The sequence below is a fragment of the Salmonella sp. SAL4457 genome (assembly GCF_046548235.1).
Lineage (GTDB): Bacteria > Pseudomonadota > Gammaproteobacteria > Enterobacterales > Enterobacteriaceae > Salmonella > Salmonella enterica.
Window position 1 is genome coordinate 57,672 of record NZ_JBGDZO010000008.1, and the last position, 56,130, is coordinate 113,801.

General features: G+C 52.2%; 59 protein-coding genes and 2 pseudogenes (2 of these 61 running past the window's edge). 26 read left to right on the plus strand and 35 right to left on the minus strand.

The features are described from left to right. Together glpX and fpr are read left to right on the plus strand one after the other, a co-directional pair. Positions 1-186, plus strand: partial view of a class II fructose-bisphosphatase gene (gene glpX / locus ACLJNW_RS20385; RefSeq protein WP_001250624.1) — the 3' portion only. 825 nt of this gene lie to the left of the window's left edge; 186 of the gene's 1,011 nt are visible here — the last part of the coding sequence; its start codon lies beyond the left edge, outside the window; its stop codon occupies positions 184-186. 96 nt (positions 187-282) lie between these two features. Continuing rightward, complete coding sequence (gene fpr, locus ACLJNW_RS20390) at positions 283-1,029, plus strand: ferredoxin--NADP(+) reductase (RefSeq protein ID WP_000796303.1); 747 nt, start codon at positions 283-285, stop codon at positions 1,027-1,029. A gap of 105 nt (positions 1,030-1,134) precedes the next feature. Here fpr and ACLJNW_RS20395 read toward each other — a convergent pair whose 3' ends face one another. Further along, positions 1,135-1,563: a DUF805 domain-containing protein gene (locus tag ACLJNW_RS20395; protein ID WP_000155237.1), complete on the minus strand. Its 429-nt coding sequence runs from the start codon at positions 1,561-1,563 to the stop codon at positions 1,135-1,137. A 100-nt stretch (positions 1,564-1,663) separates the two neighbouring features. On the opposite strand from ACLJNW_RS20395, the gene ACLJNW_RS20400 reads away from it, so the two are divergent. Further along, complete coding sequence (locus ACLJNW_RS20400; protein WP_000802241.1) at positions 1,664-2,260, plus strand: YiiQ family protein; 597 nt, start codon at positions 1,664-1,666, stop codon at positions 2,258-2,260. A gap of 112 nt (positions 2,261-2,372) precedes the next feature. Further along, the gene (gene tpiA, locus ACLJNW_RS20405; RefSeq protein ID WP_001216335.1) at positions 2,373-3,140 is read left to right on the plus strand and encodes a triose-phosphate isomerase; all 768 of its coding nucleotides are present in this window, start codon (positions 2,373-2,375) and stop codon (positions 3,138-3,140) included. Positions 3,141-3,231: 91 nt separating this feature from the next. Here tpiA and ACLJNW_RS20410 read toward each other — a convergent pair whose 3' ends face one another. The 7 genes from ACLJNW_RS20410 to lsrA form a co-directional block, all read right to left on the minus strand. Next, complete coding sequence (locus ACLJNW_RS20410; protein ID WP_001088050.1) at positions 3,232-3,996, minus strand: epimerase; 765 nt, start codon at positions 3,994-3,996, stop codon at positions 3,232-3,234. A gap of 9 nt (positions 3,997-4,005) precedes the next feature. Beyond that, complete coding sequence (gene lsrG, locus ACLJNW_RS20415; RefSeq protein ID WP_001543603.1) at positions 4,006-4,296, minus strand: (4S)-4-hydroxy-5-phosphonooxypentane-2,3-dione isomerase; 291 nt, start codon at positions 4,294-4,296, stop codon at positions 4,006-4,008. Between the two features lie 82 nt (positions 4,297-4,378). Then, a complete protein-coding gene (gene lsrF, locus ACLJNW_RS20420) occupies positions 4,379-5,254 on the minus strand; it encodes a 3-hydroxy-5-phosphonooxypentane-2,4-dione thiolase (RefSeq protein ID WP_000774147.1) in 876 nt (291 codons plus the stop codon). A 28-nt stretch (positions 5,255-5,282) separates the two neighbouring features. Then, complete coding sequence (gene lsrB, locus ACLJNW_RS20425) at positions 5,283-6,305, minus strand: autoinducer 2 ABC transporter substrate-binding protein LsrB (RefSeq protein ID WP_024154537.1); 1,023 nt, start codon at positions 6,303-6,305, stop codon at positions 5,283-5,285. A gap of 28 nt (positions 6,306-6,333) precedes the next feature. Continuing rightward, positions 6,334-7,335, minus strand: a complete 1,002-nt coding sequence (gene lsrD, locus ACLJNW_RS20430) for an autoinducer 2 ABC transporter permease LsrD (RefSeq protein WP_000981826.1) — start codon at positions 7,333-7,335, stop codon at positions 6,334-6,336. Beyond that, positions 7,332-8,375, minus strand: a complete 1,044-nt coding sequence (lsrC, locus tag ACLJNW_RS20435; RefSeq protein WP_000911133.1) for an autoinducer 2 ABC transporter permease LsrC — start codon at positions 8,373-8,375, stop codon at positions 7,332-7,334. The genes lsrD and lsrC overlap by 4 nt, the downstream gene beginning before the upstream one ends. Further along, positions 8,369-9,904, minus strand: a complete 1,536-nt coding sequence (gene lsrA / locus ACLJNW_RS20440; protein ID WP_001167251.1) for an autoinducer 2 ABC transporter ATP-binding protein LsrA — start codon at positions 9,902-9,904, stop codon at positions 8,369-8,371. The genes lsrC and lsrA overlap by 7 nt, the downstream gene beginning before the upstream one ends. A gap of 255 nt (positions 9,905-10,159) precedes the next feature. On the opposite strand from lsrA, the gene lsrR reads away from it, so the two are divergent. The 3 genes from lsrR (at position 10,160) to ACLJNW_RS20455 (ending at position 13,162) form a co-directional block, all read left to right on the plus strand. Next, the gene (gene lsrR / locus ACLJNW_RS20445; RefSeq protein ID WP_001283049.1) at positions 10,160-11,119 is read left to right on the plus strand and encodes a transcriptional regulator LsrR; all 960 of its coding nucleotides are present in this window, start codon (positions 10,160-10,162) and stop codon (positions 11,117-11,119) included. Positions 11,120-11,205: 86 nt separating this feature from the next. After that, positions 11,206-12,798 carry an autoinducer-2 kinase gene (gene lsrK, locus ACLJNW_RS20450; protein ID WP_000113085.1) on the plus strand — a complete coding sequence of 531 codons (1,593 nt, stop codon included), beginning with the start codon at positions 11,206-11,208 and terminating at the stop codon, positions 12,796-12,798. A 13-nt stretch (positions 12,799-12,811) separates the two neighbouring features. Continuing rightward, entirely contained in the window at positions 12,812-13,162 is a 351-nt protein-coding gene (locus tag ACLJNW_RS20455; protein ID WP_001173080.1) for a cupin domain-containing protein, read from the plus strand. Between the two features lie 89 nt (positions 13,163-13,251). On the opposite strand, the pseudogene ACLJNW_RS20460 reads toward ACLJNW_RS20455, so the two are convergent. The 11 genes and pseudogenes from ACLJNW_RS20460 to cpxP form a co-directional block, all read right to left on the minus strand. Next, a pseudogene (locus ACLJNW_RS20460) lies at positions 13,252-13,392 on the minus strand (CDP-diacylglycerol diphosphatase); the annotation flags it as partial. Positions 13,393-13,440: 48 nt separating this feature from the next. Further along, positions 13,441-13,569 (minus strand): annotated as a pseudogene (locus ACLJNW_RS20465) (hypothetical protein); the annotation flags it as partial. A gap of 97 nt (positions 13,570-13,666) precedes the next feature. After that, a complete protein-coding gene (locus ACLJNW_RS20470) occupies positions 13,667-14,389 on the minus strand; it encodes a GntR family transcriptional regulator (RefSeq protein WP_001535809.1) in 723 nt (240 codons plus the stop codon). Positions 14,390-14,451: 62 nt separating this feature from the next. Continuing rightward, positions 14,452-15,492 (minus strand): ADP-ribosylglycohydrolase family protein, encoded by a 1,041-nt coding sequence (locus ACLJNW_RS20475; RefSeq protein ID WP_001621411.1) that lies wholly within the window; start codon positions 15,490-15,492, stop codon positions 14,452-14,454. Between the two features lie 9 nt (positions 15,493-15,501). Beyond that, positions 15,502-16,461 (minus strand): aminoimidazole riboside kinase, encoded by a 960-nt coding sequence (locus tag ACLJNW_RS20480; protein ID WP_023204369.1) that lies wholly within the window; start codon positions 16,459-16,461, stop codon positions 15,502-15,504. A gap of 10 nt (positions 16,462-16,471) precedes the next feature. After that, on the minus strand, positions 16,472-17,806 hold the full coding sequence (locus ACLJNW_RS20485) for an MFS transporter (protein WP_023204368.1): 1,335 nt from the start codon (positions 17,804-17,806) through the stop codon (positions 16,472-16,474). A gap of 263 nt (positions 17,807-18,069) precedes the next feature. Further along, the gene (locus tag ACLJNW_RS20490; protein WP_024154536.1) at positions 18,070-18,825 is read right to left on the minus strand and encodes a CDP-diacylglycerol diphosphatase; all 756 of its coding nucleotides are present in this window, start codon (positions 18,823-18,825) and stop codon (positions 18,070-18,072) included. 100 nt (positions 18,826-18,925) lie between these two features. Continuing rightward, a complete protein-coding gene (locus tag ACLJNW_RS20495) occupies positions 18,926-19,915 on the minus strand; it encodes a sulfate ABC transporter substrate-binding protein (protein ID WP_000758714.1) in 990 nt (329 codons plus the stop codon). A 203-nt stretch (positions 19,916-20,118) separates the two neighbouring features. Continuing rightward, positions 20,119-21,081 carry a 6-phosphofructokinase gene (gene pfkA, locus ACLJNW_RS20500; protein ID WP_000591793.1) on the minus strand — a complete coding sequence of 321 codons (963 nt, stop codon included), beginning with the start codon at positions 21,079-21,081 and terminating at the stop codon, positions 20,119-20,121. A 184-nt stretch (positions 21,082-21,265) separates the two neighbouring features. Beyond that, on the minus strand, positions 21,266-22,168 hold the full coding sequence (gene fieF / locus ACLJNW_RS20505) for a CDF family cation-efflux transporter FieF (protein WP_001077321.1): 903 nt from the start codon (positions 22,166-22,168) through the stop codon (positions 21,266-21,268). Between the two features lie 147 nt (positions 22,169-22,315). Further along, positions 22,316-22,816 (minus strand): cell-envelope stress modulator CpxP, encoded by a 501-nt coding sequence (gene cpxP / locus ACLJNW_RS20510; protein ID WP_001233463.1) that lies wholly within the window; start codon positions 22,814-22,816, stop codon positions 22,316-22,318. A gap of 150 nt (positions 22,817-22,966) precedes the next feature. On the opposite strand from cpxP, the gene cpxR reads away from it, so the two are divergent. Both cpxR and cpxA read left to right on the plus strand, forming a co-directional pair. After that, positions 22,967-23,665 (plus strand): envelope stress response regulator transcription factor CpxR, encoded by a 699-nt coding sequence (cpxR, locus tag ACLJNW_RS20515; protein ID WP_001033731.1) that lies wholly within the window; start codon positions 22,967-22,969, stop codon positions 23,663-23,665. Next, complete coding sequence (gene cpxA / locus ACLJNW_RS20520) at positions 23,662-25,035, plus strand: envelope stress sensor histidine kinase CpxA (RefSeq protein WP_000580402.1); 1,374 nt, start codon at positions 23,662-23,664, stop codon at positions 25,033-25,035. The genes cpxR and cpxA overlap by 4 nt, the downstream gene beginning before the upstream one ends. 50 nt (positions 25,036-25,085) lie before the next feature. Here the strand turns inward: cpxA and ACLJNW_RS20525 are convergent, their stop codons facing one another. From ACLJNW_RS20525 to sodA, 3 genes are all read right to left on the minus strand, one after another. Beyond that, complete coding sequence (locus ACLJNW_RS20525; RefSeq protein ID WP_000133442.1) at positions 25,086-25,481, minus strand: nuclear transport factor 2 family protein; 396 nt, start codon at positions 25,479-25,481, stop codon at positions 25,086-25,088. Between the two features lie 11 nt (positions 25,482-25,492). Continuing rightward, positions 25,493-26,182, minus strand: a complete 690-nt coding sequence (yiiM, locus tag ACLJNW_RS20530) for a 6-hydroxyaminopurine reductase (protein WP_023204364.1) — start codon at positions 26,180-26,182, stop codon at positions 25,493-25,495. Positions 26,183-26,251: 69 nt separating this feature from the next. Then, entirely contained in the window at positions 26,252-26,872 is a 621-nt protein-coding gene (gene sodA / locus ACLJNW_RS20535) for a superoxide dismutase [Mn] (RefSeq protein WP_000122632.1), read from the minus strand. Between the two features lie 328 nt (positions 26,873-27,200). On the opposite strand from sodA, the gene ACLJNW_RS20540 reads away from it, so the two are divergent. Genes ACLJNW_RS20540 through ACLJNW_RS20550 form a run of 3 tightly spaced genes read left to right on the plus strand, consistent with a single transcriptional unit; the run spans position 27,201 to position 30,018 of the window. Beyond that, the gene (locus tag ACLJNW_RS20540) at positions 27,201-28,184 is read left to right on the plus strand and encodes a TRAP transporter substrate-binding protein (protein ID WP_000812816.1); all 984 of its coding nucleotides are present in this window, start codon (positions 27,201-27,203) and stop codon (positions 28,182-28,184) included. Positions 28,185-28,202: 18 nt separating this feature from the next. Then, entirely contained in the window at positions 28,203-28,718 is a 516-nt protein-coding gene (locus ACLJNW_RS20545) for a TRAP transporter small permease (protein ID WP_001091413.1), read from the plus strand. Beyond that, positions 28,711-30,018 (plus strand): TRAP transporter large permease, encoded by a 1,308-nt coding sequence (locus tag ACLJNW_RS20550; RefSeq protein ID WP_000566800.1) that lies wholly within the window; start codon positions 28,711-28,713, stop codon positions 30,016-30,018. Before ACLJNW_RS20545 ends, ACLJNW_RS20550 begins: the two co-directional genes overlap by 8 nt. A gap of 158 nt (positions 30,019-30,176) precedes the next feature. Here the strand turns inward: ACLJNW_RS20550 and ACLJNW_RS20555 are convergent, their stop codons facing one another. After that, a complete protein-coding gene (locus tag ACLJNW_RS20555; protein WP_000378721.1) occupies positions 30,177-30,860 on the minus strand; it encodes an oligogalacturonate-specific porin KdgM family protein in 684 nt (227 codons plus the stop codon). Between the two features lie 618 nt (positions 30,861-31,478). Here ACLJNW_RS20555 and rhaT point away from each other — a divergent pair. Next, a complete protein-coding gene (gene rhaT, locus ACLJNW_RS20560; RefSeq protein WP_000063533.1) occupies positions 31,479-32,513 on the plus strand; it encodes an L-rhamnose/proton symporter RhaT in 1,035 nt (344 codons plus the stop codon). Here the strand turns inward: rhaT and rhaR are convergent. Further along, complete coding sequence (gene rhaR, locus ACLJNW_RS20565) at positions 32,510-33,358, minus strand: HTH-type transcriptional activator RhaR (RefSeq protein ID WP_000013290.1); 849 nt, start codon at positions 33,356-33,358, stop codon at positions 32,510-32,512. The two genes, rhaT and rhaR, sit on opposite strands and share 4 nt — an antisense overlap. Before the next feature lie 152 nt (positions 33,359-33,510). After that, positions 33,511-34,347 (minus strand): HTH-type transcriptional activator RhaS, encoded by an 837-nt coding sequence (gene rhaS, locus ACLJNW_RS20570; RefSeq protein ID WP_000217112.1) that lies wholly within the window; start codon positions 34,345-34,347, stop codon positions 33,511-33,513. Positions 34,348-34,634: 287 nt separating this feature from the next. Here rhaS and rhaB point away from each other — a divergent pair, with 287 nt between their 5' ends. The 5 genes from rhaB to rhaM all read left to right on the plus strand — a co-directional run bounded on the left by rhaB (position 34,635) and on the right by rhaM (position 39,916). Further along, a complete protein-coding gene (gene rhaB / locus ACLJNW_RS20575) occupies positions 34,635-36,104 on the plus strand; it encodes a rhamnulokinase (RefSeq protein ID WP_000143965.1) in 1,470 nt (489 codons plus the stop codon). Next, positions 36,101-37,360, plus strand: a complete 1,260-nt coding sequence (gene rhaA / locus ACLJNW_RS20580) for an L-rhamnose isomerase (RefSeq protein ID WP_000211470.1) — start codon at positions 36,101-36,103, stop codon at positions 37,358-37,360. Before rhaB ends, rhaA begins: the two co-directional genes overlap by 4 nt. A gap of 142 nt (positions 37,361-37,502) precedes the next feature. After that, complete coding sequence (gene rhaD, locus ACLJNW_RS20585; RefSeq protein WP_001179690.1) at positions 37,503-38,330, plus strand: rhamnulose-1-phosphate aldolase; 828 nt, start codon at positions 37,503-37,505, stop codon at positions 38,328-38,330. Between the two features lie 126 nt (positions 38,331-38,456). After that, entirely contained in the window at positions 38,457-39,605 is a 1,149-nt protein-coding gene (gene fucO, locus ACLJNW_RS20590) for a lactaldehyde reductase (RefSeq protein WP_000009254.1), read from the plus strand. Then, on the plus strand, positions 39,602-39,916 hold the full coding sequence (gene rhaM / locus ACLJNW_RS20595; RefSeq protein ID WP_000619478.1) for an L-rhamnose mutarotase: 315 nt from the start codon (positions 39,602-39,604) through the stop codon (positions 39,914-39,916). The genes fucO and rhaM overlap by 4 nt, the downstream gene beginning before the upstream one ends. A gap of 88 nt (positions 39,917-40,004) precedes the next feature. Here the strand turns inward: rhaM and ACLJNW_RS20600 are convergent, their stop codons facing one another. After that, the gene (locus tag ACLJNW_RS20600; protein WP_001517951.1) at positions 40,005-40,553 is read right to left on the minus strand and encodes a helix-turn-helix domain-containing protein; all 549 of its coding nucleotides are present in this window, start codon (positions 40,551-40,553) and stop codon (positions 40,005-40,007) included. A gap of 100 nt (positions 40,554-40,653) precedes the next feature. On the opposite strand from ACLJNW_RS20600, the gene ACLJNW_RS20605 reads away from it, so the two are divergent. Together ACLJNW_RS20605 and ACLJNW_RS20610 are read left to right on the plus strand one after the other, a co-directional pair. Then, positions 40,654-41,313, plus strand: a complete 660-nt coding sequence (locus ACLJNW_RS20605) for an AzlC family ABC transporter permease (RefSeq protein WP_000683586.1) — start codon at positions 40,654-40,656, stop codon at positions 41,311-41,313. Beyond that, a complete protein-coding gene (locus tag ACLJNW_RS20610) occupies positions 41,313-41,636 on the plus strand; it encodes an AzlD domain-containing protein (RefSeq protein WP_000527677.1) in 324 nt (107 codons plus the stop codon). The genes ACLJNW_RS20605 and ACLJNW_RS20610 overlap by 1 nt, the downstream gene beginning before the upstream one ends. A 355-nt stretch (positions 41,637-41,991) precedes the next feature. Here ACLJNW_RS20610 and ACLJNW_RS20615 read toward each other — a convergent pair whose 3' ends face one another. Further along, complete coding sequence (locus ACLJNW_RS20615; RefSeq protein WP_023203740.1) at positions 41,992-43,092, minus strand: YiiG family protein; 1,101 nt, start codon at positions 43,090-43,092, stop codon at positions 41,992-41,994. A 182-nt stretch (positions 43,093-43,274) separates the two neighbouring features. Here ACLJNW_RS20615 and ACLJNW_RS20620 point away from each other — a divergent pair, with 182 nt between their 5' ends. Then, positions 43,275-44,306, plus strand: coding sequence for a YiiG family protein (locus tag ACLJNW_RS20620; protein WP_000710971.1), 1,032 nt, complete (start codon positions 43,275-43,277; stop codon positions 44,304-44,306). Positions 44,307-44,573: 267 nt separating this feature from the next. On the opposite strand, the gene fdhD is transcribed toward ACLJNW_RS20620, so the two are convergent. Next, complete coding sequence (gene fdhD, locus ACLJNW_RS20625) at positions 44,574-45,410, minus strand: formate dehydrogenase accessory sulfurtransferase FdhD (protein WP_024154442.1); 837 nt, start codon at positions 45,408-45,410, stop codon at positions 44,574-44,576. 194 nt (positions 45,411-45,604) lie between these two features. On the opposite strand from fdhD, the gene fdnG reads away from it, so the two are divergent. From fdnG to fdhE, 4 genes are read left to right on the plus strand one after another with little or no spacing between them, the layout of a single operon-like run. After that, the gene (gene fdnG, locus ACLJNW_RS20630) at positions 45,605-48,655 is read left to right on the plus strand and encodes a formate dehydrogenase-N subunit alpha (RefSeq protein WP_077248424.1); all 3,051 of its coding nucleotides are present in this window, start codon (positions 45,605-45,607) and stop codon (positions 48,653-48,655) included. A 12-nt stretch (positions 48,656-48,667) separates the two neighbouring features. Next, positions 48,668-49,570: a formate dehydrogenase subunit beta gene (gene fdxH, locus ACLJNW_RS20635; RefSeq protein ID WP_000331361.1), complete on the plus strand. Its 903-nt coding sequence runs from the start codon at positions 48,668-48,670 to the stop codon at positions 49,568-49,570. After that, positions 49,567-50,202 carry a formate dehydrogenase cytochrome b556 subunit gene (gene fdoI, locus ACLJNW_RS20640; RefSeq protein ID WP_000829028.1) on the plus strand — a complete coding sequence of 212 codons (636 nt, stop codon included), beginning with the start codon at positions 49,567-49,569 and terminating at the stop codon, positions 50,200-50,202. The genes fdxH and fdoI overlap by 4 nt, the downstream gene beginning before the upstream one ends. Beyond that, the gene (fdhE, locus tag ACLJNW_RS20645) at positions 50,199-51,128 is read left to right on the plus strand and encodes a formate dehydrogenase accessory protein FdhE (protein WP_000027730.1); all 930 of its coding nucleotides are present in this window, start codon (positions 50,199-50,201) and stop codon (positions 51,126-51,128) included. Before fdoI ends, fdhE begins: the two co-directional genes overlap by 4 nt. Positions 51,129-51,174: 46 nt before the next feature. Here fdhE and ACLJNW_RS20650 read toward each other — a convergent pair whose 3' ends face one another. Together ACLJNW_RS20650 and ACLJNW_RS20655 are read right to left on the minus strand one after the other, a co-directional pair. Beyond that, positions 51,175-51,465: a helix-turn-helix domain-containing protein gene (locus tag ACLJNW_RS20650; RefSeq protein ID WP_000362050.1), complete on the minus strand. Its 291-nt coding sequence runs from the start codon at positions 51,463-51,465 to the stop codon at positions 51,175-51,177. Then, positions 51,466-51,777 carry a cytotoxic translational repressor of toxin-antitoxin stability system gene (locus ACLJNW_RS20655; protein WP_001159630.1) on the minus strand — a complete coding sequence of 104 codons (312 nt, stop codon included), beginning with the start codon at positions 51,775-51,777 and terminating at the stop codon, positions 51,466-51,468. Positions 51,778-51,994: 217 nt separating this feature from the next. On the opposite strand from ACLJNW_RS20655, the gene ACLJNW_RS20660 reads away from it, so the two are divergent. Beyond that, on the plus strand, positions 51,995-52,909 hold the full coding sequence (locus ACLJNW_RS20660) for an alpha/beta hydrolase (RefSeq protein ID WP_023203737.1): 915 nt from the start codon (positions 51,995-51,997) through the stop codon (positions 52,907-52,909). 25 nt (positions 52,910-52,934) lie between these two features. On the opposite strand, the gene fabY is transcribed toward ACLJNW_RS20660, so the two are convergent. The 5 genes from fabY to ACLJNW_RS20685 form a co-directional block, all read right to left on the minus strand. After that, positions 52,935-53,876 carry a fatty acid biosynthesis protein FabY gene (gene fabY / locus ACLJNW_RS20665; protein WP_001518251.1) on the minus strand — a complete coding sequence of 314 codons (942 nt, stop codon included), beginning with the start codon at positions 53,874-53,876 and terminating at the stop codon, positions 52,935-52,937. 44 nt (positions 53,877-53,920) lie between these two features. Then, positions 53,921-54,358: a D-aminoacyl-tRNA deacylase gene (gene dtd, locus ACLJNW_RS20670; RefSeq protein ID WP_000560969.1), complete on the minus strand. Its 438-nt coding sequence runs from the start codon at positions 54,356-54,358 to the stop codon at positions 53,921-53,923. After that, positions 54,355-55,227 carry a virulence factor BrkB family protein gene (locus ACLJNW_RS20675; protein WP_000921423.1) on the minus strand — a complete coding sequence of 291 codons (873 nt, stop codon included), beginning with the start codon at positions 55,225-55,227 and terminating at the stop codon, positions 54,355-54,357. Before ACLJNW_RS20675 ends, dtd begins: the two co-directional genes overlap by 4 nt. Beyond that, the gene (yihX, locus tag ACLJNW_RS20680) at positions 55,221-55,820 is read right to left on the minus strand and encodes a glucose-1-phosphatase (RefSeq protein WP_000965695.1); all 600 of its coding nucleotides are present in this window, start codon (positions 55,818-55,820) and stop codon (positions 55,221-55,223) included. The genes ACLJNW_RS20675 and yihX overlap by 7 nt, the downstream gene beginning before the upstream one ends. A 190-nt stretch (positions 55,821-56,010) precedes the next feature. Further along, positions 56,011-56,130, minus strand: the end of a protein-coding gene (locus ACLJNW_RS20685) for a DeoR/GlpR family DNA-binding transcription regulator (RefSeq protein ID WP_021000967.1). 684 nt of this gene lie beyond the right edge of the window; only the last 120 of its 804 coding nucleotides appear in the window; its start codon lies beyond the right edge, outside the window — the gene reads right to left on this strand; its stop codon occupies positions 56,011-56,013.

A 56,130-nucleotide genomic window follows, 5' to 3' on the forward strand; every position in this document is an offset into this window, starting at 1 on the left:
GATAACGTTATTTTCTCCGCGACCGGCATCACGAAAGGCGATCTGCTGGAAGGAATTAGCCGGAAAGGCCATATTGCCACGACGGAAACGCTGCTGATCCGCGGCAAATCACGCACCATCCGCCGCATTCAGTCTATCCACTATCTTGATCGTAAAGATCCGGATGTACAGGCGCATATCCTCTAGCGCATTTGTTAGTTAGAGCCTTCCAGCCTCGCGGGGCTGGAAATCTTTCTCCTGACGAACGAAGATAAGGTTAGCGATTCAGAACAGGAGAAAACCATGGCCGATTGGGTAACAGGTAAAGTCACTAAGGTGCAAAACTGGACTGACGCACTGTTCAGCCTGACCGTTCACGCCCCCATTAATCCTTTTACTGCAGGCCAATTTACCAAACTCGGACTGGAGATCGATGGCGAGCGCGTTCAGCGCGCGTATTCCTATGTCAATGCGCCTGACAATCCGAATTTAGAGTTTTATCTGGTGACGGTGCCGCAAGGAAAGCTCAGCCCGCGGCTGGCGGCGCTAAAACCTGGCGATGAGGTGCAAGTGGTCAGCGACGCGTCGGGTTTCTTTGTACTGGATGAAGTGCCTGACTGCGAGACGCTATGGATGCTGGCAACCGGAACCGCTATTGGCCCGTATTTGTCTATTCTGCAATATGGCCAGGATGTCGCGCGCTTTAAAAATCTGGTCTTGGTCCACGCCGCACGCTTCGCCGCCGATTTAAGCTATCTGCCGCTAATGCTGGAACTACAACAGCGTTATGAAGGCAAGCTGCGCATCCAAACGGTGGTCAGCCGGGAGAGCGTGCCAGGCTCGCTTACCGGGCGCGTGCCTGCGCTCATTGAAAACGGCGAGCTGGAAAAAGCCGTTGGATTGCCGATGGATAAAGAGACCAGCCACGTCATGCTGTGCGGGAACCCGCAGATGGTGCGCGATACGCAGCAACTGCTGAAAGAGACCCGACAGATGACTAAACATCTGCGCCGCCGACCGGGGCATATGACGGCTGAACATTACTGGTGATGTTTTACCGAATAGCGGCTGGGGCTTATCCGGCCTGCAAATCATCACCAATCTGTAGGCCCGGTAAGCGTCAGCGCCACCGGGCAAATTACGGTTTACCGCCCGTTACGGTTCTGCTTTAAACTTCACGTCCTGTGTCGCTTTCCCAAACTTATTTTCCCCCTGAACACCGACAAACGCGCCCAGATCGATAAGCATCATCACCAGGATCAGCGTCGGAATAAATCGCCCGACGACCCACTGCCACATCCCCGGCAGCATCACCCAGTTTCCGGCCAGCAGCATCCACGCCAGAATCATCAGCAACGCCCACGCGCCGGAGCGTCCCCGGTCATGCAGACGTTTGACCATGACGGCGGCGGTCGGCCACAGCAGGCACACCAGGCAAAATGCCGCCGTTTGGATATCAAGCAGATTTTTCCCCGCCAGCGAAAATAGCGCCAGCATCCCGGCAAACCAGAGGCCGATCCAAATCCAGAAATCACGGCGTCCGATACGCCCTTTAAATGAGAATAACCATTGCTGTATGGTCATGTAAGTTCCTTATATTTTGCCTTCCGCTACAGTTTACCCTTTTGACAAGCCCGACAGTTATCGTTTTAATCGTGAGCAGTCCTAACGAAAGGTAAGATTGATGAAGCCAGGATGTACTCTGTTTTTACTGTTGTTTTCTGCTCTCACCGCCAGCATAACGGCGCACGCGCAGCTCTCTTCATCGACCACGACAGCGCCCTATCTGCTGGCGGGCTCGCCAACCTTTGATCTTTCTATTAGCCAGTTTCGTGAGAACTTTAACCGCCAGAATCCCGATCTGCCGCTCAATGAATTTCGCGCCATTGAGAATAGCCGCGATAAGGCGAATCTGACCCGCGCCGCCAGTAAGATTAACGAAAATCTGTATGCCTCCACGGCGTTGGAGCGCGGTACGCTCAAAGTGAAAAGTATGCAGATTACCTGGCTGCCCATTCAGGGGCCGGAACAGAAAGCGGCGAAAGCGAAAGCGCTGGAATATATGGCCGCCATTATTCGTACTGTCGCCCCGTTGCTGACAAAAGAGCAAAGCCAGAAAAAACTGCAAAAGATGCTTATCGCCGGTAAAGGTAAACACTATTACGCCGAGACAGAAGGCGCGGTACGTTATGTTGTCGCAGATAACGGCGAAAAGGGGCTGACCTTCGCGGTTGAACCGATTAAGCTGGCGTTATCTGAAAATCTGGAAGGGGCGAATTGATGACAAAAAGCAAAGCCTTTCCGGGGATGAATCTCTATACTGTTTCACAGACCATGCTGCTCTGACGAGCGGCCATCTTCCTTAATTCGCTGACTAAGCGTGGAGAAATGAAATGCGACATCCTTTAGTGATGGGTAACTGGAAACTGAACGGCAGCCGCCACATGGTAAACGAACTGGTGGCTAACCTGCGTAAAGAACTGGCGGGCGTAGCAGGCTGCGACGTGGCAATCGCTCCGCCGGAAATGTATATCGATCTGGCGAAACGCGCTGCTGCCGGTAGCCACATTATGCTGGGCGCGCAGAACGTTGATCTGAACCTGTCTGGCGCATTCACCGGTGAAACAAGTGCTGAAATGCTGAAGGATATCGGCGCGCAGTACATTATTATCGGCCACTCCGAGCGTCGTACTTATCACAAAGAATCTGACGAGCTGATCGCCAAAAAATTCGCCGTACTGAAAGAACAAGGTCTGACGCCGGTACTGTGCATCGGTGAAACCGAAGCGGAAAACGAAGCGGGCAAAACAGAAGAAGTGTGCGCACGCCAGATCGACGCGGTACTGAAAACGCAGGGCGCGGCAGCCTTTGAAGGCGCGGTTATCGCTTACGAACCCGTATGGGCGATCGGTACCGGTAAATCTGCAACTCCTGCGCAGGCGCAGGCAGTGCACAAATTCATCCGTGACCACATTGCTAAAGCTGACGCGAAAATCGCTGAACAGGTCATTATCCAGTACGGCGGTTCTGTTAATGCCTCCAACGCAGCCGAACTGTTCGCGCAGCCGGACATCGACGGCGCGCTGGTAGGCGGCGCTTCTCTGAAAGCTGACGCCTTCGCCGTGATCGTGAAAGCAGCAGAAGCTGCTAAACAGGCTTAATTGCCAATCAATGTCTGATGGCGCTGCGCTTATCAGGCCTACCAGCCGAGTGCTTATGTAGGCCTGATAAGGTAAAGCCGCCATCCGGCATTTATGCTGTGGAGGGTAAGAAAGTAGTATCCCCGGCAACCTTAAACATCGCCCTCCAGCTCCGCGTATTCTCAACCAGCCGATCATCACGAAATAACGCACTACCAGAAACAACACGATTGATGCCCTGTGCAATCAGCGAAGGCAATTGATCCTGCGTTAACGACCCATCAATAACGATAATTTTACCTTCGCGTTTATCACCAAGTAGACAGAGAAGCTGTGCCACGCGCTCATGCAAATCACTGGAGCGCATTTTACTGCCGTATCCAGGGTTCACTGCCAGTAGTTGAATAACCTCAACGTCGCTCAGAATAGGGATAATGACATCCAGAGGCGTTGCCGGGCATAAACTAATCCCCCGGATCACCGGCATTTCACCGCCAATAACGGGCACGGTCTGCTGACCAAGCCAGCTTAGCGTATGATGCAGATGAATATCGCCTTCTGCCTGAAGCGTGATGCAGTGTGCGCCCGCCTTCACGCAGGCTTGCGCCGCCGTCCATTGGTCCGCTACCATCAAATGAACATCTTTGATAAAAGTTTGCGGCAGTTGCCCAACTGCCCATGGCCCAACGGTAAACTGCGGGCAAAATTGACCATCCATCAAATCCAAATGCAACAGCGGCTGGTTTAACGCTTCCAACTGTTGCAGATAGCGATGCAACGCAATCCACTGCCCTGCCAGAATACCCACACTAAGCGGATATGACGCTAACAATGCCACACATGCTTCGCGCGTTAATCCGGCAAACTGGCTGTTCATGAGCACTCCTTAAGGCATCAAACCCATAAAAACTTTTTTTGTCCGCGGGCCGGTCATCAACGGTTCAAGCTGCTCCACGCAAGTTTTGTAGTGTGGCGTTGTCTTGTGAAAAGCGACGGCCTGTTCATCAACGTAGGCTTCATAAATATAAAATCGCGTAGGCACCTGCGGATCCTGCAGAACATCAAAACGCAAGTTACCCGGCTCTTTAATTGAGCCCAGATGATTCTGCCGAAAAACATCGATAAATTGTTCAACCTTGTCATCATGAACGTTAATTTCAACCAGCGTAACGTGCATCATTACCCCCCTGATTATTCCAAATAAAATAACAGTCATCCCCATCTCCTCGCATCGGTAAAAGATGGGGAAGCGATCTCATTTAACTTTTCTCACTCAAAAACAGCTCATAAGCACGCTCTGCTGTTTCGTTATGATGAACGACAGCATGTACCGCTTTAATCATGGCTACCGGATCTTCTGACTGGAATATATTACGCCCCATATCTACGCCAGAAGCCCCCTGGTCAATCGCCTGATAGCACATTTCCAATGCTTCACGTTCAGGCAGTTTTTTACCGCCGGCGATGACAATCGGCACCGGACAACCTGCCGCAATACGCTCAAAACCTTTATCGACATAATACGTTTTGATAATTTGCGCCCCCATTTCCGCAGCGATACGCGTTGCCAGTGAAAAATAACGCTGGTCGCGAGCCATATCTTTACCCACCCCGGTCACTGCCATTATTGGCATCCCGACGCGTAACCCGGCATCAATCAGTTGAATAATATTTTTAATCGACTGATGTTCATGCTCACTACCAATATAAACCTGTGCGGCAGCAGCACAGCTATTCAACCGCACAGCGTCATCCATCGCCACCGCAACCGCCTCATTGCTTAATTCAGTGAGAATAGAATTCGCCCCGGACGCGCGTAAAACGACTGGTTTATTGATTGCCGGAGGTACCACACTGCGTAATATGCCGCGAGTACACATTAAGACATCAGCATATTCAAAGAGCGGCGCAATATTGATATCAATACGCTCAAGTCCGGTTGTCGGCCCCTGGAAATATCCATGGTCAAAGGCCAGCATGACCGTTTTTCTGGTTTTGGGGTTAAAAATCCTCGCCAGTCTGGACTGCATTCCCCAATCCAGCGCGCCACAGCCTTTTAATGCGAACAAAGTGTTAGTTTGTGGTTTATCGGTGTGAAAATCTTTGCCATCTTTAATATCATCTAAATCAGCCATTCTTTACTCCGTCGATACATAACAGTTATCAGAAATCATATTTGTCGATATTGTCTTTGTTGAAAATGACACGCTCCGGCAATAACACAATGCCGTTACCTTTTGCCTCATAGTGATATCCCTGCTCACTATTAGGTGAAACGGTGACTTTGCCGATGCCGGGAATATCCAGTGAATCACCGACATTCATTGGCATATTTTTCAGCAACGCATTGGCGACATATACGGAAATTTTTCCCTGTTGGACGACATCCCACAGGCCAAACTCTTTAACAGTGCCGCGCTGAACATAAGGGCGCATTACATTCGGCGTACTAAAACCAACAATCGCGAGATTATTGCGTTTAAGGTTCTCCGCCGCCTGTGCCGCAGCAGGTAAAGCGTTAGCGTCAGGCGCGATGATGGCATCCAGATCGGGATACGCTTTGATGATACCTTCCGCCGTCTGGAGCGATTTCGTGGCATCGTTATAGCCAAACTGGGTAGTGACTATCTCCCACCCCGGATGTTCCTGGCTAATTTTGGCTTTAGCTTCTTTTACCCACTGGTTCTGGTCGGTCACCGTTGGGCTGGAATAGAAGAAAGCGACTTTCGCTTTCTCTTTGTCCACCTGATGAGCGGCCATCTCTACCAGCATGCTGCCGAGCTGTTTTGGCGTCCCTTGATTGATATAGTAAGAACGGCACTCCGGCTTGGTATCGGAATCCCAGGTTAATATTTTCACGCCTCTTTGCATTGCCCGCTTCAACGCCGGGCACAGGCCATCAGGCGAAACGGCAGAAACGATAATGGCGTCATGCCCCTGATTGACAAAGTTATTCACCAGTTGAACCTGGCCTGAGACGCTGGGCTCTGTAGGGCCATCGTAAGTTACGTCAATGCCCAGCGCTTTTCCCGCTTCCTGCGCGCCATTGCCGCCGCTGGTAAAAAAGCCCACGCCAACCAGTTTGGGAATAAAAGCAATCCGCTCTGCCGCCTGCACGGTCATTACCGCAGATGCCAGACCAAACGCAGTGAGTAAGGCGATCATTTTAATGCTGTGTCTTGCCATTTTTTTCTCCATAAATTTCAAAAGGAAATCATGCCTGATGCGCATTGCGACGGCGTGAGTACCATTCAAGGATTTGGTGACGATGCAAACTGACGGAACGACCAACGACAACAACAATGAGAAGCGCACCGGACAATGCGCTGGAAATTTGATTCGGCACTCCGGCCATCTGTAGCCCCTGCTGTAAAAATCCCACCAGCAGCGCCGCCAACGCGGACCCCATAATCGACCCGGAGCCGCCATAAATATTGGCGCCTCCCAGCACAACCGCCGTAATGGCCGGCATCAGGAAAGAGGCGCCCAGATCCGAACGTGCGGAGCCAAAGTAAGAAACCAGTAATACGGCGGCGATAGCGGAGGCGCATCCGGTCATGGCATACACGGTATACAACGTGCGATTCACCGGGATCGCGCTGTACTGCGCGACACGGGCGCTCTGGCCAATCAGGAAAACGTTGCGTCCCATATGCGTGCGATGCATGAGCAGCCAGAAAAACAGACAGCACACAAGAAAAAAAATAAGCGGCATGGGAATACCAAGAAATGAAATATTGGCAAAATCAGTGAACGCTGTGGGAAATCCACCAATACCTTCATAACCTGTGGCGCCAGCCATACCAGATAACAATAATGCGCTACCACCAAATAAATACATGGTTCCCAGGGTAATCACCAACGGGTTTACGCCGGTATAAATAATAAGTCCGGCATTTATCAGCCCACATATTGCGCCAAGTAGTAGGGTAATAATAATCGCTAAAGGTAGCGGCATACCGAGCTGAAACAGCACACCCAGGGTAATCGCGCATAGCCCGATTGTAGAACCAAATGAAATATCCATACCACCGCTGACAATAACCATTGTTAGCGGCAAAGCGACAATACCGATACAAATAAAATCGCTAGTGCTAAAAAGTAAGACATTAATATCTAATAAACGTGGATTAATCAGACCGAAAGCCAGAATTTCAAAGATCAATAAGGCTGCCAGCGCAATTTCCCAGCTATAGCGTCGCCATGGATTCATCATGCCACCTCTTTGTTTTTATTCTGTTGTGCGTGCGTTTTTGCTTCCGCCTGTAGTGGAGTGGGTGGTGATATAAAACGGGCATATTTCTGGCGGCGCAGATTGCGTTGTAATGCGCAACGCAGCCGCCCATCGAATACCAGTACGCCCAACAATACCAGGCCAGCAATAAAATCGTTCCACCAGGCGGGGATACGCAGCAGCACTAACACACTATCGATTTGCGTAAGAAAATAAGCGCCGAGAATAGCGCCGATGACCGTGCCTGACCCGCCTAACAGGCTAATTCCCCCCAATACGCAGGCCGCGATGGCTTTCATTTCCAGCCCCGTGCCGGTTTGATTGGGAATGAAGCCAATCTGCGAGGCAAACACGATTCCAGCCAATGCCGCCATACCGCCATTAAGTGAAAATGCCATGATGCGTACCATCTCGGTACGGACACCCAATTGCCGGGCGCCCTGCAGGTTATCGCCGGTGGCGTAAAAATTGCGGCCAAAGGCGGTTTTCGCCAGGAGCCAGGCCATAAGCAGCGCTAACACCAGGGTAAACCAGCCGATTGCGGAAATTCCCAGAAACACCGGAGCAGAGAGTTGCTTTAAGCCTGCGGGTAATCCTTCAATCCATTTTCCCCCTGTCCATAGCAGCATGATCCCACGATACAAGCCCAGCGTTCCCAGCGTGGCGACAATGGCGGGTATCTTCAACCAGGCAACCAGTACGCCATTAAAAAATCCGGCGACAATTCCTAATATTAGTGTGGCCAGGCAGGCGACCGGCAGGCTATAGCCGGCGTTTAACATCACTCCCAGCAATACCGCGCACATGCCTGTCGTCGAGCCCACCGATACATCAATATTGCGGGTGAGCATTACCATCGTCGCGCCAATCGCCAACAGCATCAAAATTTGCGCGCTACTGAAAACCATTGTCAGCGTTTGCACGCTCAAATACTGGCTATCCAGCGCGCCAGGAAACACGAATAAACAGACTATTGCCAGCAGTGCCGTCGCTTCCCGGTTATTTTGGATGAATTTCAACATGTTGCCTCCGACGCACCATGTTCGCCAAACGCAACGTGCATGATGGTATCAACGTTAATTTCCTCGCCGCATAACGCAGGCCCCCCCAGTTCCCCCTGGTGCATGACATATACGCGATCGGCCATCTGCTCTATCTCTTCCAGATCGGAGGAAATAAACAGCACTGCGACATTTTGTTGCGCGATACTGCGCAACAGCTGATAAATATCGCTGCGGGCGGAGACATCGACACCGCGGGTCGGTTCATCGACAATCAGTAATTGCGGAGAGGCCTCCAGGCATTTGGCAATCAATACTTTTTGCTGGTTACCGCCGGATAAAGTACGCGCCGCCTGTTCGGCATTATTGAGTTTGATATTTAACGCGCGGTGGTAACGTTCAAGGGTGGCGTTATCCCGCTGGGGCTTTATCCAAAATCCTTTTTGGTTGTGGGTCAGCGAACAGACATTCCATGCCAGGGAAGCGTCAAGATACAGCCCGGATGACTGCCGATCTTCCGGCAAATAGACCAGGCCGAGCTGCAACCGCTGTTGGGTTGTCAGGGCGTTAATTTCTTCACCATTGAACAGCATCCGCCCCGCATTGACCGGTCTAATACCGTACAGCGTTTCAGCCAATTCTGTGCGTCCCGCGCCGACCAACCCGGCCAGACCAAGGATTTCGCCTGCCCGCACCTCAAGGTTGATATTCATAAAACCTTCGCCCGTCAGTGACTCCAGCGCTAATACCGTCGCGCCGCGTTCGTTCTGCGGGCGGCTGCCAGGCAATTCCAGCCACAACTTTTGACTCGCGGAAAGACTGACGCCCTGCGTTGCCGGGGTGATAGCTTGAATAATCTCGTCGGTAGAAAGGTCATGCGTTTTTCCGAATAATGCGATTTTACCGTCACGCATCACGCTAACGCAGTGAGCTAACTGTCTAATTTCTGGCAGCTTATGAGAAATAAATACAATTCCGACACCCTTTTTCAGCAACTCTTGCAGACGCGTAAATAACCGGTCAGTTTCGGCTGGCGTTAACGACGCCGTGGGCTCATCAAGAATTAAGATTCGCGAGTCGCGCATCAAGCCGCGCATAATTTCAACGATCTGGCGGTCTGCAACATCAAGCGTACCCGCAGCGCTCGCCGGATCGAGTTGGCATCCCATCGCCTTTAATAGCTGCTGCATTTTTTCCGTGGAGGCCTGACGTCCCTGCAAGCCAAACAAGATATTTTCCCGCACAGATAAACTCGGAAATAACAGAGGCTCCTGGGGAACCAGGTAAATGCCATACTGGTGCGCCTTCAGAGGCGTTAAATGACTGCAACGCACACCAGCAATATCGATAGTCCCTCCATCTGGCGGGACTATACCGGCAATAATCTTCATTAATGTTGATTTACCCGCACCATTGCCGCCAAGCAATGCGTGCACCTCTCCCGCATGCAGAGTAAAGTCAATTCCCTTTAGTACTTCGACGCCGGAATAACTTTTATAAATGTTCTGCACACAAATCAGAGGGGATGCAGTATTGTGACTGATTTGCATGTTGCCTCCGCTCCCTCAATGTTGACTGACGGGACTGAACAAATGTTTTTTGAAAAAGAAATTGTTCAAAACGGTAGTAGTTATTTGGTCAAAAAACTCTCATCCAGATCACGTTTTCTGAATAAATGAATTTTTAGATGATAAATGTTCAGATTTGACGCGTTTTTGTGGCGTTAATCACGGTTATTTCGGAGTGATAACTGAACAATTGTGTTAATGATTTAGAAATGTTCAAAGTAAAGCCAGGTTATGACAATGAGCGATAATACGTTGGTATCTGATTATGGAATGTGCGAAGAAGAGCAGGTGGCGCGTATTGCCTGGTTCTACTATCACGATGGATTGACGCAGAGTGAAATCAGCGAGCGTCTGGGGCTAACCCGGCTAAAGGTTTCTCGTCTGCTGGAGAAAGGGCATCAGTCCGGTATTATTCGCGTACAAATCAACTCCCGCTTCGAAGGGTGTCTTGAGTATGAAAATGCCTTGCGCAACCACTTCGCATTGCAGAATATCCGCGTGCTGCCGGCATTACCCGATGCCGATATTGGTCTGCGCTTAGGAATCGGCGCCGCCCATATGTTGATGGAGTCACTGCGGCCACAGCAACTGCTGGCCGTCGGCTTTGGCGAAGCCACGATGACCACATTAAAACGCCTCAGCGGATTTATCTCGGCGCAACAAATCCGACTGGTCACGTTATCCGGCGGCGTGGGGCCGTATATGACCGGAATAGGCCAGCTTGATGCCGCTTGTAGCGTAAGTATTATGCCCGCGCCGCTGCGCGCATCATCGCAGGAAATTGCCTGCACGCTGCGCAATGAAAATAGCGTGCGGGATGTGATGCTCACAGCGCAAGCTGCCGATGCCGCCATCGTGGGGATTGGGGCAATTAACCAGAAAGATCAAGCCAGTATCTTAAAATCCGGCTATATCACTCAGGGTGAACAACTCATGATTGGCCGCAAAGGCGCAGTAGGCGATATTCTGGGCTATTTTTTTGATGCTCATGGCGAAATTATTCCAGACATCAAAATCCATAACGAATTAATTGGCCTGAAGTTAAATTCACTTTCCACGATCCCAACCGTGATTGGCGTCGCCGGCGGCGAACAAAAAGCAGAAGCTATTATTGCCGCTATGCGCGGTAACTATATCAATGCGCTGGTTACCGATCAGAAAACCGCAGGGAAAATAATTCAACTTATTGAAAAATAACAAATAAAATAACACTTACCTCAATTCAATAAACAATAACTGACAGGATTTTATGTAACGATGTAAAAATAGCCGAGGATAAAAAAATGGCTCGACTCTGTACCCATACTGAATCAGGACATTACCTGATGGCTCTTGACGCCGGTACCGGTAGCGTCAGAGCAGTAATTTTTGATCTACAAGGAAAGCAAATAGCTGTCGGTCAAGCGGAATGGCAGCATCTGGCCGTGCCGGATGTGCCTGGTTCGATGGAGTTTGATCTTGCCAAAAACTGGCAACTGGCTTGCCAGTGTATCCGTCAGGCACTACAGAAAGCCGCCATCCCTGCAACGGCTATCGCTGCCGTATCGGCCTGCTCGATGCGTGAAGGCATTGTTATTTATGACAGTAACGGCGAACCAATTTGGGCCTGCGCTAATGTTGACGCCCGCGCGGCGCACGAAGTCAGTGAATTAAAAGAGCTGCACGATAACACCTTTGAGGAGGAAGTTTATCGTTGCTCCGGGCAAACGCTGGCGCTCAGCGCTATTCCGCGTCTGCTCTGGCTTGCCCACCATCGTCCGGATATTTATCATCGCGCGTCAACCGTCACTATGATCAGCGACTGGATGGCCTTTATGCTCAGCGGCGAACTGGCGGTCGATCCCTCCAACGCAGGCACGACGGGGTTATTGGATCTGGTGACCCGCAACTGGAAACGTAGTCTGTTACAGATGGCGGGCCTGCGTTCTGACATTCTCTCGCCGGTAAAAGAAACCGGGACGCTGCTCGGTCACATTTCACAGAAAGCGGCTGAACAGTGCGACCTGCAAGCGGGTACGCCGGTCATCGTTGGCGGCGGCGATGTGCAGTTAGGCTGTCTGGGGCTGGGCGTCGTACGCCCGGCGCAAACGGCCGTGCTGGGCGGAACCTTCTGGCAACAGGTCGTCAATCTTCCCGCGCCGGTCACCGACCCAAACATGAACGTTCGCATCAATCCTCATGTGATCCCCGGTATGGTACAAACCGAGTCTATCAGCTTTTTTACTGGGTTAACGATGCGTTGGTTCCGCGACGCCTTTTGCGCCGAGGAAAAACTAATCGCTGAAAGGTTAGGTATTGATGCGTATTCCCTGCTGGAAGATATGGCCAGCCGGGTGCCTCCCGGCGCGTACGGTGTGATGCCCATCTTCTCTGACGTTATGCGTTTTAAACGCTGGTACCATGCCGCGCCGTCGTTTATCAATCTGTCTATCGATCCTGAAAAGTGTAATAAAGCGACCCTATTTCGCGCGCTGGAAGAGAATGCCGCCATTGTTTCCGCCTGCAATTTACAGCAAATTGCCGCGTTTTCCGGCGTACAGGCCGACTCGCTGGTTTTTGCCGGCGGAGGATCTAAAGGCAAATTATGGAGCCAAATCCTTGCCGACGTTACGGGACTCACCGTTCACGTACCTGTCGTCAAAGAAGCTACCGCGCTAGGGTGCGCTATTGCCGCAGGCGTTGGCGTGGGTGTCTGGCCATCGCTGGCGGAAACGGGAGAAAAGCTAGTGCGCTGGGATCGGGAGCATAAACCTAATCCTGAAAATTTCGCTGTCTATCAGCAGGCCAGAGAAAAATGGCAGGCCGTTTATCAGGATCAACGCGCGCTGGTCGATGGTGGCTTAACGACATCCCTCTGGAAAGCGCCAGGCCTGTAACAGGAGAATAAGCATGCAAAAAACGAATGAGAAGAATCATGAATACCGCTTTGGCGATAATGGCCCTAAATACTTAATCCGTGGGCCGGGCTGCGATATGGGCGTCGTCATACTACAACCAGGGCAGTCATTCCCTAACCATCGCCATAATACCGCTTGTGAGATTTTTTATACCCTAAGCGGTGAAGTGTGCCTGTATCTGGAAGGAACACCTCATATCCTGCAAACTGGAGATGTTTTACAGTGCGAACCTGGGGAGGCGCATTACCTCATTAATAACGGCGATAAACCCTGGAAAGGCGTGTTTATTAAATCGCCGCATCTGGAAAATGACAGCCACCCCGCAGATCCACCGGCCTGGTAACGCCCGCGCCATCGCCAGATTTTGCCGGATAGCGCCACGAGAGCCTTGTCCGGCCTCCAAACGGTATTCGTTAATGCAATATCAAGCTGTCATTTGATGACCTGTTGGTTCAAGATATCACACTGATGATCCTGAATTTCCTCGGCAGAAGCGCGATTGAAGATCAGTAAATTACGCTCGGTCGCCAGCAAGACAAAAGAGCCATCGCTTTGGCGTATCACCGCCAGCGCGATACATCACAGCATCCCCGCCCGCGCAGGAACTTTCCCTGGTCCCATCGCCACCACAGCAGCAAAAAATAGCAGTGCGGTCATAAACTCCGGCAGTGGCGAAGTCGCCAACAGAAGGATAGTAATGCCAACCATGATGAAAGGAAGGAACAGAGGATGGGGCAACCAGAGCGACATACCTGTCTCCTGACGATTTTTTCAGCAAGAATACGACGGACAGTCAGGCAGGTAAACGCCAGATATAGTGGGGTTATCGCAGGATTAAGCGGACAGATCAGTGATAATGAATTTCACCAAAGTATTCAGACAGCACGTAATAGCGGCAATACTCAAAAGGGCTGTCCTTCCCGGCCTGAAACGTCTGTCTGGCGACGGATAACAGCGGTTTATTGGCGGCGATTTGCAATTTTTCGCACAGGTCAGCGGAAGGTAAAATCGCCTCAACTTTTTCTATCGCCGAGTCGCTTGTGACGTTTAATAACGAATAGAGCGACGTATGCTCCAGCGCCTGCGGTGTGAGTTGCAGATCGGGAAAGAAGCTAAGATCGAGATAGATCTTTTCATGGTTAAACGGACGGTTATTCAGGCAACGAATACGCGAAATATAGAGATAGTGATGCTGTGCGGGCAGGCTCAAGCCGTCTGCCTGAGCGTCGCGCGCGCGGCGCGGCGCGATTTCCAGAATACGGTTCTCAATCGCCACGCTGGCGTCCTGGAGATCGCGGGTAATACCGCGAAACGTGTGCCCGTAGCTCACGCCTTCCGGCACCGAGCACACCACCGAACCACTCCCGCGCTGCGACGAAATAATGCCCGCATTGATTAATTCGCTCCAGGCCTGTTTAACCACAATCAGCGAGACGTTGTAGGCTCTGGCAATCTCTTTTTGCGTCGGCAGCTGGCTGCCTAAAGGCAGGGATCCATTTTGGATCTGCTGACAGATGATAAAAAATAGTTGCTTATAAAGCGGAGTAAAGCTCGTTTTATCAACCTGCAAGCTGCGCACCTCACGTCTTCGCCAGCAGGGGACGTTTTACCGTCCCCGGCAGGGTGAATTCGCTACCCTGCGATTTGCCTGGCCAGTTCTGCCAAATCGAAATGATTCATACGATCCAAAGTCGTTAAATAATCGGCGGGAAAAGCCTCCACGCCATGGAACGCGCCGGAAATCGCCCCGACCATGGTGGCGACAGTATCAGTATCATTGCCGATATTAACGCCGGAGATAATAGCATCTACGGCAGAATTCGGACAACATGCGAACAGGCCAAAGGCCGCCGGCACCGCTTCACTCACGTGCAGCCCGGAGCCAATAATATCAGCAAGTTCCACCACCGCCGTTTCCCAATGGCGATGACGTTTACCGATCTCCACGGCCAGCTCAATGCGTCGGGCAACGGAAGGCCCGGCGACCATCATCGCACCTTGCTCCTGCGCCAGCAGATAGCCCCTTTGCGCACCGTAAATACCGGCGGCAATAATGCTGTCTGCGTTGGTCTGCGCTCTTAACGCCTCGCTGGTTGCCGCCGCCATCGCCGCTGCGCCGGACATCGCCAGCACGTTATTATGCGTAAAACGGCAAATCTGCAGCGCGCAGTCAATCGCCGCGTCATTATCACCCGGATGCAGCACCGCCGCTGGCCAAATCTTCATGGCGGCGCCGTTCGTTGCCTCCGCGTTACCCTTATTAATAATCTGTACCGACTGTTTCTCGCCTTCCAGCTCACCCTGTAAAGAGGCGCGGTTATCATTGAATATTGCCTTCATTGCCGCACGCGTCGTCGGGCCGGTAAAGTTGGCGTAGTACGGGTAATCCAGCCACTGCTGGAAAGCTTCGCGCATCGCTTCGTCGCTGACTTCACGCTGATGGCGCAGCAGCGCGTCCATAATGTACTTAGCCTGAATAAAATCATCCGTGCACATACCCGCTTCATTGCAGCGGCCAAACGTGTCCGCAGGCGGTTTTTGAAAGGTCGTCACCCAGCCGCCAAAATAGTCTTTTATTTGCTGCTGGGTGCGTACTTCCGTCGCGGCTCCCATCGCGTCCGCGGCGGCGGCGCCCACCAGGCATCCCAGTATTTTGTTTTGATCAACGTGCATGATGACTCCTTATTTCACGGTCATGGCTTGTGCCAGCGAATGGCTGGAAAGAAAAGTGTTGAGTTGGTCAGGAAACGGTAAAGCGGTCATTGCGCCTTTTGCCGTCACCGCCATAGCGCCGCAGGCATTAGCATTGCTGATGGCCTCCGCCAGTAGGGTATGATTCCAGCAATTTGCGCGGGAAAGGGTGAACAACAGCCCGCCGACAAAAGCATCGCCGGCTCCCGTGGTATCGACAACATCGACGCGCAGTGCGGGGAAATGGAATTCCCCCTCGGCGGTAATCAACAGCGCGCCATCGGCCCCCAGCGAAATGATGGTGGTGTCGCAGCCCAGATCGCGCAGGTAATAACGCGCATCCTGCCAGTGGCTGGCCCCGCTGAGCTGGCACAGCTCATCTGCCGAGACTTTGCAGATAGAAGCCAGCGCGGCGGACCGGGCGATCAGTTCAGGGATTTCATCGGTATTCCCCCACATTTTGCTGCGTAAGTTGACGTCGAATAACACGTAGCCACCGGCTTCTCGCATGCGTCTCGCCCCTTCCAGACATGCTTCGCGAGCGGGACTGTCGGTGAGGCCAATTGAGCTGAAGTAAAACCATTCGTACTGCCTGAACGGCGGCAAATCCTGCGGCGAAACGTAGGTATCAGCCCCCGGATGCACCAGATAGGTAAAGCTGCGTTCCCCGTCAGCCGTCAGGTTGACGATCAGCACCGCGCTGGTCAGGTCCGCATCCAGCCTTAGAAACGTGACATCCACGCCGTTATCCTGAAAAACCTGGCGCAGGAAACGGCCGGCGTCATCATCACCAAGACAACCGATAAAACCGCACTCCCCTCCCAGCCTGGCAACGCATACCCCCACGTTCGCCGACGCTCCGCCGGGGCATTTCAGATAGCTGTTCTGTTTTTCCGGCACCAGATCAACGGAGGCATCGCCGATAACCCAAACCCTATTCATGGCCTTCATTTGCGCCTCCTTATGCCTGTTTCTGCGCCAGGGCGAGCTGAATATCACGATAATATTCGTTGTTAATCAGATACTTTTTCATAAGCAGTCCAACCGCAAGGTGGAACAGAGCCGGAATGAGCGTCATCATCAGCGCAATACCGGTGAGCGAACGTGCGCTCTGTTCAACATCGGCTTGATAGCCAAAGTGGCTCAGCAGGAATCCAAGTACGCCGCCAGCGATCCCCATACCAAACTTCTGGAAGAAGAGGATGCCGCCAAACGCCAACCCGGAAACGCGCAGACCGGTTTTCTTTTCGCCGTAATCCACCGCTTCGGCGATAGAGGACCAGAACACCGGCATTTGCATATCGCAGAAGAAATTAATAAGAAAATAGAACGCAAACGCCAGGATAAGATTTTCACGCCCGACGGAGAAATACATCAGCGCGCTCAGGATAAAGGTAATAATCTGGGTGTAGCGGAACATCTTAATTTTGTCCCAGAACTTGGTTATCCAGGTGGTAGCGATCATCGCTAAAATAGAGGCAACGACGCCGGTAGTCAGGAAGGGTGAAATCAGACTATCTCCGCCGTTCAGATAATACTTGGCGTAATAAGCGGCAACGGAACCGCGAATAACATAACCGCACATCAGCAGCAGAATAACAACGCCGAGAATAATCCACTGATCGTTGCGTAACAGATATTTAAACTGTTTCCCCACCGATAACGACGTAATTTCCGGCTCGCTGCGTTCACGCGTGGTAAGAAAACAGAAGATAAACAGCAAGGCGCCCATCGCCCCCATCAGCCCCATCGAAAACTGGTAACCCAGCGCCTTGTTGCCCTGCCCCAGCCAGACGGCAAGCATCGGTACGACGATAGTCACCAGAAAAGCGGCAATCTTGGTCATCACAAAGCGATAACCGTTGGCGCTTAACCGTTCGACGGGGTCGCTGGTAATCACGCCAATCATCGAAATATAGGGAATGGTGATCGCGGTATAGACCAGGGTCATAAGAATATAGGTGCCATAGGCCCACGCCAGCTTGGCCATATAAGCCATATCAGGCGTAATAAACATCAAATACACGGCGAAACCAAAAGGAATAGCAAACCACAGCAGCCACGGGCGATAACGCCCCCAGCGCGTATTCAGTTTATCGGTAAGAACCCCCATGGCCGGATCGATAATGGCATCAATCATCCGCACAACTACAAACAGTACGCCAACATCAGCGGCGCTCAGGCCGTAGATATCGGTATAGAAATAGGCGAGGAGCAGCTGCATGGCGATAATCACAACGTTTATCGCCATATCTCCCGCGCCGAAGCCGATTTTTTCCACGATAGAAAGTTTCATGTTGATATTCCTTTACGCTTAACAGCGCAAATCTGGTGAACAATTAATGATGTCACTACATGAAATAAAAACGTTTTTATATAAGCCATCCACCAGACAATCTATGGAGGCTATGAAGAGAGTGTAACCAACCACCAAAAGATATAAAGGTATACCTTTATATCTTTTGATCGGTTTCACATATTTTTATAGACACGATCTTACCCCAGTTTTAAACCGGGATAAGAATCAATAAGATAATGAGCAGGGGGGTGTAACGAAAATCAGCGGGAAGACAAAATGGCGCAACTATGGTCCTGAATCTCTTCCGCCGATGCGCGATTAAGCGTCAGCAGGTTACGCTCGGTCGCCAGCAGGACAAAAGAGCCATCGCTTTGGCGTACCACCGCCAGCGCATAGCGTCCCATATGATCGCGCGCTTCCGGCACCTCTTCCGCCAGCATCATAAACGGACTACGCTGCGCCAGCTCGCTCTCGGTTACCCGGCGCGCCAGGTATTCATGCCCCATCAGGCCACCCGGCAGCGGAAGCCAGCGAGTGCTGATGCGCGTGAGATCGTTATCCAGTTGTTCCCGAACGTCAGGACGGATGCAAGAAATATGGATATGCAAATGGTCCTGTGAACGACCAAGCCGCGAATTAATCGCCAGCGAGACCGCGCTATCCGGAATATCATGCCCGTATTTTTTACTCATATAGCCGCGAGCCTGCCAGGCCAGCCAGAAAAAGTTGGGCGTAGCGGGTTCCAGCAATAGCGGGCTTTCTGTACCGTTGATACGGTAGGTGGGCATCAATAAATATTGCAACGGACCGTGACGATCTTTAAAGACGACATAGCCGGCGCGAGGTTTGACTTCCGCGCAAGGCGCTGGGTTTTGATGCTGTAACTGATCGGGCAGGCACTGTTCAAGCACGATTTCCCGTAATGCATCAGGATTGCCGGAAAATTTCCAGTAACCGACGCCCGCCGTGGCGACAATCACTATCACCGCCAGTAAAAAGTAGCCTGTTTTTTTCATGATATGCGTTCCCTGTGACCCATAGACGGGGAAGAGTAACGCAAAATTGTGGCAAAGAAAAAACCCGGTAACATAATACGTTACCGGGTTTATAAACGGTTTAGCGTTTGCTGATTTGGTCGAACGTACCGCCATTAGCGAAGTGATCTTTTTGCGCCTTCGCCCAGCCGCCAAACACCTCGTCAATGGTGAACAGCTTCAGCTTCGGAAACGCATCGTCGTATTTTTTCGCCACGTCAGCATCGCGCGGACGGTAGAAGTTTTTCGCTGCTATCTCCTGCCCTTCCGGCGAGTAGAGATACTTCAGATACGCTTCTGCCACCGCATTCGTCCCTTTCTTCTCAACGACTTTATCCACCACGGAAACGGTCGGCTCTGCGAGAATAGATTCACTCGGGGTCACTATCTCGAATTTATCTTTACCCAGTTCGTTCGTCGCCAGCAGCGCTTCGTTTTCCCAGGCAATCAGCACATCACCGATACCGCGTTCAACGAAAGTATTGGTTGAGCCGCGCGCGCCGGAGTCCAGCACTTCAACGTTTTTAAACAGGGCTTTGACAAAGTCCTGCGCTTTGGCCTGATCGTTATTGTTGTGGTGCAGGGCGTAGCCCCATGCCGCCAGATAGTTCCAGCGTGCGCCGCCAGAGCTTTTCGGGTTTGGCGTAATCACCGACACACCGGGTTTAATCAGATCGTTCCAGTCATGAATTTGTTTTGGATTGCCTTTACGGACCAGGAAAACGATGGTGGAGGTGTAAGGTGCTGAGTTATCCGGCAGACGCTTAATCCAGTTTTTATCGATACGACCACGTTCCGCAATAGCGTCCACATCGTAAGCCAGCGCCAGCGTCACGACATCGGCTTCAATGCCGTTAATAACGGAAGTCGCCTGTTTACCCGAACCGCCGTGCGATTGACGGATCACGACATTGTCGCCGGTTTCCTGCTTCCAGTGCGCGCTAAACGCTTTGTTGTACTGCTCGTACAGCTCACGCGTTGGATCGTACGATACGTTAAGTAACTGAATATCCTTTGCCAGAATGCTGGTTGACGCCAGCAATAATGTGAATCCCACGCCCCACTTTTTCATCGCCCGACTCGCTTATGTTGTGTTGTGATGAGCAAAGCGTGCCAGAAAGCGATCCAAACATTAAAGAATAAAAAAAGATTGGCTATAACTTCGAGGAATAAATCTGAGGGATTGCCGGATGGCGGCTAGCGCCTAATCCGGCCTACACGTTTCTGCAACCTGTAGGCCTGATAAGCGTAGCGCCATCAGGCGCGCAAAAACAATCAGTACAGTTTTTTCGCGCACTCCATCCAGTCGCTTTTGAACGGACGCTTCATGTTTTCAATCGCATCGATGATGTCATGATGAACAAGCTGCTCGTTCTGGATACCGACACAACGACCGCCATGGCCTTCCAGCAGCAGGTCAATAGCATACGCGCCCATACGGGAAGCCAGAATGCGATCGTAAGGTACCGGGGAACCACCGCGCTGAATGTGGCCGAGCACCGTCGCACGCGTTTCACGGCCCGTTTCTTTTTCAATAAAGTGCGCCAGCTCGTCAACATCACACATATGTTCGGTGATAGCGACGATAGCGTGTTTTTTCCCTTTCGCGATCCCGGCTTTGATTTCCGCCACCAGATCCTCGCGATTAAATTCAACTTCCGGCACCACGATAAACTCACAGCCGCCAGCAATAGCCGCCGCCAACGTCAGGTCGCCGCAATAACGGCCCATCACCTCAACGATAGAGATACGCTGGTGAGAAGAGGAGGTGTCACGCAGACGGTCAATCGCTTCCACTACAGTGCCGAGAGCAGTGAAGTAGCCGATAGTGTAGTCGGTGCCTTTGATGTCGTTATCGATAGTGCCTGGCAGACCGATGCACGGGAAGCCCATTTCAGTCAGACGTTTTGCACCCATATAAGAACCGTCGCCGCCAATAACTACCAGCGCATCGATACCGCGTTTTTTCAGGTTTTCGATCGCGACAGCGCGAATATTTTCGTCACGGAATTCCGGGAAACGGGCAGAACCGAGGAAAGTACCGCCACGGTTGATCATGTCAGATACGCTGTAACGGTCAAGCTGAACCATACGATCTTCATACAGGCCCAGATAGCCGTCATAAATGCCCATGACTTCCAGCCCTTCCGTCAACGCTGCGCGCACAACACCGCGGATTGCCGCGTTCATGCCCGGCGCATCACCGCCGCTTGTCAACACACCGATTTTCTTAATCATGACTACCTCTGAACTTTGGAATGCAAAATGAAATCTATTGCCGGAAGCCGATTTCGCACTTCGAAACGATCCAACGAATATACAGATAGTATAACAATCCCTTCCTGCTGAATTGATTCAGGTCAGGCCAAATGGCGGTAATTTATACACAAAATGCTGGCCTGGCTCACTTTTTAACAATCAATTATACAAGCTCGAACTTCCTGCCTTCCCTGGGGACGACTGAACAGGGATCCTGATGAATAATGACATCTGAACCCGGAAAACGCCGCAAAATCGCCTGCTCTACCTGGTCAGCCACAAAATGCGCCTGAACGAGCGGCAGATTATCTTCCATTTCCAAATGAATCTGAATAAAGCGAGTCGGCCCTGACTGCCGCGTGCGGAGATCGTGCGCGCCGCTGACTCCCGGCCATGACGTCACGATATCAATAATTTCCTGTCGTTCCGCATCGGGCAGCGCGCGATCCAATAATGACTGCACCGCCTCATACCCCATACGTAACGCGCTATACAAAATATAGATGCCGATACCTAACGCAAACAGGGCATCCGCACGATGCCAACCGTACCAGGATAACCCCAGCGCGATAAGAATCGCTCCGTTCATCATAACATCAGACTGATAATGAAGCATATCCGCCCGTACCGCCTGACTTTGGGTCTTGCGTACCACCCAGCGCTGAAACGTGACCAGTATAATAGTGCATATCAGAGCGATGACGGTAACGCCAATCCCCACGCCGGGGTCGTTCATTGGCGTCGGCTTAATCAGATTCTGGATACTGGTCAAAAACAGAAACAACGCCGAACCGGAAATAAACATACTTTGCGCCAGCGCCGCCAGCGACTCCGCTTTACCGTGCCCAAACGTGTGTTCATCATCTGCGGGTTGCAGCGAATAACGCACGACCAACAAATTCGTCAATGACGCGGCAATATCCACTAGCGAGTCCACCAACGCCGCCAGAATACTCACCGATCCCGTATACCACCACGCAAAAATTTTGATCAAAAGTAACGCTGATGCCATCGCCGTTGCCGCGATAGCCGCCCGGCTAACCAGCCGTCCATAGGTTTGATTCATAAATACTCCCGCTATCTTCTGCCGGTAGTATAACGGATGGTTTAAAACAGTAAGCTAATAACAGAATGACAAACTGGAGATAAAAAAAACCCCCACATCATGTGGGGGAAGACAGGGATGGTGTCTATGGCAAGGAAAACAGGGTTGTTACTGGGAACGTGAGTTGCTACTACTCAATAATTTCAACGATGAACTTTTTTGCCATTGCGCCACGTCGCGCAGTTGCTCCATTCGTTGCTGATGCTTTTCATTCAAAACCGCTTGCTGCTCCGGCGTTAACAGGCGATACATCTGGTTACGCACGCGGGCCATTTCGACCTGGCGGGCGACCTGCTCTTGCGCCATTTTTTCTGCCTGAGCGCGCACAGCGCTTTCATCAAATTTTTCTGCGGTGACAAGCCGATGCATTGTCTCCATTTCGCTAACATTAACAGGAGGCTGTTCGTGCCTTGCCTGTTGCATAAGATCTCGCATCTGCTGACGCTGATGTTCGGTTAAACTTATGCCGTCAAACATATGATTTTGCGCGCTACGCTGCGTGGCCCCGTCACCGGGGTGCCAGTTATCGCTTGTAACAACTTCAGCTGCGTGGCTTAAAAAACTGAATGCCAGCGTTGAGGCCATAACAGCAGCGGTAACTTTGCGCATCGCTTGCTCCCAAAATCTTTTCTGTCGCGATTCAACGAGAGACAGTTTACGATTCGGGCTGCAAACATGCGTCAGGGGGTGTAAAACAACGTAAAGTCATGGATTAGCGACGCCTGATGACGTAATTTCTGCCTCGGAGGTACGTAAACAATGAATAAAATCCTGTTAGTTGATGATGACCGAGAGCTGACTTCCCTGTTAAAAGAGCTCCTCGAAATGGAAGGTTTTAATGTCCTGGTGGCCCACGACGGCGAGCAGGCGCTTGAGCTTTTGGATGACAGCATCGATTTACTTTTGCTTGACGTCATGATGCCGAAGAAAAACGGTATCGATACGTTGAAAGCGCTTCGCCAGACACACCAGACGCCTGTCATTATGCTGACCGCGCGCGGCAGCGAGCTGGATCGCGTTCTCGGCCTTGAGCTGGGCGCGGACGACTATTTACCCAAACCGTTTAACGACCGCGAACTGGTAGCGCGTATCAGGGCTATTTTGCGCCGTTCCCACTGGAGCGAACAGCAGCAGAGCAGCGACAACGGCTCGCCGACGCTGGAAGTTGATGCGCTAAGCCTTAATCCGGGTCGCCAGGAAGCCAGTTTCGATGGCCAAACGCTGGAGCTGACCGGTACGGAATTCACCCTGCTCTATTTGCTGGCGCAACACCTCGGCCAGGTGGTTTCCCGTGAACATTTAAGCCAGGAAGTGCTGGGTAAGCGCCTGACGCCGTTCGATCGCGCCATTGATATGCATATTTCTAACCTGCGCCGCAAACTGCCGGAACGCAAAGACGGTCACCCGTGGTTTAAAACATTGCGTGGTCGCGGCTATCTGATGGTTTCCGCTTCATGATAGGAAGTTTAACCGCGCGCATCTTCGCCATCTTCTGGTTGACGCTGGCGCTGGTGCTAATGCTGGTACTGATGTTGCCCAAGCTCGATTCACGCCAGATGACCGAGCTGCTGGACAGCGAACAGCGCCAGGGATTGATGATAGAGCAACATGTAGAAGCTGAACTTGCGAACGATCCGCCCAACGACCTGATGTGGTGGCGTCGCCTGTTCCGCGCGATCGATAAGTGGGCGCCGCCTGGACAGCGGTTATTACTGGTGACCTCTGAAGGACGCGTGATCGGCGCTGAACGCAGCGAAATGCAGATCATTCGTAACTTCATTGGTCAGGCGGATAACGCCGATCATCCGCAGAAGAAAAAATATGGCCGCGTAGAGATGGTGGGGCCGTTCTCCGTTCGCGACGGAGAGGATAATTACCAGCTTTACCTGATTCGACCGGCCAGCAGTTCGCAATCCGATTTTATTAATCTGCTGTTTGACCGCCCGCTTCTGTTGCTCATTGTCACGATGCTGGTCAGTTCGCCGCTCTTGCTATGGCTGGCATGGAGTCTGGCGAAACCGGCGCGTAAGTTGAAAAACGCGGCTGATGAAGTGGCGCAAGGCAACCTGCGCCAGCATCCGGAGCTGGAGGCGGGTCCGCAGGAGTTCCTCGCCGCTGGCGCCAGTTTTAACCAGATGGTGACGGCGCTGGAACGGATGATGACCTCGCAGCAGCGTTTGCTGTCAGACATCTCCCATGAGCTGCGAACGCCCCTTACGCGCCTGCAACTGGGTACCGCGCTGCTGCGTCGTCGTGGCGGCGAAAGCAAAGAGCTGGAGCGTATTGAAACCGAAGCGCAGCGTCTGGACAGCATGATCAATGACCTGCTGGTGATGTCGCGTAACCAACAGAAAAACGCGCTGGTCAGCGAAACGATGAAAGCCAATCAACTATGGGGCGAAGTGCTGGATAACGCCGCCTTTGAAGCCGAACAGATGGGCAAGTCGTTAACGGTAAATTATCCGCCAGGGCCGTGGCCGCTCTATGGCAACCCAAACGCGCTGGAAAGCGCGCTGGAAAATATAGTTCGTAATGCGCTGCGCTATTCACATACGAAGATTGAAGTCGGCTTCTCGGTGGATAAAGACGGTATTACGATCACGGTCGATGACGACGGGCCGGGCGTCAGCCCTGAAGACCGCGAGCAGATCTTCCGTCCGTTCTATCGCACTGATGAGGCGCGCGACCGCGAGTCTGGCGGCACCGGGCTGGGGCTGGCGATTGTCGAAAGCGCCATGCAGCAGCACCGCGGCTGGGTGAAGGCTGACGATAGCCCACTGGGTGGGTTGCGGCTCACGCTGTGGCTACCGCTGTACAAGCGAACCTAAAAACCATCGGCCTGCGAATGCAGGCCGATTTTTTATCTCGCCGTCGAGATTTACCGGGAGATTTCCGGCGCCAGAATCCACTCAGCGCTGTCATTCCACACGTCCATCCGGGTAATTTTGCCATCGCGCACTTCGAAACGGTCAATAAAGCGGTTATCGGCAAACGGGCGACCGTCGGGCCATTCGCCATACAACGTACCGTTGGAATAAATCACAACGTAATCATCATGCTGCACCGCATCAAACTCGCCCAGCGCCTTCTTCACCCACTTGTAGCGAGCGCCGTTAAACTGCGCGATATCTGCCGCGCCCGCCATCGCCCGGCCTCCGGTGAAGGTAATTTTCACCTCCGGGTGCATATACGTTGCGGCGCGTTCAGCATCGGGAATCATCGAGGCCACCAAAAATTCTTTTACGATCGCCACCGCATTTTCAGCTTCAGTCATAATCCTTCCTTTCATTTTGGCGGAGTTTTATCCCCCCACAGTCGTCTGGCGCTATCTTCAATTTTGCCGCTCAAACGACGCTTTTGCATGGTGCGGCTCCAGCTCGCCGACAGCCCGGCGGCGCTCAACAGCCGGTGATATTGTTCGTCATCAAACGGCATAGACCAGGCGATAACACCCGCTTCATGAACCGAGACATCGCTCAGACGCGACGCCAGTTCCAGCGGCGCATCGCTGGAGACCTTACCTGGCGCAATGACCCGATACAGCCAGCCGGTTTTTCCGCTGTTCTGCATAAGGAGGGCCATGTCGCTGATGGCAAAGTGGAAATTAAGTTTAAAGCATGGAGAGCGCGGCTGAGTGACCTGGATCAACACCTCGCCCCAGCGGTAGATGTCGCCAATAAACACGTTGTGTTCGGTCATTCCGTCCGTCGACAGATTCTCGCCAAACGCCGGGGCGCAAAACAGCGTCGCCTGCTCGGGGAACTGGCGAATCCAATCAGCATAGTGTTCGCGGGGGTAATGGCATAGCGCGCGATCGGGGCCGCCGTGGATTTTCTTTTCGGCCTGCTGATCGCCTGCCAGACCCAGCTCGGTCAGCATGAGTTCGCCGTCGATTTGCACCTTGGCGATAGCGCTCGGGCGGCTGCCGTCATAGTCACGAATTTTGCCAATAAACACGTCAACCGGATAATGCATCTGCTGCTCCTTACGCGGATACAAAAAAAGCGAGTCATCAGACTCGCTTCTACAGACGTGCAATGCAAATTATTTTTTAGCGGCGAAACGCGCTGCTGCTTCGTCCCAGTTCACCACGTTCCAGAACTCTTTGATGTAGTCCGGGCGGCGGTTCTGGAATTTCAGATAGTAAGCGTGTTCCCATACGTCCAGACCCAGGATCGGGAAGCCGGAAGCGCCGGAAATGGCTTCACCCATCAGCGGGGAATCCTGGTTTGCGGTAGAAACCACAGCCAGTTTGTCGCCTTTCAGCACCAGCCACGCCCAGCCGGAGCCGAAACGGGTTGCTGCTGCTTTTTCGAATTCAGCTTTGAAGTTGTCAACGGAACCGAAGTCACGCTCGATAGCCGCTTTCAGATCGCCCTGCAGAGTGGTGCCTTTTTTCAGCCCTTTCCAGAACAGGCTGTGGTTAGCGTGGCCGCCCGCGTTGTTACGCAGCACGGTTTTTTTGTCCGCTGGCACCTGATCCAGTTTAGTAATCAGTTCTTCAACCGGCAGGTCAGCAAACTCAGGCAGGTTTTCCAGCGCCGCGTTAGCGTTGTTGACATAGGTTTGATGGTGTTTGGTGTGGTGAATCTCCATCGTCTGCTTATCGAAGTGCGGTTCCAGTGCATCATAAGCGTACGGCAGGGATGGCAGTGTATAACTCATAATCATCTCCATTATTGTCGAGCGGCACAGTGTTAACGCCGCGTAAGCAGTTGGTTCATTATAGTTAATTAAATGATATTGAAAATGATTATCAATGCCGTACTTTTTCCAGGGTTATAAACGTTACGGCATCCGCTGAAAAAAATCGTTTTTTACGCCTCCAACCGAAACCGCCTGTTGATGAACTCCTGGAAATCATGAAATGTGAAACAGGGTTTCAAAATCTTTCTTTTGGTGCCAATTTTTGTCAGCGGTGGCAAAATCAAGAAGGTTATAATTTCACCATGCAATTACATTCCCGGTAAATTATTACAATTGCGAGGGAATTATGAAGCAACCTGGTTTTATACGTCTGGCTACGTTGGCCTTACTCTCCACACTCTCTTTCTTCTCCCACGGCGAAACCATTTTGCGCCTGGCCTACGCTGAAAATAGCCAGCCGGTAAAAGATGCGTTGCACTTCCTAGGGCAGCAAGTTGAAGAGAAAACGGGCGGCGATATCAAAGTACAGTACTTCCCGGACGGACAGCTTGGCGGAGAGCGCGAACTGGTGGAGTTGACGCAGGTCGGCGTCGTCGACATCACTAAAGTGTCGTCCGGGCTGATGGAGAGTTTTTCGCCTGAGTACGGCGTGTTCTCACTTCCCTACCTGTTTGCCACCGTCGATGAATACTACCGCGTAATGGATAACCCACAGGTGATGGAGCCTGTTTATCAGTCCACCGCCGCGCAGGGGTTTGTCGGCGTAGGCTGGTATGATTCCGGCGCGCGTAATTTTTATATGAGCAAAGCGCCGGTTAAACGCATTGAGGATTTACGCGGGAAGAAGATCCGCGTCATGCAGAGTGAGACGGCGATCCAAACTCTCAAACTGCTGGGCGCTTCGCCTATCGCCATGAGCCAGGCGGAGGTCTATACCTCATTACAACAAGGCATTCTCGACGGCGCGGAAAACAATGAGTTCGCTCTCACCATCGCCCGCCACGGCGAAGTCGCCCGCTATTACACCTACGATATGCACACCCGCATTCCCGATATCCTGCTAATGAGTACCCTCACGCTGGAAAAGCTGACGCCGGAACAGCAGCGCATCGTCGAAGCCGCCATCAAGGCGTCGATCGAATTTGAGAAAGCCGCATGGGACAAGGAAATAGAGAAAACCAGGCTGGCGGCGGTAAAAGATTTCAACGTTGAATTCTACGAGATCGACAAAAAACCCTTCCAGAAGGCAGTACAGCCTATTTACGACGGCCTGAAAAACAAACCGCGGCTTTACGGGCTGTATCAACGTATCCAGACAGCAAAAAATTAATCTAATCAGGAAATTAAGATGAACACATTCAGAAAAGGACTTGATTTATTGCTGGGCGCTATCTGTTGCCTGGTGCTGGCGATAATGGTTGGCATCGCCTGCTGGCAGGTGGTGAGCCGCTACATTCTGGGCGTTCCCAGCACCCTTACCGAAGAGATGCTGCGATTTCTCCTGGTGTGGGTATCAATGCTGGGCATGGCTTTTGTCGCCGGTCAGAAACAGCATATCAGCCTGACTCTCTTACTGGATAAGGTGTCGCCGACGATTCGTGGCTGGTGGGATATTATTCTGCAGGTCATTTTTATCGCGTTTTCCATTTGGGTATTGATTATCGGCGGCTTAAAGATTTCTGCGATTTCTATGCTGCAAATCTCCCCTGCGCTGGGCATTCCGATGGGGAAAATTTATTACGCGCTCCCCTGCGCAGGCGTACTGATCATCCTCTATGGGCTGCTGAATATCGTTGACGCCCTGAAAGCTATCCATTCCGCCACGGATACCACTGAGCACACTCTGGAGAAATCACATGATTGACCCTATTTTTGCGTCCTGTACGCTAATTGCCGTCTTTGTTGTTTTACTGGCCATGGGCGCGCCTATTGGGATCTGCATCGTTATCGCCTCTTTCAGCACCATGATGCTGGTACTGCCTTTCGATATTTCGATGTTCGCCACCGCGCAAAAAATGTTCTCCAGCCTGGACAGTTTTGCCTTGCTGGCCGTGCCGTTCTTCGTTTTGTCCGGGGTGATCATGAATAGCGGGGGAATTGCCGCCCGGCTGGTCAATTTTGCCAAACTGTTTACTGGCAAACTGCCCGGCTCGCTCTCTTATACCAACATCGTCGGCAATATGATGTTCGGTGCAATTTCCGGATCGGCGATTGCCGCCTCAACCTCCATCGGCGGCGTGATGGTGCCGATGAGCGCGCGCGAAGGTTACGATCGCGGCTTTGCGGCCGCGGTGAATATCGCCTCCGCGCCGACGGGAATGTTAATTCCGCCCACCACGGCTTTTATCCTTTATGCGCTGGCAAGCGGGGGAACATCGATTGCCGCTCTGTTCGCCGGCGGTCTGGTCGCGGGAGTGCTGTGGGGCGTTGGCTGTATGCTGGTCACGCTGGTGGTCGCTAAGCGTCGAAATTATCGGGTTTTCTTCACCGTCCAAAAAGGCATGGCGCTAAAAGTTGCCGTTGAGGCCATTCCCAGCCTGCTGCTGATCGTGATTATCGTCGGCGGCATTGTGCAGGGGATTTTCACCGCCATTGAAGCCTCCGCGATTGCCGTGGTGTATACATTATTGTTGACGATGGTGTTTTACCGCACGCTGAAAATTAAGGATTTGCCTTCGATTTTGCTCCAGACAGTGGTAATGACCGGGGTCATCATGTTCCTGCTGGCAACCTCTTCGGCGATGTCCTTCTCGATGTCGATCACCAATATTCCTGCGGCGCTGAGCGATATGATCCTCGGTATTTCCGCCAATAAACTGGTTATCCTGTTAGTCATTACCGTCTTTTTGTTGATTATCGGCGCATTTATGGATATCGGTCCGGCCATTCTGATTTTTACCCCGATTCTGCTGCCGATCATGGCTAAACTGGGCGTCGATCCGGTGCATTTCGGCATTATCATGATCTATAACCTGGCGATTGGCACCATTACGCCGCCAGTTGGCAGTGGTTTATATGTCGGGGCGAGCGTCGGTAAGGTCAAAGTTGAGGAAGTGATTAAACCGTTGCTGCCTTTTTACGGCGCGATTATCGGCGTTCTGTTATTAATTACCTACATTCCGGAGATCACACTGTTCTTACCCCGTCTACTGGGCATCATGTAAGCGCATAGTTTCCTGCACATCTCGTTGGCCGGATGGCGATTCGCGTCTTATCCGGCCAACGCACGATAATAATTATCCGCAGGTCATCACCAGGTAAAAAAAACCGGCTACCTATAAAGTAGCCGGAAAAGGGAATAAATAATAAACAGGGATAATGATTAGAATGTGTAGCCTATACCCACGCGGAAACGGGTTTGTCTTTCATCGCTGTTGCTATTGACGGAAACATTACCTACCTCAACGAATGGCGACCATTGATCAATAATATAGGCAGTTCTGAAGTTATATTCATAGTTATCTTTTCCGCCATCGTAAAGATCATATTTATCGGCTTTCTTATAAATTCCTTCGATTGTCCAGTCAAAGTTGTTCCATTTATAACCCGCCCAGACATCCATACGATTGATGGTATCATCATCACGGATATCAGAAGAACGGCGTACATATTCAAAACGATAGCGCGCGCCAACCCACCAGCTTTCATTTAATGTCCACGTCGCGCGGAAGTAAGGCTTATAGGTAGAGTAACCGTTGCCTGTTTCCAGCACAAAACCCGGTTGCCAGGCGACATCACCGGTTTTAAATTGGTAGCTTATCGTATATTCGTTACCCTGTGTTTCCAGGTCATTAAACGCTTTATTGGTGTCATCCCCGCCTGATTTTGAGATAGCTTCTATCGCAAAACCAACACCATTCGCAAACCGATGAGAAATATACGCACGGTCATAGTTAGCTTTACTATCATCAAGATATTCATGACGAACATCGACATATACTGCATGCGCATTTGTTACAACAAGAGGTAATAGTAAGAAAAGAGATTTTCTCATAACAGAATCCATTTAATTTAAAATTAAAACATTGTTTCATGTCAGACCATTACAACCATAATACGCAATGTGAATGTCGACAATATAGACAAAGTTCTTTAATTTAAAATTGGGATAATGTTCAAAAAGCAAAATAAAATAAATGAAATTCATATTCGCCATATAAAATAAAAATCAAAACACCATCAACAACGCCAATATAGGGATTTCCTTATATTTATATTTCATTGATTCCTAACGTTAATTTCAATATATTTAAATTGTAAATACAAATAAAACAACCAAATAATTACTGTATAACTACCCTTTTATCAAACGGTAAGTCAGACTATTCCCATTATGTGATCTCACGCAGCGTTTTCTTTGCATTGTTGCCAGCTAAGTCGTTTCGTGTCGTTATGATGAAGGTATTTTAGAAAACAAATATTACCCACTGATTTAAATAACATCCAGACGGTCACGATGCGCTTCGACTTTTTTAAAACGTGAAGTTAATCACTTCATTAACGTGCTGATTGCCAGAATACACCCAACGGCGGCAATCGTTATAAGGTTACCAGGCTGCGTAATTTTTAAACTCATGCAAACGGAAGGGGTATCCCGTCCATAAAAAATAATGAGGAACATGTCATGAGTAACGCGATTACGATGGGTATTTTCTGGCATTTGATAGGGGCGGCCAGTGCAGCCTGCTTCTATGCCCCGTTCAAGCAAGTGAAACAGTGGTCATGGGAAACCATGTGGTCAGTGGGCGGCATCGTCTCATGGCTTATTCTGCCGTGGGCAATTAGCGCTCTGTTACTGCCTGATTTCTGGGCCTATTATGGGCAGTTTAACCTCTCCACCCTTTTACCGGTTTTTCTGTTCGGCGCCATGTGGGGCATCGGCAATATTAATTACGGTCTGACCATGCGTTATCTCGGGATGTCGATGGGTATCGGCATCGCTATCGGCATTACGCTTATCGTCGGCACGCTGATGACGCCTATCATCAACGGTAACTTCGATGTGTTAATCCATACCGAAGGGGGACGCATGACGCTACTTGGCGTTTTTGTCGCGCTGATCGGCGTCGGGATTGTGACGCGCGCCGGACAGTTAAAAGAACGCAAAATGGGCATTAAAGCGGAGGAGTTCAATCTGAAGAAAGGGCTTCTGCTGGCAGTGATGTGCGGTATTTTCTCGGCGGGGATGTCTTTTGCCATGAACGCCGCGAAACCGATGCATGAAGCTGCTGCCGCGCTTGGCGTTGACCCGCTCTATGTCGCGCTGCCGAGTTACGTGGTGATTATGGGCGGCGGCGCGCTGGTGAACCTCGGTTTCTGTTTTATCCGCCTGGCAAAAGTGCAAAATCTGTCGATAAAAGCCGACTTCTCGCTGGCAAGACCGTTGATTATCAGCAATATTCTGCTGTCCGCGCTTGGCGGTCTGATGTGGTATTTACAGTTCTTTTTCTATGCCTGGGGTCACGCGCGCATTCCCGCGCAATATGACTACATGAGCTGGATGCTGCACATGAGCTTCTATGTGCTGTGCGGGGGGCTTGTCGGTCTGGTGCTAAAAGAGTGGAAAAATGCTGGCCGCCGTCCCGTTGCCGTATTAAGCCTCGGCTGCGTGGTAATTATTATCGCGGCGAATATTGTCGGTTTAGGCATGGCCAGTTAATCGCTTTGATTACTGAGATGACGCCATTGGCTCGGCGTCATCCCAGTTTCCCGCGTGAACACCACTGAAAAATAATTACTATCTTCAAAACCGCACTGCATCGAAATCTCGCTAATCATCAGCGGGCTATGCTGAAGCAGATACTGCGCGTGGCAAATACGGACCTGGCGTAAATATTGATTAATCGTCATCCCGGTTTGGGCGCGAAACTGCTGCCGCAGCACCCGTTCGCTGCATTGTTCCTGCTGGCAAAACGCATCCAGCGCAAAGGGACACTCAAGACTATTAGCCAAAGCGGTAATTAATTTATCCAACAGGGTTTCTCGGGAGGTTGCCGGAAGATCGTCGGTCGCGTAGCGATGCCGTTTTAACGTCATCACCAGTTGACCAAACAGCAATTCCGCCATCTCATTCGCCAGCGGATCGCGTCCATTACTCTCATGTTCAAGCTGGTTAATGACCTGCCGCGCCTGATTCATTCCCATACTGCCCAGCCGCCAGTGAGGATGCCACTGCGCTCCCTGAAAGCCGGGAATCATCGCCTGCCAGTTTACATTGAGTTTCAAACGCTCCGGGCAGTAAATGATATTTTGCAGCACCAGATCGTTAACGGAGGTATAGGAGTGTTTGTCTTCAGCACGAATGTAAAACAGATCGCCGCGGGTAATTCTGTATGGGCGCTCATTAAGAACGTGTAGGCCATTGCCCCGCCAGACCATCACCAGTTCACAAAACTCATGCGTATGTTCCGCAAAAACATCCTGTGGATAGCGATCGGCAACCGTAACGGCCTGCTGCTCATCAGTAAAAAAATCTTTTTTCAAAAGGATTAACTGATTTGCCACCGCAGCACCTCATGTTGAATGCTTGCCGGCTGGCGCTACGCTTATTCTGTCTACCGCTCGCCGCCGTAGGCCAGGTAAGGCGCAGCCGCCATCCGGTATTAAAGGGTATAATTATCAGCATATTGGCGACGAAAACGTTGATAGCGTTCGCGTTACTGGATTATCGCATCGCGTCCCTGACGGATATCCCGCGGCGACCAGTTAAATTCTCGGCGAAACAGAGTCGAAAAGTGGTTACTGTCGCCAAAACCGCAGCGGTACGCGATTTCTGTCACGCTATGATCGCTATGGCGCAATAAATGCCGGGCTTTGATCAAACGCAGGCGATTAAGGTAACGTTGCGGCGTCAGCCCGGTATGCTGTTTAAGCTGACGATGCAGCGTACGTAGCGACAGCGAAAACTGTTCAGCTACCGCCTCCCAGCAGACCTCCTCCGCAAAATGGTCTTCCAGCCATGCCATCAGTTGGTTGAGTTTGGCGTCGTTATTGGTCGCGCCTTCCATCAGGCTACTGCGGCGTAACAACACCAGTAGTTGCATAAACAAAATTTCGCGATTCGCCACGGCAGGCGCATCCATGCCGTCTCCGGCGCGCTCCATCAGACCGACCAACTGGCGCACCTGCTGCAACACACTCTGATTCACCCGCCAGTGAGAAGGATAGTAACCATCCTGCTCCTGCGGCAGCAATTGATCCAACCCCGCCAGGAACTGGAAGGCGTCCGGTGAACGCCACAGTACATTCGTCAGGCATAGGTTGTCGGTATGTTCATATAAATGCCGGTCGTGATCGCGAACAAAACACACGGTACCGCCGCTGATGGTATACGGCTGCCCGTTGAATACATGAATGCCCGTACCGTGTTCCACAATCACGATTTCATGAAAATCATGATGATGTTCAGGGAAAGCGGCTTGCGGCAGACGAGGTTCAATCGCCACGGGCGCTTTACCTGATGGAAAAAAATCCACGCTATGCAGTACGGTCATGGTTGCTTCCTCCTGAATTCAACATGTCCGAATAGTAATTAAGGGTTATCGGCCTCACCTTAAATTTTTGACGCTAAAGCGCGCAAACATGGTCTTTTTTTCAAGAAAAGGCGGGAAAAAGCGGGAAATGCGGACGACATCACACCGGCCTATTAGTAGAAACTGTGAACGCTATCACGTTCATCTTTGCCTTGTTGCCAGCGGCTCATTTTCCTGTCAGTAACGAGAAGGTAGGTCTTTGAGGGCTTTTTTAGACTGTGCGCAATGACTCTAAGAAGGACCTGATTATGACTTTTCGCCATTGTGTCGCGGTTGATCTCGGCGCATCCAGCGGGCGCGTGATGCTGGCGCGTTACGACAGCAAACACCGTACCCTGACGCTACGTGAAATTCACCGTTTTGTGAACTGCCTACAAAAAACAGACGGGTTTGACACCTGGGACATCGACAGTCTGGAAAAGGATATCCGTCTTGGTCTGAAGAAAGTCTGCAATGAAGGCATTCTTATCGACAGCATCGGCATCGACACCTGGGGCGTCGATTATGTCCTGCTGGATAAACAAGGTCAGCGTGTCGGCCTGCCGGTCTCCTACCGCGATAACCGTACCACGGGCATCATGCCGCAAGCGCTGGTCCAGATCGGCAAAAGCGAAATCTATCGCCGCAGCGGGATTCAGTTTCTGCCGTTTAACACCATCTATCAGCTACGCGCGCTGACGAAACAACAGCCTGAGTTAACAGCGCAGGTCGCTCATGCGCTGCTGATGCCCGATTATTTCAGTTACCGCCTGACCGGTGAAATGAACTGGGAATACACCAACGCCACGACCACCCAGTTGGTCAATATCAATACCGATGACTGGGACGATACCCTGCTGGCGTGGACTGGCGCGAAAAAGAGCTGGTTCGGTCGCCCCTCGCACCCTGGCAATGTTATCGGCGACTGGATTTGCCCGCAGGGCAACCGTATTCCGGTGGTAGCCGTCGCCAGCCACGATACCGCCAGCGCCGTTATTGCCTCTCCGCTGGCAAATAAACATAGCGCTTACCTGTCTTCAGGCACCTGGTCATTGATGGGTTTTGAAAGCAAAATGCCCTACACCACTGATGAGGCGCTGGCCGCCAATATCACCAACGAAGGCGGCGCGGAAGGGCGTTATCGGGTACTGAAAAACATTATGGGTTTGTGGCTGCTCCAGCGCGTGCTGAAAGAACGGCGCATTACCGATCTGCCTGCGCTTATCGCCCAAACAGAAGCGCTGCCGGCCTGCCGTTTCCTGATTAACCCGAATGACGATCGCTTTATCAATCCTGACGATATGCGCGCTGAAATCCAGGCAGCCTGTCGCGAGACCGACCAGCCCGTTCCCGTCAGCGATGCCGAACTGGCGCGCTGCATTTTCGACAGTCTGGCGCTGTTGTATGCCGACATTCTGCACGAACTGGCAAATCTGCGCGGCGAAAAATTTACCCAACTGCATATTGTCGGCGGCGGATGCCAAAACGCGCTACTCAACCAGTTGTGCGCCGATGCATGTGGCATTCGCGTGATGGCCGGGCCGGTTGAAGCCTCCACCCTTGGCAATATTGGTATTCAGCTTATGACCCTCGACGAATTAAACAACGTCGATGACTTCCGTCAGGTCGTCAGCGCTAACTACGACCTGACAACCTATATCCCTAATCCTGATAGTGAAATTGCCCGCCACGTTGCGCAGTTTCAACCCAAACGACAGACAAAGGAGCTTTGCGCATGACCACTCAACTGGAACAAGCCTGGGAACTGGCAAAACAACGTTTCGCCGCAGTAGGTATTGATGTCGAGGAGGCGCTGCGCCAGCTCGATCGCCTGCCGGTTTCCATGCACTGCTGGCAGGGCGACGATGTTGCCGGATTCGAGAACCCGGAAGGTTCGCTGACGGGCGGAATTCAGTCGACCGGCAACTATCCGGGCAAAGCGCGTAACGCCACCGAACTGCGCGCCGATCTGGAACAGGCGCTGCGTCTGATCCCAGGACCAAAACGGCTGAACCTACACGCCATTTACCTTGAGTCGGATACGCCGGTTGCTCGCGACCAGATCAAACCGGAGCATTTTAAAAACTGGGTGGAGTGGGCGAAAGCGAACCGGCTGGGGCTGGATTTCAACCCCACCTGTTTTTCTCATCCACTGAGCGCTGACGGTTTTACCCTCTCTCATCCAGACGCGAAAATTCGCCAGTTCTGGATCGATCACTGCAAAGCCAGCCGCCGCGTCTCGGCATACTTTGGTGAGCAGCTCGGTACGCCGTCGGTGATGAACATCTGGATTCCGGACGGCATGAAAGACATTACCGTCGACCGTTTAGCCCCGCGCCAGCGCCTGTTGGAAGCGCTGGATGAGGTCATTAGCGAGAAATTCGACCCGGCGCACCACATCGACGCCGTTGAGAGCAAACTGTTTGGCATCGGCGCGGAAAGCTACACCGTCGGCTCCAATGAGTTCTACATGGGCTACGCCACCAGCCGTCAGACCGCGCTGTGCCTGGATGCGGGCCACTTCCATCCCACTGAAGTGATTTCCGACAAAATTTCCGCCGCCATGCTCTATGTGCCACGGCTGCTGCTGCACGTCAGCCGCCCGGTACGCTGGGATAGCGACCACGTGGTACTCCTGGACGATGAAACCCAGGCAATTGCCAGCGAAATCGTCCGTCATAACCTGTTCGACCGTGTGCATATCGGTCTGGATTTCTTCGACGCCTCTATCAACCGTGTCGCCGCGTGGGTTATCGGTACCCGCAACATGAAAAAAGCGCTGCTGCGCGCTCTGCTGGAACCCACAGATCAACTGCGTCAGCTTGAGGCCAGCGGCGATTACACCGCGCGTCTGGCGCTGCTGGAAGAGCAAAAATCTCTGCCGTGGCAGGCCGTCTGGGAAATGTATTGCCAGCGTCACGACACGCCGGCTGGCAGCCAGTGGCTGGACAGCGTTCGCGTCTATGAAAAAGAGATCCTGAGCAAACGTAGCTGACAGCGACACCTGATCTGTAGGCCGGATAAGACGCCCGCGTCGCCATCCGGCAATAAATGAAACACGATTGCCGGATGGCGCTGCGCTTATCCGGCCTACGTAAGACCCGAATAACCTTCGGGCAATAAATGGGAACACGAACATGCAAAATATTACCGATTCCTGGTTTGTCCAGGGCATGATTAAAGCCACGTCTGATGCGTGGCTGAAAGGGTGGGACGAACGTAATGGCGGTAACCTGACGCTACGTCTCGATGAAGCCGATATCGCGCCTTTTGCGACTAATTTTCACGAAAAACCACGCTATATCGCGCTAAGTCAACCCATGCCGCTGCTGGCGAATACGCCGTTTATCGTTACCGGTTCCGGCAAATTCTTCCGCAACGTGCAGCTCGATCCGGCAGCCAATTTAGGCGTGGTCAAAATCGACAGCGACGGCGCAGGCTACCACATTCTGTGGGGCTTAACCCACGACGCGGTACCCACCTCTGAACTCCCGGCGCATTTCCTTTCCCACTGCGAACGCATCAAAGCCACCCACGGCAAAGACCGCGTCATTATGCATTGCCATGCGACTAACCTGATCGCCCTCACCTACGTACTGGAAAACAACACTGCGCTGATCACCCGCAAACTGTGGGAAGGCAGCACCGAATGCCTGGTGGTATTCCCGGACGGTGTCGGCATTCTGCCATGGATGGTGCCAGGCACCGATGAAATCGGCCAGGCCACCGCGCAAGAAATGCAGAAACATTCGCTGGTACTGTGGCCGTTCCACGGCGTGTTCGGAAGCGGACCTACGCTGGATGAAACCTTCGGTTTGATAGATACCGCAGAGAAATCCGCTGAGGTATTAGTCAAAATCTATTCGATGGGCGGTATGAAGCAGACCATCACGCGCGAAGAACTGGTCGCACTCGGCAAACGTTTTGGTGTGACGCCTCTGGCCAGCGCCGTAGCGCTGTACTGATACCTCCCAACTCAACGCCGGATGCGGCTTTGCCTTATCCGGCCTACAGGTCGGTGCGCATTTTACCGTAGGCCCGATAAGCGTAGCGCCATCGGGCAACAGGGAATTTTTTTAAGGAGAATAGTGATGAGCTTTATGTTGGCACTGCCAAAAATTAGCCTGCATGGCGCTGGAGCGATTGCCGATATGGTGAACCTCGTGGCGAATAAGCAATGGGGCAAAGCGCTGATCGTTACCGATGGTCAACTGGTAAAGCTGGGCCTGCTGGATAGCCTGTTTAGCGCACTGGATGAACATCAAATGTCTTACCACCTGTTTGATGAGGTGTTCCCAAACCCGACAGAAGAGCTGGTGCAGAAAGGTTTTGCGGCGTATCAGAGCGCAGAATGTGACTACATTATCGCCTTCGGCGGCGGCAGCCCGATCGATACCGCAAAAGCGGTGAAAATTCTGACCGCCAACCCAGGTCCATCTACCGCCTACTCCGGCGTCGGCAAAGTGAAAAACGCCGGCGTACCGCTGGTAGCGATTAATACTACGGCAGGTACCGCGGCAGAGATGACCAGCAACGCGGTGATTATCGACTCTGCCCGTAAGGTCAAAGAGGTGATCATCGACCCGAATATCATCCCGGATATTGCCGTGGATGACGCCAGCGTTATGCTGGAAATCCCCGCTTCTGTGACCGCCGCAACCGGCATGGATGCCCTGACCCATGCGGTGGAAGCCTATGTCTCCGTTGGCGCGCATCCGCTCACCGACGCTAACGCGCTGGAAGCGATTCGCTTAATCAATGTGTGGCTACCGAAAGCGGTTGACGATGGCCATAACCTCGAAGCCCGTGAGCAAATGGCATTCGGCCAGTACCTGGCGGGTATGGCGTTCAACAGCGCCGGTTTGGGGCTGGTTCACGCGCTGGCGCACCAGCCGGGCGCAACCCACAATCTGCCGCACGGCGTCTGCAACGCTATCCTGCTGCCAATTGTCGAGAACTTTAACCGTCCGAACGCCGTCGCGCGTTTTGCCCGCATCGCACAGGCGATGGGCGTGGAGACGCGCGGTATGTCTGACGAGGCCGCAAGTCAGGAAGCGATTAACGCTATCCGTACGCTGAGCAAACGCGTCGGCATTCCAGAAGGTTTCAGCACGTTGGGCGTCACAAAAGAAGATATCGAAGGCTGGCTGGATAAAGCCCTCGCCGACCCGTGCGCGCCGTGTAACCCGCGCACCGCCAGCCGCGATGAAGTTCGCGAGCTGTACCTGGAGGCGTTATGATCCGCAAAGCCTTTGTGATGCAGGTAAATGCCGACGCGCACGAGGAGTATCAGCGTCGTCATAACCCAATCTGGCCGGAGCTGGAAGCCGTATTAAAATCTCACGGCGCGCATCACTACGCGATTTATCTCGATCAGGAGCGCAATCTGCTGTTCGCCACCGTTGAGATTGAATCCGAGGAGCGCTGGAACGCCGTTGCCAGCACCGACGTTTGCCAGCGTTGGTGGAAACATATGCGTGACGTTATGCCCGCGAATCCGGATAACAGCCCGGTCAGCGCAGAGCTAAAAGAGGTGTTCTATCTGCAGTAAGTCGTGTGCCCGGTGGCGCAAGCTTACCGGGCCTACGGTTTTATTTTTTGTCGGCCGGATAAGGCGGTTACGCCGCCATCCGGCAATTTCAATTCTGCTCCGCTACCAGGATAGCCTGAGTATCCGGTTCCAGCGCTTTAAAGATATGCGCCTGGTCGCCGGGATAACAAATGTAATCGCCCTCCGCCAGCTCTTCCGGCGCCTCGGTTAAGCCGACGAGGGCTTTTCCCTGCGTAACAATAATATGTTCCACCGACCCCGGCGGATGCGGATGAGAGATCCGGTCGGCCCCCGGCTGCGTCAACAGCAGATAGATATCACGCCGCGCGCCGGGCGGACACGCCGCCAGTAATATCGCCTGATAATGCGCCTGCTCCGCCACCACTTTGGTGCCTTCTCCGCGGCGAATCACCTGCGTTTTTTGTACCTGCGGCTCCAGCAGCCTGGCAAAGGGAATGTCGAGCGCGACGCATAGCGACCATAACGTCTCCAGGCTGGGGTTGCCGTTCCCTGCTTCCAGTTGTGAAAGCGTAGATTTAGCGATGCCTGCGCGCCGCGCAATCTCCGCCAGCGACAGTCCGGTTCGCTGGCGTTCGCGTACCAGACTTCTGGCAATGACGCTAATAGGTTGTGTCATAAAGCATCCAACGTTCACTATAACGAACGAAATGTTCGTCTTGTAAAGCAAATCTGTTCCGTTCATTATAATGAAAATTCGTTCGATATGACTAAAGAAGATGAAACACTATTTTTCCTGTCTCAAGGGAGACACGATAAAAGCGATATTTTTAGTGTGCCTGGCCGTGGGCGTCGTCGGCATGTCCTATGGCTCACTGGCGATGGCCTACGGTTTCCCACTGTGGGTGCCGTTTGTCCTCTCTATTTTTGTACTGGCGGGCGCGTCCGAATTTATGTTTATCGGCATTGTTGCCAGCGGCGGCAATCCGTTAGCGGCGGCGGCGGCAGGACTGCTGGTGAATGCGCGCCACGTGCCGTTTGGCGTAACGGTGCGCGATTTGGTTGGCACCCGCGCCGCCAGCTTTTTCGGCTGCCATATTATGAATGATGAGAGCGTGGTGTTCGGCCTGTCGCAAAAAACACCCGAACAACGTAAAGCCGCCTACTGGCTATGCGGTCTGGGCGTCGCCCTATTCTGGCCGATTGGCACACTGATTGGCGCTGGTGTCGGCAAACTGCTTCCGGCCCCAGAAACCATCGGTCTGGATGCCGTATTCCCGGCAATCTTACTGGCGCTGGTGATCCCGGCGTTTAAAAACCGCACCACATTGATTCGTGGTTGCAGCGGCGCCGCGCTGTCGCTTGCCGCCGTTCCTTTTGTGGCTGCCGGATTGCCGGTGTTGCTTTCGCTGCTTGGCCTACTGGCGAGGAAAAAATAATGGGCAATATGACGCTATTTATTATCGGTATTGCTCTTTTGTCTGCGGGAACCTATTTGATGCGCCTCGGCGGCGCGAAACTTGGCAGCCGTCTGGCGCTGTCTGAGCGTTCACAGGCGCTGCTCTCGGATGCGGCAACGGTGCTGCTATTCTCCGTCGCGCTGGCGACCACCTTTTACGAAGGCGAACATTTTGCCGGAATGGCGCGCGTTCTTGGGGTTGGCTTCGCCGTATTTTTAGCCTGGCGTAAAATGCCGCTTATTGTGGTGATTATCGCCGCTGCGGTGGTGACCGCGTTATTACGAATGGCGGGTATTAATTAACGTCTTACCGAACAGTTGGACGTGACACCCTATAAGTGATGAAGGCTGGGCCGCCCTATGCTGAAGTGGCTCAGAATTTTCGCATCAGACGGGATAAATGCTTTCCATATAAATGCCGATCCTCAATGACACTACCAGTACCTTCCAGCGTGACGTCAACATCTTGTGATAGCTTCAGATTACTGGTTTTTCTAATAGCTCTCTTTAGTTAATGTTTACGTCAGCTATTTTTACGGATATTGCCTGATGAAGAATACATAAACGAAAAAAGCGCCTGATCGGCGCTTTTTATTGGCGTTATAGCGTAATTTTATAGGCGCTTGCGCCAGCCTGCACGGAGTTAATGTGCCGTCACTCAACGCAGGCGGTTATAATCATCCACCATCTCGTTATAACTTCTCAACGACGCCGGATAAGAATCCGCAACCATCCATCCTGTTGCAGGGTCCTGCACCCGTTTCTTTTCAAAATCAGAATACTCAACATTGTCTCTGATGCGACGAATATATTTTTTAGCTTGTAGCTGATAATCAGCCGCAGAGCTGATGAAAGAAGAATTACGGCCATCAGTATTCACCTCTTTCAATTGCGCAATCATTGTTTCCAGTTCCGCGACTTTTTTCATCATCGCTTCGGCATCAAAGGTATCGGCAGAAATAACCTTGTTGATCTGCTTTGCCGAGATCATGACAGCCAGAGAATAATAGTTAAATGTTTTACCTTCCGCTTCTTCTATTCTCTTCAACTGTGTCAATTGCCGCCTGTCATTTATCTCCTGAATAGCCTCATGATATTTTTCCGAGATGGGTTTAAAATCCTCGATATTCTTCAGTAATGTCTGATGCAGCGCCTTACCTTTAGCAAAGGCATCATCTTTATAGTTTTCCTGGGTATAATATTTTTCCATTTCGTTAATGGTATTACCCAGCGCGGCGGCGCTATCAATATAGCTAACGGCAACGCCATCAATAGGCTCAAGTAATGGCGTTAAGGCGGCCACCTGTTTCATCTCTTTCTGGCAATTCGTTATGTAAGACTCCGTAATACCATAAATGCCATAAACCAGGCTCTCTTTCCCTGTCGGACCTTTTTTAAAGTCTTTCACCCAATCCGCGTAACGCGCCAGACTGTGCTGAACGGGCAATTGAAGTTTATTAAAACAATCGATATAGACATCCATTTTTTCACTATAAACTTCTTCAGCGTCAACCTCCGGCTGAGCTGGCGTTTCTGGCTTCGCCGCCGGGGGCTGAGTTGCCGTTTCTGGCTTCGCTGCTGGGGGCTGCGCTGGACTTTCGCCAGATTGCGTTTCCGGCGTCTGAGAAGGCGCTGGCGTCGCAGGCTGACTGCTGGCGGCCGGCGTCGCCTCGGTTTTAACATTATTGTCATCACATCCTGTTGCGCCCAGGGTCATTAGCGCAATGATTATCGCTGAGGATAATAAATTCCTTTTCATTTAATTGCCTTTTGTATATTTACGTTGGGGTTCTCTTATTTTAACGAACACATTGATATTGATAATGTTAATTATAATGAAATATGGATTAAGTATTTTTTGTGTTGAATAAATCACATACCTGTTTTTTTTCATTAAAATGAATCTGTAAATTTCAATGATATTATTTATAGGTTATTCTAATGAAAAAGGATTTGTTATCATCAATTATTATCGCTATGCTGATGACTGCCGGGCTAAGCGCTTGTGATGAAAAAAAAGCGGACGAACAACCTGTAGCTCAGAGTGCGGACTCATCAGCGAGCAATACACAATCCACATCAGCGGAAAGCGCAGATGCGAACGATGTTCTTAACCAAAAGCTGAATGTTTACATTGATTGTTATAATAATCTCCAGGCAGGTATTTACCGCGCTGTAAATCGTTATGCTAACACATTCGACGATTTCCGCACCGGTCCTACCGGTAAGGAAGACGATCCCTCTCCGCTGGTTCCTGTGTATCCTGCACTTATCCAGGACTGCCGGAAAGACATCAAGGCGGCGGCTGAATTAAAGCCGGCGTTTGCCTCTCTGGATAGTGCTGCTCTGGCATTTATTAATGCGGCTGGGCCACTAGCTGAAACAATCAATAGTATGAATAAATACTATGATCAAGATAACTTCAAGGATGATGCCTTTGCTGGCGCTAAAGCGTTCCATAAAACGTTTATAAAACAGTTCGATGAGTTTGATCCCATTGCGAAGAAATATATCGCCGAGATTACCATTATGAGTGGGCAGCATGCGGCTAATGAAATTAAGGCGACCGAGAAGAAAGAAGGTAAATCCATTAAGTACTATACGCTTTTGACGATGCAGGAAGCCGAGACGCTTAATGACGCTGTAGCTGATGATTCTTTTGATGTGGCGGCAGTAAGCAAACAGCTCGCTGATTTTGAAGAGCATACTCAGAAGCTAAACGAGAAGATCAACGTTGATATAGATAAACATCGTAGCTTCCCTGGCTTTATTTCTGAGCTGGAAAAATTCCAGGGCAAGGTGAAAAAACGCATTCGGCGCGTGCGCGATAACGTGGCGTATACCTCGCATGAGCAGGACTACCTCAATAGTGGCAGCGGCGATATGGTAGATGGTTCTTATGAGGCTGTGGTTAAAGCTTATAACGAGCTCATCGATACCTATAATGGCTATCATCTTGAGCGTGAGTTCTAAGCTTTTCACGCTGCAAATCGCGTGCATATGACCGCTGAACTGAGCAAATAAGTCGTTAGCGACTGCCGAAAGAGCGCCCCAGGGGCGCTTTTTTCGTTCGAAGTATTACCGGGTAGCAAGCGCCTCGTGAATGGCTGGAATAAGCTGCGGCCCAGCATAAAAACGATTAAAACCTGTATGGCCTCGCCACTATACGTGATTCCGTTATCAAGAGAGGCTGTAAAATTGAGAAAATATATATTTTACGCAAATGTAGAGGGTACTATTTTAGTCTGCGACTAACCGCTGCGGATGGGTATAAATCGTCGCCCGACCCGGCTTACAGAACCCCACCAGCGTCAGATTACACCGTTCAGCGACGTCAACCGCGAGCGTGGTGGCAGCAGAAACCGCAAACAAAATTTCCACACCGCACATCGCCGACTTCTGCACCATTTCGTAACTCGCACGACTGGAAACCAGCGCCGCGCCTTGCCGCCATTCCTCACCTTCCGTAGCGCGGCGGCCGAGCAGTTTATCCAGCGCAACGTGGCGTCCGACATCTTCATGGCCCCCCGCCAGTTCACCCGACGGCATGACCCACGCCGCAGCGTGCGTACAACCCGTCAGCTTACCCGTCGGTTGAAAATCATTCAGATGTTTTAACGCGCGATCAAGGTTACCGAGATTAAACGTTTGGCTAAACGGCAGCGGTTGCACCGGCTTACCGATGTCATTGAGCTGTTCCACGCCACATACGCCGCAACCGGTACGTCCGGCCAGCGCGCGACGACGCGCTTTCAGCCCCATAAATCGACGGCTGGAAAGATCAATCTGCACTTCAAGTCCGTTACAGGACGGCACAACGTCCATGCCATAGATTTCACGCGGGCTGTCAATGATCCCTTCCGACAGAGAAAACCCTATTGCGAAATGCGTCAGATCTTTCGGAGAGGCCATCATAACGACATGCGAAATACCGTTATACACCAGTGCCACTGGCACTTCCTCGGCAACATCATCAAGTTGGGGGGACTGCAAATCCTCGCGTTTCCAGAGAGTCAACTGGCGTGAGGTTGTGAAATCAGTCACATTTAGGACTTCTTCAGACAGTATATTGTTCACTTTCTTTTAACCATATAAGAACACACACACCAACATTATGGTATTCTGTTACAACCCCTCCCGGATGGAGGAAAATTTATCCAATTCTGAACCTTTGCGGGCCCGTCCGCAAAGAAAAATAACAACCACTCCCTGAGCGTTTCGGATAGAGAAATGTGAAAGAGAAGTGACAATGTCGAAACAAGGAGCAAACCATGCAGGTCAGCAGAAGGCAGTTCTTTAAGATCTGCGCTGGCGGTATGGCAGGCACCACGGCGGCGGCACTGGGCTTCGCGCCCGGCGTAGCGCTAGCGGAAACACGGCAATATAAACTGCTGCGCACCCGCGAAACCCGTAACACCTGCACCTACTGTTCCGTTGGCTGCGGGCTGTTGATGTACAGCCTCGGCGACGGTGCGAAAAACGCCAAAGCATCTATTTTCCATATCGAAGGGGACCCGGATCATCCGGTAAGCCGTGGCGCGCTGTGCCCGAAAGGAGCCGGTCTGGTGGACTTTATCCACTCTGAAAGCCGCCTGAAATTCCCGCAATACCGCGCGCCGGGTTCAGATAAGTGGCAACAGATCAGTTGGGAAGAAGCGTTTGACCGCATCGCTAAACTGATGAAGGAAGATCGCGACGCCAACTATCAGGCGCAGAACGCCGAAGGCGTTACCGTTAACCGCTGGCTCACCACCGGGATGCTGTGCGCTTCCGCATCCAGTAACGAGACGGGTTATTTAACGCAAAAATTCTCCCGCGCGCTGGGTATGCTCGCGGTCGACAACCAGGCGCGTGTCTGACACGGACCAACGGTAGCAAGTCTTGCTCCAACATTTGGTCGCGGTGCGATGACCAACCACTGGGTCGACATCAAGAACGCCAACCTCGTCGTGGTGATGGGCGGTAACGCCGCAGAAGCTCACCCGGTCGGGTTCCGCTGGGCGATGGAAGCCAAAATTCACAACGGCGCGAAGCTGATTGTGATCGATCCGCGCTTTACGCGTACCGCGTCGGTGGCCGATTTCTATGCGCCAATACGCTCTGGTACTGACATTGCCTTCTTGTCAGGCGTGATGCTGTATCTGCTGACCAACGAAAAATACAACCGTGAATACACCGAGGCCTATACCAATGCCAGCCTGATCGTGCGTGAAGATTTTGGCTTCGATGATGGTCTGTTCACCGGCTATGACGCCGACAAGCGGCAGTACGATAAAACCAGTTGGCACTATGAGCTGGACGAAAACGGTTTTGCCAAACGCGATACGACACTGCAACACCCGCGCTGTGTCTGGAATCTGTTGAAACAGCATGTCTCACGCTATACGCCGGACGTGGTAGAAAATATCTGCGGTACGCCGAAAGCGGACTTCCTGAAAGTGTGCGAGTACATTGCAGAAACCAGCGCAAAAGATAAAACCGCGTCGTTCCTGTACGCGCTGGGCTGGACGCAGCATTCCATCGGCGCGCAGAACATCCGTACTATGGCAATGATCCAGCTTCTGCTCGGTAACATGGGGATGGCGGGCGGCGGCGTTAACGCCCTGCGCGGTCACTCCAACATTCAGGGACTGACCGACTTAGGACTGCTGTCGCAAAGTCTGCCGGGCTACCTGACGCTGCCGAGCGAAAAACAGACCGACCTGCAAACCTATCTGGCTGCCAATACGCCGAAGCCATTGTTGAAGGATCAGGTCAACTACTGGGGCAACTATCCGAAATTCTTCGTCTCAATGATGAAGGCCTTCTTTGGTGATAAAGCGACAGCGGAAAATAGCTGGGGCTTCGACTGGCTACCGAAGTGGGACAAAGGCTACGACGTGTTGCAGTACTTCGAGATGATGAAACAGGGCAAGGTCAACGGCTATATCTGCCAGGGCTTTAACCCGGTGGCCTCATTCCCGAACAAAAACAAAGTGGTCGCGTCGCTTTCCAAACTGAAGTACCTGGTGACTATCGATCCGCTCAACACCGAAACGTCCACCTTCTGGCAAAACCACGGTGAGTCGAACGACGTTGATCCCGCAAAAATCCAGACCGAAGTGTTCCGTCTGCCTTCCACCTGTTTTGCCGAGGAAAATGGTTCCATCGTTAACTCCGGTCGCTGGTTACAGTGGCACTGGAAGGGCGCGGACGCCCCGGGAATTGCCATGACCGACGGCGAAATCCTCGCCGGTATCTTCTTACGCCTGCGTAAGATGTACTCTGAACAGGGCGGCGCCAACCCGGAACAGGTGCTGAATATGACCTGGAACTACACCAAACCATACGAACCCGCCTCTGAAGAAGTGGCGATGGAAAGTAATGGTAAAGCGCTGGCCGATCTTATCGACCCGGCAACCGGCGCGGTGGTAGTGAAGAAAGGTCAACAGCTCAGTTCGTTCGCGCAACTGCGTGATGACGGTACGACGTCCAGCGGCTGCTGGATTTTCGCCGGTAGCTGGACGCCGGAAGGCAACATGATGGCGCGTCGTGATAACGCCGACCCGTCTGGTCTCGGCAACACGCTGGGCTGGGCATGGGCATGGCCGCTTAACCGCCGCATCCTCTATAACCGCGCCTCCGCCGATCCGCAGGGTAATCCCTGGGACCCGAAACGTCAGCTACTGAAATGGGAAGGCGGAAAATGGGCCGGATGGGATATTCCGGACTACAGCGCCGCCGCGCCCGGCAGCGACGTCGGACCGTTTATCATGCAGCCGGAAGGGATGGGCCGCCTGTTTGCTATCGATAAGATGGCGGAAGGGCCGTTCCCGGAACACTACGAGCCGTTTGAAACGCCGCTGGGCACTAACCCGCTGCACCCGAACGTTATCTCTAACCCTGCCGCCCGTATCTTTAAAGACGATGCCGACGCGCTGGGTAAAGCGGATAAGTTCCCGTATGTCGGAACCACTTACCGTCTGACCGAGCACTTCCACTACTGGACCAAGCACGCGTTGCTTAACGCTATCGCCCAGCCGGAACAGTTTGTGGAAATTGGCGAGAAGCTGGCGAATAAGCTCGGCATCGCGCATGGCGATACCGTGAAGGTCTCCTCGAACCGCGGCTATATCAAAGCCAAAGCAGTGGTGACCAAGCGTATTCGCACGCTGAAAGCGGACGGCAAGGATATCGATACCATCGGTATTCCTATTCACTGGGGCTACGAAGGCGTGGCGAAAAAAGGCTTTATCGCCAATACGTTAACGCCTTTCGTCGGTGATGCGAACACGCAAACGCCGGAGTTTAAATCCTTCCTTGTGAACGTGGAAAAGGTGTAACGGAGACGACCTATGGCTTATCAATCGCAAGACATCATTCGTCGTTCCGCCACTAACGGTTTCACCCCCGCGCCCCAGGCGCGGGACCACCAGGAAGAGGTGGCGAAACTCATCGACGTCACCACCTGTATCGGCTGTAAAGCGTGTCAGGTGGCGTGCTCCGAGTGGAACGACATCCGTGATGAAGTGGGCAATAACGTCGGGGTGTATGACAACCCGGCGGACTTAACTGCGAAATCCTGGACGGTGATGCGCTTCTCGGAAGTGGAACAGAACGACAAACTGGAGTGGCTGATCCGTAAGGATGGCTGTATGCACTGCGCCGATCCCGGCTGCCTGAAGGCCTGTCCGGCGGAAGGGGCGATCATTCAGTATGCTAACGGTATTGTCGACTTCCAGTCCGAGCAGTGTATCGGCTGCGGCTACTGTATCGCTGGCTGCCCGTTCAACGTGCCGCGCCTTAACCCGGAAGACAACCGCGTCTATAAATGTACGCTGTGCGTCGACCGCGTGACCGTGGGGCAAGAACCGGCCTGCGTGAAGACCTGTCCAACCGGCGCCATTCATTTTGGCTCGAAAGAGGATATGAAAACGCTGGCGGGCGAGCGGGTGGCGGAACTCAAAACCCGTGGTTATGACAACGCGGGTCTGTACGATCCGGCGGGCGTAGGCGGTACGCATGTCATGTACGTGCTGCATCATGCCGACAAGCCGAATCTGTATCACGGTCTGCCGGAAAACCCGGAAATCAGCGAAACCGTTAAGTTCTGGAAAGGCGTCTGGAAACCGCTCGCCGCGTTCGGTTTTGCCGCGACCTTTGCCGCCAGCGTCTTCCACTATGTCGGCGTCGGCCCGAACCGCGCGGAAGAGGAAGATGACAACCTGCATGAAGAGAAAGACGAGGTGCGCAAATGAAACGACGTGACACCATCGTGCGCTATACGGCGCCGGAACGCATCAACCACTGGATCGTCGCCTTCTGCTTCGTGCTGGCGGCGGTGAGTGGGCTGGGCTTTTTATTCCCATCCTTCAACTGGTTGATGCATATCATGGGCACCCCGCAACTGGCGCGAATTCTGCACCCGTTTGTGGGCGTGGTTATGTTTGCCTCGTTCATCATCATGTTTTTCCGTTATTGGCACCACAATCTAATCAATCGGGATGATATCTTTTGGGCGAAGAATATTCGTAAGATCGTCGTCAACGAGGAAGTGGGTGACACCGGGCGTTATAACTTCGGCCAGAAATGCGTATTCTGGGCGGCGATTATCTTCCTGGTGCTGCTGCTGGTGAGCGGGGTAATTATCTGGCGTCCGTACTTTGCGCCTGCTTTCTCAATCCCGGTGATCCGATTCGCGTTAATGTTGCATTCTTTTGCCGCAGTAGCGTTAATTGTGGTTATCATGGTGCATATCTACGCCGCCCTTTGGGTGAAAGGCACCATTACCGCGATGGTGGAAGGCTGGGTAACCCGGTCGTGGGCGAAGAAACATCACCCACGCTGGTACCGAGAAGTCCGCAAGACAACGGAAAAAGAAACTGAATGAGTATTCGCATAATCCCGCAAGATGAGCTGGGGTCGAGCGAGAAACGTACGGCGGATATGATTCCGCCGTTATTGTTCCCCCGACTCAAAAACGTCTACAACCGCCGCGCCGAACGTTTACGCGAGCTGGCTGAAAATAACCCGCTGGGCGATTACCTGCGCTTTGCCGCGCTTATCGCGCACGCGCAGGAAGTGGTGCTGTACGACCATCCGCTGGAGATGGATCTGACCGCACGCATTAAAGAAGCGAACGACCAGGGCAAGCCGCCGCTGGATATCCACGTGCTGCCGCGTGATAAGCACTGGCAAAAACTGCTGCATTCGTTGATTGCCGAGCTAAAACCCGAGATGAGCGGCCCCGCGCTGGCGGTGATTGAGAACCTGGAGAAAGCCTCAGAGCAGGAGCTGGAGCAGATGGCCAGCGCGCTGTTTGCCTCGGATTTTGCCTCCGTCAGCAGCGATAAAGCCCCGTTTATCTGGGCCGCGCTCTCCCTTTACTGGGCGCAAATGGCCAGCTTGATTCCAGGCAAAGCCCGCGCGGAATACGGTGAAGCGCGCCAGTATTGCCCGGTGTGCGGTTCGATGCCGGTCTCCAGCATGGTGCAGATCGGCACCACGCAGGGGCTGCGTTATCTGCACTGTAACCTGTGCGAAACCGAATGGCATGTCGTGCGCGTAAAATGCAGTAACTGCGAACAGAGCCGCGACTTACACTACTGGTCGCTGGAAAATGAGCAGGCTGCGGTGAAAGCCGAAAGCTGCGGCGATTGCGGGACTTACCTGAAGATTCTCTATCAGGAAAAAGACCCGAAAGTGGAAGCCGTGGCCGACGACCTCGCCTCGCTGGTGCTGGACGCGCGCATGGAGCAGGAAGGGTTCGCCCGCAGTTCCATCAACCCGTTCCTGTTCCCGGGGGAAGGGGAATAAGTTCTCTGGTATACCGGCTAGCAATCTACGTTAGCCGGATCATTGCTCAATAACGCAATGCTTGTATAACGTTTCTCGGGTCGTTGGCAATGGCGCGAAGTAACGCTTTGGCTGGCCCTGTCGGTGAACGTCTTCCTTGCTCCCAGTTGCGCAGCGTATCCACGTTGACCGAAATCAGTTCTGCAAACTTAGATTGCGACAACCCAGATGCCTGCCGTATTTCTTTAATCTTCATTGCATCAATATGAAAGGTACGAGAAGGCTCACGGGTCCCTTCAATGATTTCATTCATTTGAGACATACTTTGAGTTAATCGCTCAAATAACACTTTATCCATCTACCACCTCTCATTCAGCATACGAAGCACCGCTTTTTCCTGCGGCGTGAGATCATCTTTAATGCCTTTTTGATAAATCAGAAGCAAGCGAATCTCATACCGTTGACTACGGTGAAAATAGATAATTCGCACGCCACTACGCTTTCCTTTGCCTCGCGCTCCCCAGCGCATTTTTCTCAGGCCGCCCGTTTCCTGAATGACATCACCACAATCTGGATGCTGAGCCATAAAAACCTGAAGCTTATGGTATTCATCATCATCGAGCAGTTTTTTAACATCTTCAGTAAAGAGTTCCGTTTCTATAAATTGCATATTCCATACGCCATTGGCTTATAGTAGTGAAAATAATCTATACGTCAATGGCGTATAGCATCATCATTTCACAGTACAAAAATTAAAAACCCAGCGCCAACCGCATTTCATTTTTTGCGAACCTCTATCCAGAATCATTATCCCCTCATTTCACCACTTTCCATCCCCAACAAATCAGGTTATAAACTGTACATACATACAGCTTAAGGAGCCTTATATGCCACTGGAAAAAGGAATTGCCGAACTGGTCGCCGGGTTTATCGCTGCGGGCCGCCCTTCTTCACGAGAGCAGAATATTGATGATCGGAGAGCGGGTTATATTGCCAGCACGTCGCTGGCGGATGAGAAAGAAATTCGGGTGAGTTCGGAAGATATCGTGCTGGAAGGGATGACATTTCGCGTCGTTTCGCCGCCAAACGCATCCGGTTCTCTACCCTGTATCCTCTACTATCACGGCGGCTGTTTTGTTAGCGGCGGCTTTCTGACTCATGACCCCCAGCTACGGCAACTGGCCTGGAAAAGCGGCTGTAAGGTGATTGCCATTCAGTATCGTCTTGCGCCAGAACACACCTTCCCTGCGGCTCATGACGACGCTGAACGCGGGGCCAATATCGTCTATCAATACGCGGAGCAGTTAGGCATCGATCGTGAACGTATCACGCTTGCTGGCGACAGCGCAGGCGGGCACCTGGCATTGGTCAGCGCGCTACGCCTGAAATCCACCGCCCACTGGTCTCCGGCGAAGCTGCTGTTGATCTACCCGATGCTTGACGCTACTGCCAGTTTCCCCAGCTATGCCAGCAACGGGCAAGACTACATCATCACCCGCGATACGATGTTATCGGGTTTCGAAATGTATCTCCAGGGTACCGACCTCCGCCACCCGGAAGCCAGTCCGATATGGCGTGAAGATTTTGCCGGTTTACCGCCGGTGCATATCCTCACCGCAGAGTTCGACCCACTGCGCGATGAGGGCGAGGCCCTGTATCAACGGTTCCAGGAACAGGGCGTGGCGTGTACTTGCCAGCGCTATCTCGGTGTTATCCACGGGTTTTTCCAATTGGGCGGCGTGAGCAAGGCGGCGCGGGACGCAATACGCGACGTGGCCTGGCGCGCGGCCACTCGTGAATAAATAGCATCAGGAGCGCGGGCTCACACTACTCCTCCTCATTCCCGCCCTCTTCATACGGGCCGAACGGTTTCGCAGGTAGTACGATATAAATGCCTTCGAAAATTGCTCCGGCGGTCTCGCCGCCCAACAGTTCAACCTGCAACTGGACACGCGCTTTTTTACCCCGCGCCAGCCTGTCCAAATCACCGCTTAGCGACCCCAAATCAGCCACGGCGTTTGGCTTTCCGCTAATGGGTTTACTGTAGCGAATATGGGCGTCAGCAAGAATAATCGTCCCGCCCAGGTGGCGTTCACGGAGCATCAGCCAGATAAGTCCCCATCCGGTCAGCGTCGCCAGGGAGAACAGGCTGCCGGCAAACACCGTGTGATGCGGATTTTGATTACCGGTTTCCGGCATCGTGGTGATAAATTTTTGCCCGGTGTACTGCTGAATGCGCACCCCCATCTTTTCACTCAATGGAATGTGCTCATACCAGGCCTGCTGAAGCTGCCCGCACCAGTCGCCGCGATGCAGGATATCATCCAGCGATGCTACCGGTTTAATCATCAGAAAATGGCGGATTGGCGTGGTTGTGGGCGTAGTAATCTCCCCCTGATTGACAAACCCGAGTTTGGCAAAGAACTCAACCGCATCTTCGCGCGCACTGCAGGTGACGCGCTTAACGCCTTCCTGGCGGGCAACAGACTCCAGGGTCATCGCCATTAATGTCCCCAGCCCTTTATCCTGTACCGAGGGATGTACAGCCATAAAACGGATAGACGCCTCGTTATCTGCATTGATATAAAGGCGGCCCACTGCAACTAAATTTCCTTCTTCGTCCACCACCATTTGATGGTGCGCCAACGCATCCCAGCCATCCCGTTCCGACCCTTTCGGCTGGTGCAGCGGTTTACGCAGCATCTCCCAGCGAAACTGGTAGTAACGTTCTAATTCTTCTTCTGTTTGCGGAACTCGAAGGTGATACATAGCCGTACTCTCTCTTGTTATCCGCGGCCACGCCGGAAGCTGACTCATACCTGGAGCCAGAATGTCACGGGACCGTCATTAACCAGCTCAACCTGCATATCGGCAGCGAAGCGTCCGGTTTGCGTGTTTATCGCCTGCTGGCGGCAGCGTTCGACAAAATATTCATAAAGCGCCTGCGCGCGATCCGGCGCAGCCCCGCCGGAAAAGCTTGGCCGCATACCGCGCTCGGTATCTGCCGCCAGCGTAAACTGCGACACCACCAGCACGCTGCCGCCAGCCTGTTGTACATTCAGATTCATCTTGCCGTCAGCATCGCTGAAGATACGGTATCCCAGCACGCGCTCGCACAGACGATTCGCTTTTTGTTCGTCATCTTCTTTTTCGACACCCAATAACACCAAAAGTCCTGGGCCGATTTCACCCGTCACCTCGTCCTCCACGGTGACGCTGGCACGGGTTACGCGTTGAATTAATGCAATCATGGTTGGTCAGCTTCTTCTTGTTCTGCGGCTTGTTTGAGTTTTCGGTATTCCCCGAGAGTGACAGTTATTTCTGCGCCAAGCAAGACTATACACCAGGTCCAGTATACCCAGACAAACAGGATAGGGATCACTGCCAGTACGCCATAAATGAGCTGATATGACGGGAACATGGTGATATAAAGCGCGAAACCTTTCTTTCCGGCCTCGAACAGCAACGCTGCGACAAACGCGCCGACAAGGGCGTCACGGTTCGGTACGCGAGTCGTTGGGACAATACTGTAAAGTAACCAGAATGAGATCCACGAGAGCAGCAGCGGAAGGATGCGCAATACATTGTCGATGACCGTATTCAGATCGCTGGCCCAGCGTAAAGAAAGCAGGTAGGAGCTGATCGCCAGGCTGGCGCCAGCGAGAAGCGGACCGAGCGTGAGGATCATCCAGTACACCGCAAAAGAGTACACTTTTGGCCGTGTGCGTTTGCTGCGCCAGATAGTGTTTAAGGCGCTATCAATGGCGTACATCAACAGCAATGCCGTCACAATCAGTCCACAGGCGCCCACCGCCGTCATTTTGTTGGAATTAGCGACAAACTGCTCAATATAGCGCTGAATCACGTCTCCGGTGGCTGGCATAAAGTTAGCAAAAATAAAATGGCGTAACTGAATGCTGACATCAGAAAACATCGGAAAAGCAGCGAAAAGGGCAAAAACGACGGCAATAAGCGGTACTAAGGAGAGTAATGAGACATAGGCGAGGTTTCCCGCCAGAGTCGTCATATTATCCTCATCGATACGCTGCCATAATAGCTTGAGCCAGGCCCGAACAGGGCGCGTATGGCGTCCAGCTTTTTGGTGAACGGTTTTTAGCATAACAGCTTCGCGAAATAGTCAGGGATGGTGGCTTTATCCTTCACCAGAATGCTGGTGATCCCCAACTGGTTGGCCCCTTCTATATTATCGGCATTGTCGTCGAAAAAGACCGCATCGGCAGCGGAAAAACCTTCTTTCTGCAGGACGTGCTGATAAATACGCGCTTCCGGCTTACGCATTCCCAAGTCCTGCGATAAATAGATATGGTCGGCGGCAGCGCGCACCTCCGGGTATTCCTCCGGCCAGAAGTGGGTATGCAGTCGGTTAGTATTGGATAACACCACCACGCGATGCCCCTGCTCGCGCAGTTTATGCATGATAGCAATCACTTCGGGCCGTAATCCGACAAATACCGCCTGCCAGCCGTGCGCGAATTGTTCATAACTGAGCGATAACGCCATTTCATGACAGAAAGCTTCAGCAAACGCTTCGTCCGTTATCTCACCGCGTTCATGTTGGTGAAAAGTCTCGCCCATCGTAAATTTTTGCTTCAGCGAAGCCAGCGGTACTCGACTCAGATCGCTCCACACACCTAATACGCGGTTAAAGTCGATGTCGACAATCACATTACCTAAATCAAAGATGTAGAGCATGTCATTCTCCTTGCTAACCGGGGATGAATAACTGTAGCGGGAAAGGAGAAGTTTGACTATGTATCCCTTTATAAATCAATTAACAAAAAGACAATAGAAACGCAGACGATGTTCAATATCGCCTGCATCACAGCGCCGTTTTATTGGCCGGATAAAGCGCTGACGCGACCATCCGGCGCAAGGACGCTTGTCACGCTGAAACAGCGTCGTCCAGCGAAGGACTCGCCTGAACCACTTCGATTTGCTGGGATTGAAGTAAATTCTGTAATGCCGGACCGGGATACTCGTCCGTAAACAGAGCGGTAATCTG

Bases quoted from the DNA above. Each gene is read 5' to 3' on its own strand.
- rhaD (WP_001179690.1), top strand. From the start codon at position 37,503: ATGCAAAATATTACCGATTCCTGGTTTGTCCAGGGCATGATTAAAGCC.
- ACLJNW_RS20660 (WP_023203737.1), top strand. From the start codon at position 51,995: ATGCCACTGGAAAAAGGAATTGCCGAACTGGTCGCCGGGTTTATCGCT.
- ACLJNW_RS20545 (WP_001091413.1), top strand. From the start codon at position 28,203: ATGAACACATTCAGAAAAGGACTTGATTTATTGCTGGGCGCTATCTGT.
- lsrB (WP_024154537.1), bottom strand. From the start codon at position 6,305: ATGGCAAGACACAGCATTAAAATGATCGCCTTACTCACTGCGTTTGGT.
- rhaT (WP_000063533.1), top strand. From the start codon at position 31,479: ATGAGTAACGCGATTACGATGGGTATTTTCTGGCATTTGATAGGGGCG.
- sodA (WP_000122632.1), bottom strand. From the start codon at position 26,872: ATGAGTTATACACTGCCATCCCTGCCGTACGCTTATGATGCACTGGAA.
- ACLJNW_RS20525 (WP_000133442.1), bottom strand. From the start codon at position 25,481: ATGACTGAAGCTGAAAATGCGGTGGCGATCGTAAAAGAATTTTTGGTG.
- cpxP (WP_001233463.1), bottom strand. From the start codon at position 22,816: ATGCGCAAAGTTACCGCTGCTGTTATGGCCTCAACGCTGGCATTCAGT.
- ACLJNW_RS20605 (WP_000683586.1), top strand. From the start codon at position 40,654: ATGAAACACTATTTTTCCTGTCTCAAGGGAGACACGATAAAAGCGATA.
- rhaA (WP_000211470.1), top strand. From the start codon at position 36,101: ATGACCACTCAACTGGAACAAGCCTGGGAACTGGCAAAACAACGTTTC.
- ACLJNW_RS20555 (WP_000378721.1), bottom strand. From the start codon at position 30,860: ATGGATTCTGTTATGAGAAAATCTCTTTTCTTACTATTACCTCTTGTT.
- fabY (WP_001518251.1), bottom strand. From the start codon at position 53,876: ATGTATCACCTTCGAGTTCCGCAAACAGAAGAAGAATTAGAACGTTAC.
- ACLJNW_RS20485 (WP_023204368.1), bottom strand. From the start codon at position 17,806: ATGAAACTTTCTATCGTGGAAAAAATCGGCTTCGGCGCGGGAGATATG.
- fucO (WP_000009254.1), top strand. From the start codon at position 38,457: ATGAGCTTTATGTTGGCACTGCCAAAAATTAGCCTGCATGGCGCTGGA.
- ACLJNW_RS20550 (WP_000566800.1), top strand. From the start codon at position 28,711: ATGATTGACCCTATTTTTGCGTCCTGTACGCTAATTGCCGTCTTTGTT.
- lsrC (WP_000911133.1), bottom strand. From the start codon at position 8,375: ATGTTGAAATTCATCCAAAATAACCGGGAAGCGACGGCACTGCTGGCA.
- rhaM (WP_000619478.1), top strand. From the start codon at position 39,602: ATGATCCGCAAAGCCTTTGTGATGCAGGTAAATGCCGACGCGCACGAG.
- yiiM (WP_023204364.1), bottom strand. From the start codon at position 26,182: ATGCATTATCCGGTTGACGTGTTTATTGGCAAAATTCGTGACTATGAC.
- ACLJNW_RS20400 (WP_000802241.1), top strand. From the start codon at position 1,664: ATGAAGCCAGGATGTACTCTGTTTTTACTGTTGTTTTCTGCTCTCACC.
- ACLJNW_RS20620 (WP_000710971.1), top strand. From the start codon at position 43,275: ATGAAAAAGGATTTGTTATCATCAATTATTATCGCTATGCTGATGACT.
- yihX (WP_000965695.1), bottom strand. From the start codon at position 55,820: ATGCTCTACATCTTTGATTTAGGTAATGTGATTGTCGACATCGACTTT.
- ACLJNW_RS20675 (WP_000921423.1), bottom strand. From the start codon at position 55,227: ATGCTAAAAACCGTTCACCAAAAAGCTGGACGCCATACGCGCCCTGTT.
- ACLJNW_RS20395 (WP_000155237.1), bottom strand. From the start codon at position 1,563: ATGACCATACAGCAATGGTTATTCTCATTTAAAGGGCGTATCGGACGC.
- rhaS (WP_000217112.1), bottom strand. From the start codon at position 34,347: ATGACCGTACTGCATAGCGTGGATTTTTTTCCATCAGGTAAAGCGCCC.
- ACLJNW_RS20495 (WP_000758714.1), bottom strand. From the start codon at position 19,915: ATGAAAAAGTGGGGCGTGGGATTCACATTATTGCTGGCGTCAACCAGC.
- ACLJNW_RS20610 (WP_000527677.1), top strand. From the start codon at position 41,313: ATGGGCAATATGACGCTATTTATTATCGGTATTGCTCTTTTGTCTGCG.
- lsrD (WP_000981826.1), bottom strand. From the start codon at position 7,335: ATGATGAATCCATGGCGACGCTATAGCTGGGAAATTGCGCTGGCAGCC.
- cpxR (WP_001033731.1), top strand. From the start codon at position 22,967: ATGAATAAAATCCTGTTAGTTGATGATGACCGAGAGCTGACTTCCCTG.
- ACLJNW_RS20455 (WP_001173080.1), top strand. From the start codon at position 12,812: ATGCAAAAAACGAATGAGAAGAATCATGAATACCGCTTTGGCGATAAT.
- fieF (WP_001077321.1), bottom strand. From the start codon at position 22,168: ATGAATCAAACCTATGGACGGCTGGTTAGCCGGGCGGCTATCGCGGCA.
- ACLJNW_RS20480 (WP_023204369.1), bottom strand. From the start codon at position 16,461: ATGAAGGCCATGAATAGGGTTTGGGTTATCGGCGATGCCTCCGTTGAT.
- lsrG (WP_001543603.1), bottom strand. From the start codon at position 4,296: ATGCACGTTACGCTGGTTGAAATTAACGTTCATGATGACAAGGTTGAA.
- pfkA (WP_000591793.1), bottom strand. From the start codon at position 21,081: ATGATTAAGAAAATCGGTGTGTTGACAAGCGGCGGTGATGCGCCGGGC.
- fdxH (WP_000331361.1), top strand. From the start codon at position 48,668: ATGGCTTATCAATCGCAAGACATCATTCGTCGTTCCGCCACTAACGGT.
- ACLJNW_RS20600 (WP_001517951.1), bottom strand. From the start codon at position 40,553: ATGACACAACCTATTAGCGTCATTGCCAGAAGTCTGGTACGCGAACGC.
- lsrR (WP_001283049.1), top strand. From the start codon at position 10,160: ATGAGCGATAATACGTTGGTATCTGATTATGGAATGTGCGAAGAAGAG.
- cpxA (WP_000580402.1), top strand. From the start codon at position 23,662: ATGATAGGAAGTTTAACCGCGCGCATCTTCGCCATCTTCTGGTTGACG.
- ACLJNW_RS20490 (WP_024154536.1), bottom strand. From the start codon at position 18,825: ATGAAAAAAACAGGCTACTTTTTACTGGCGGTGATAGTGATTGTCGCC.
- rhaB (WP_000143965.1), top strand. From the start codon at position 34,635: ATGACTTTTCGCCATTGTGTCGCGGTTGATCTCGGCGCATCCAGCGGG.
- ACLJNW_RS20475 (WP_001621411.1), bottom strand. From the start codon at position 15,492: ATGCACGTTGATCAAAACAAAATACTGGGATGCCTGGTGGGCGCCGCC.
- ACLJNW_RS20655 (WP_001159630.1), bottom strand. From the start codon at position 51,777: ATGCAATTTATAGAAACGGAACTCTTTACTGAAGATGTTAAAAAACTG.
- tpiA (WP_001216335.1), top strand. From the start codon at position 2,373: ATGCGACATCCTTTAGTGATGGGTAACTGGAAACTGAACGGCAGCCGC.
- ACLJNW_RS20650 (WP_000362050.1), bottom strand. From the start codon at position 51,465: ATGGATAAAGTGTTATTTGAGCGATTAACTCAAAGTATGTCTCAAATG.
- dtd (WP_000560969.1), bottom strand. From the start codon at position 54,358: ATGATTGCATTAATTCAACGCGTAACCCGTGCCAGCGTCACCGTGGAG.
- fdhE (WP_000027730.1), top strand. From the start codon at position 50,199: ATGAGTATTCGCATAATCCCGCAAGATGAGCTGGGGTCGAGCGAGAAA.
- lsrK (WP_000113085.1), top strand. From the start codon at position 11,206: ATGGCTCGACTCTGTACCCATACTGAATCAGGACATTACCTGATGGCT.
- ACLJNW_RS20540 (WP_000812816.1), top strand. From the start codon at position 27,201: ATGAAGCAACCTGGTTTTATACGTCTGGCTACGTTGGCCTTACTCTCC.
- ACLJNW_RS20410 (WP_001088050.1), bottom strand. From the start codon at position 3,996: ATGAACAGCCAGTTTGCCGGATTAACGCGCGAAGCATGTGTGGCATTG.
- ACLJNW_RS20615 (WP_023203740.1), bottom strand. From the start codon at position 43,092: ATGAAAAGGAATTTATTATCCTCAGCGATAATCATTGCGCTAATGACC.
- fdoI (WP_000829028.1), top strand. From the start codon at position 49,567: ATGAAACGACGTGACACCATCGTGCGCTATACGGCGCCGGAACGCATC.
- fpr (WP_000796303.1), top strand. From the start codon at position 283: ATGGCCGATTGGGTAACAGGTAAAGTCACTAAGGTGCAAAACTGGACT.
- lsrF (WP_000774147.1), bottom strand. From the start codon at position 5,254: ATGGCTGATTTAGATGATATTAAAGATGGCAAAGATTTTCACACCGAT.
- lsrA (WP_001167251.1), bottom strand. From the start codon at position 9,904: ATGCAAATCAGTCACAATACTGCATCCCCTCTGATTTGTGTGCAGAAC.